The organism is Streptomyces sp. NPDC017202, assembly GCF_044331705.1.
Classification (GTDB): Bacteria; Actinomycetota; Actinomycetes; order Streptomycetales; family Streptomycetaceae; genus Streptomyces.
The window spans coordinates 1-56,065 of record NZ_JBIRNP010000005.1 but is presented as its reverse complement, the minus strand read 5'-3'; the positions used below and the strand labels follow the sequence as shown (position 1 = coordinate 56,065).

The window sequence follows — 56,065 nt, the reverse complement described above, 5'->3', positions numbered from 1 at the left end:
TGCAGCGCCTCCTGGTGGCCACCCGGCTGCACCGGATCCTCGCCATCGAGGGCGGCATCGGAGTGGAGTCCCTCCCGCGCGTGTGAGACCGTCCCCGGCGGGCACCCGAGGCGCGCAAACCTCACATGTACGACGCGCGCAATCCTCACCGGACCGTGACGTCTCGGACGGCACGGCACCCCGGGCTGTCGTGGATACTGTGCGAAGGTTTACGGTTCGTCTGCCCGCGCCCGCAGCCCTCGAGCGGGCACCGGACCAGAAGCGACAGCGCAGTGTGCAGCGAGGCCGGGAGGGGCTGTCTCCACACCACGCTTTTGGGGGGCTTTACCTATGGACCCGACGCACCGCGGATCCGAGGAATACGGCCGCGACGGCCAGGCGCCGCGCCCGCGCCCTTCCAAGGACCCCCTCACACCCGACTTCGGACAGCACGCGCCGGCTCTCGCCCGCACCGTGCGACTCGTCGCCGGCGAGCACCTGCTCACCGTCAACCCGGTCGACGGCAGCGAGATCGAACTCTCCCCGCCCACCGGGCGGCCCGGACGCCCCGCCAAGCGCACCCTCGAGGAGCGCGCCGAGGTCGACGAGGCGGCCCGGCCGCCCGCCCCCGCCGGACCCGCCCAGCCCGAACACCCCCTCCTCGGCCGCCAGGAGGAGCGCGAACAGCTCGTCCGGCTGCTGGCCCGCGGCCGTTCCGTCCGTCTCACCGGCCCCGCCGGCTCCGGCCGCACCAGCCTGCTCGACCTCGTCGCCGAGGACTGCGAGGACCTCGCGCCCGACGGCGTGGTCCGCCTCACCGGTTACCGCCGCACCACCGCCGACCTCCTCCACGACCTCTTCCACACTGTCTACGACGCCCCGCTGCGCCGCCTCGACGACGAGGAACTCCGCGCCCTCGTGGGCGAGATCGGCGCGGTCGTCGTGGTCGACGACCTGGAGTTCGGCGGCGCCGACCTCGACGGGCTGCTGGAGGCCACCCCCGAGTGCGCCTTCCTGTTCGGCACCACCCCCGGCACGCCGCCGCCCACCGCCGACTCGGCCGTCGCGGAGGTCGCCCTGAGCGGCCTCGACCGCGCGGGCGGCGTCGAGGTGATCGAACGGGCCGTCGGCCGCGTCCTGACCGAGGAGGAGGCCAACTGGGCCGGCGACCTCTGGTTCGAGTCCGAGGGCCTGCCGCTGCGGTTCGTCCAGGCCGGCGCCCTGCTGCGGCAGCGCGACCGGCTGCGGGCCGACACCGCCGCGGTCGACGAGTTCGGCGTCTTCGAGGATGCCCGGCCGTTCACCGCCCCCGCCCCCGCCGACACCCCGCCCGGCGAGGCCGAGGAGATACCCCTGCCCTCCCTGGGCGAGGCCGCCGCGCCCGCCCCCCTGCTCGCCGCCCGGCTCAGCGCCTCCGCCCGCACCGCCCTGCGCTTCGCCGTCGCCCTCGGCGGCGAGGTCCCGCACCAGGCCCACCTGCCCGCCCTGGTCGGCGACACCCACGCCGACGCAGCCCTCGGGGAACTGGCCGCCTGCGGGCTCGTCACCCCGGTCGGCGCCCGCTACCGTCTCGCCGCCGGCGTGCAGGACCAGCTGGAGGCCGCCGGATACGCCGACGACGTCACCGCCCGCGCCCACACCGCCGCCCGGCACTACGCCTGGTGGGCCGGACACCCCTCGGTCACCCCGGCGCGGGTGTGCGCGGAGGCCGACGCCGTGCTCGCCGCCCTGGCCGCGACCGTCCCGGCGACCGAGCGGCCCGCCGAGGGCGAACGGCCCGCCGAGGGCGAGCGGGTCACCGCGGTCGAGCTGGCCCGCACCGCGGCGCCCGCCTTCGCCGCCGGACTCCACTGGGGCGCCTGGGAGCAGGCCCTGCACGAGGGTGCCGAAGCGGCCCGCCTGGCCGGGGAGTCCGCAGACCGGGCCTACTTCCACCACGAACTGGGCGTCCTCGCCCTCTGCACCGGACAGCTCGACCGGGCCCGCTCCGAGCTGGAGGCCTCCATCGGGCTGCGCGGCTCCCTCGCCGACAAGCGGGGCACCACGGCCGGCCGCCGTGCCCTCGCCCTGGTCGCCGACCACTCGGGCGACATACCCGGCCTGGTCGTGGTCACGCCGGACGAGGAGACGACCGGCGCCCGCCGCGAGGAGCCGGTGTCCCCGCCCCGCGGCATCCCCGCGGCCCTCCCGTCGGCGCCGCCCACCGGGCCCACCGTCGTCACCGGCCGGCCCGCCGCCGCGCCCCCGGCCCACCGCGGCCGGGGCGGCCTGCGGGGCCTGGCCAAGCGCAACCTCGTCGCGGCCGGAGCGGGCGCCCTGCTCGTCGCCGTCCTCGGCACGGTGGTGACCCTCGGCGCCACCTCCGGCACCGACCCGAACGCCCCCTCCGACACCGGGCGCGTCAACCCCACCGCCGGCACGAGCGTCGACGGCGACGACCTCGACGGCGACACCCCGGGCGTCGACACGGGCGCCGGTGACACCGGGGAGGCCGCCGGTGCGCCCACGGACCCGGGACCGGACGGGACGATGGGGACGTCGGACGACCCGACGCCGTCGGAAACGGCGGAGCCGTCGCCGTCGGCGAGCAGCTCGCAGGGCGGCGGCGAACCCTCCGGCTCGCCGAAGCCGTCCTCGTCGACGAGTTCGACCTCCAGGCCCTCGTCCAGTCCGCCGCCGACCTCCCCCTCGACGCCCCCCTCCACTCCTGCGACGACTCCGCCCTCGACGACGCCGACCGAGACCGGTGACCCGTCCCCCTCGGCCAGCACCGACCCGTCGACGTCGACGTCGGCCAGTGGTTCCGCCTCCGGCACCCCCGCCGACTCGGCCGGCACCACCGCCGGGTCGAGCCCGTCGGACCCCCTGATCTGACCCCGCGGCACACGTGCGAGGGGGCGGGTCCCGCGAGGACCCGCCCCCTTCGTCGTACGGCCGCCTCAGAACAGCCGGAGCTTGTCGTCCTCGATGCCGCGCATGGCGTCGTAGTCGAGGACCTGGCAGCCGATGCCGCGGTCCGTGGCCAGCACCCGGGCCTGCGGCTTGATCTCCTGCGCGGCGAAGACGCCCCGCACCGGAGCCAGATGGGGGTCGCGGTTCAACAGCTCCAGATAGCGCGTGAGTTGCTCGACACCGTCGATCTCGCCGCGCCGCTTGATCTCGACCGCGACGGTCCGGCCCTCGGCGTCGCGGCAGAGGATGTCGACCGGGCCGATGGCCGTCATGTACTCGCGGCGGATCAGCGTGTAGCCCTCGCCCAGGATCTCGATGCGGTCGGCGAGGAGTTCCTGGAGGTGTGCTTCCACGCCGTCCTTGATCAGGCCGGGATCGACGCCGAGTTCGTGCGAGGAGTCGTGCAGGACCTCCTCCATCGTGATGATGAGCTTCTCGCCCGCTTTGTTGACGACGGTCCAGACGCCGTCCTCCGCGTCCGTGCCCTCCTTCAGCGTGCAGGGCGGCGACATCCAGTTGAGGGGCTTGTAGGCCCGGTCGTCCGCGTGGATCGAGACGCTGCCGTCCGCCTTCACCAGGATCAGACGGGGGGCGGAGGGGAGGTGGGCGGTGAGCCGGCCCGCGTAGTCCACGGAACACCGGGCGATGACGAGACGCATGGTCGGCAACGCTACTCGACACCCCGCACGCCACGCGATTCGCCCACCCGTCTCCCCTCCCCACCCCTCACGACGGCCCCGGCAGCCGCACGATTTCACCTGGAAAACACACGTTCGACAGTGGCCGATACTGCGCCCCAGCATGGCTCCCTATGTGCCCGTTCTCCTGGTGCGGTCACGGTCCGTTGCCTACCGTAGGAACGGGAGGTCGCGGTGCGTGTACGCAGCGTGCTCGGTGTCTGTGCGCGGCGAACTCCCTCTATCTGTCCGGCAACCCCTGCGCCTCGGGGGTGCGAGAGGAGTATCCATGTCGCTCGACGTCTCACCGGCCCTACTCGAACAGGCCGAGCGAGGCGAGGTCGACGAAGCGGAATTCGTCGACTGCGTCCGGACCTCCCTGCCCTACGCATGGGAGATGATCAGTTCCCTGGTGGCCCAGCTGAAGGTGGACGGCGGCCAGTTCGCCGACAACCAGACGCCCCCGCCGGACGAGCAGGCACGCGGGCAGTTGCTGCGAGCGCTGGCGAGTGACGCGATACGCGGCGCCCTGCAGCGGCACTTCGGCGTCCGGCTGGCCTTCCAGAACTGCCACCGGGTTGCGGTGTTCCCGTTGGACACGTCGGTCGACGAGTCGCTGTCCCGCTTCACGTCGGTCCGCAGCCAGGTGCTCAACCAGTCCCCGGAATTCCGGGACTGCTGAAGCACTCGCTTGCCGCTCCCGACCGGGGAGGACTCAGCACGGAGCGGCAGGCTTCCCGGCGGCGGGGCCGCTCACCGGAGGTGGGGGAGGACCTCCGAGCCCAGCCGCCGCACGTTCTCCTCCGTGGCCGCGAGGTCGCCGGAGCCCTCGACGAGCAGGGCGAAGCGCGAGATGCCGGTTCGCTCGCTGGTCGCCGCGAGGCGGTCGACGCACAGCCGCGGGGTGCCCACCGGGTGCAGCCCGCAGAGGAGTTCGGTGTACGCCACCGGGTCCCGCATGCCGCGGGCCCGGCCGTCCACCGTCACATGGGCGTCGAGGCCCTGCTTGAGCCAGCCCGGCATCGTCTTCACCAGCGTCTCCACGGCGTCGGTGCGACGGTCCGCGATCTGGCAGACGCCCGCCGAGACGTGACCGGCGCCCCGGATCTCCGCGGCCGGCCGGCCGGCCGCGCGCGCGTGCTGCCGCCACAGGGCGACCATCTCCGCCTTCTCCTCGTCCCCGACGTGCATGCCGAGCAGCATCGGCAGGCCACGCTCGGCGGCCAGCCGCACGCTCGCCGGGGAGGTGCAGGCGACGACCACCTCCGGGCCCGCCACGTCCGTCAGGGCCTCCGAGGGCCGCGGCACGACGGGGACCTCGCGGAAACGGAAACGCTCGCCGTCCGCCCCCACGGACGGTTCGCGCAGCCAGCGCACCAGCAGGTCCAGCGATTCCGGGAACCCCGACTCGTACGCCTCCAGGCCCGAGCCGAACACCTCCAGGTCGACCCAGGGGCCGCCGCGCCCCACGCCCAGCGAGAAGCGGCCGCCGCTCGTCAGATGGAGCAGCGCGGCCTGCTCGCCCAGCGCGACGGGGTGCACGGTGGGCAGCACGCTCACCGCCGTGCCCACCCGCAGGCGCCGGGTGCGGCCGAGCAGCAGGGCCGCCAGGGTGACCGCGGACGGGCACGTGCCGTACGGCACGAAGTGGTGCTCGGCCAGCCAGACCGAGTCCAGCCCGGACTCCTCGGCGACCTCCGCGGAGCGGACGGCGCGGTGCAACGCCTCCCCCTGGCCCTGTCCCGGGAACTGGGCCGCCAACACGAAACTTCCAACACGCATGGGACTTTCCTGCTTCCTCGGCTCCGACACGGAGCTCCCCCGCCCGGCATAACCGCCCGACACGTGCCGAGGTCACGGTCCGGCGAGGAGATTTGCGGATTGTCCGGAGAATGCGCCGTCCGGCGGCGGGCCCGACGGCACCGGTTCGCCCGGGTACCCGGCACGGCTGCGCGTAGGCTGGTCGGCAACCCTGCACCCTGTACAGCCCCGTGAGGTGTCCCTTGTCCCCGCGTCGCAACCGCCCCAAGGGTGACGATTCGTCCGGCCGGAGTGCCGAGGACGACCGCGTGAGCCGGTACGGCGGCTGGCAGTCCGGCGTCAGCTGGGACGGCGAGGAGTGGAGCGTGCGGCACGTGGCGGGCGCGAGCGCGCAGGGCAAGACGTACCGCTGTCCCGGCTGCGACCAGCTGATCCCCGGCGGCATGCCGCACGTCGTCGCGTGGCCCGAGCACTCGGGGGTCGACGAGCGCCGGCACTGGCACAAGGCGTGCTGGAACGCACGGGACCGCCGCACCCCCGGGGTGCGGCGGTCCCGTAACGCGCCGAGGTTCTGAGACCTCCCGTCCGGATCGGGCCGGATCAGACGTCGCGCTTCTGGAGCAGGGCGAAGGCGCCGCCGAGGGCCGCCGCCGTCACGCCGAGCGCGATCCACAGCGGGTCCCAGCCGGACGGTCCGCTGTCGGTCAGCGAGGTGGAGTAGAACACGCTGAGCTGGTTCGGGATCGAGTACTCGAACAGGGCCTGGCGCAGGTCCTCCAGCGAGGACGAGAACATGAACAGCGCGATCACCAGCGGCGCCAGGACGAGGCCGATCATGATGGTGATGGCACCCGCCGAGTGCCGGATGACCGAGCCCATCGCCAGCGAGAGCAGGCCGAGCAGCGCGATGTAGAGGGAGACGCCGACGGTGCCCTTCAGCCATTCCGCCGTGGAGGGGTCCCGGGCCTCCGTCAGCAGGGCCACGTCCACCAGCGCGACGAGGAGGGACGACACCAGCGTCACCACGAAGGCGACCAGGAAGAACACGAGGGCCTTCGCGCCGAGTACGCGGCCGCGGGACGGGCAGGCCACCATCGTGGTCCGGATCATGCCGGTGCCGTACTCCGAAGCGGTGGTCAGCACGCCGAGCGTGATGACGCAGATGCTGCCCAGGAGCAGTCCGAAGAAGCCGAAGGACAGCGGGTTCTCGCCCTCCAGGGCGCCGTCCGAGTTCGCGGCGACGAACACCGCGGTCAGCAGCCCGATACCGACGACCAGCAGAACGAACACGCCCAGCGTCCACATCGTGGAGCGCACCGACCGGATCTTCGTCCACTCCGAGGCGACGGCGTGCCCGAGGTGCGTGCGCACGACGGGGATCGGCGAGGTGTAGCCGGGGTACGAGGGGCCGGGCGCCGCCTGCCAGGCGGGCGCGGCCTGCGGGGCCGGGGTCTGGGGCGTGCTCATCGGGCGTCCTCGGTCGTGGTCGGGGCGGGTGCCTGCGGCGCGACGGCGGGCCGCTCCGACGCCTGCGGAGCGGCGGCCGGGGCCGCGGGTGCCGGTGCGGCGGGTGCCGGTGCCGCGGGTGCCGGCGCGGGGGCGGCGGGCGGCTGTGCGGCCGGCGGCTGCGCGGCGGGCGCGGGTGCCGGTGCGGGGGCCGCCGACGGGACCGGCTGGGCGTACGGGTTGGGCATGCCGGGCGCCCCGGCGCCGTACGGGCCCGGAGCGGCGCCCGGCGGGGGCTGTGGGGGCGCGTAACCCTGCTGCGGGTGCGGCGGGGCGTACCAGCCGGGCTGGCCCTGGCCGGGCACCGGCATCGGGGGCTGGACGCCCGGCGGCAGCGGCTGCTGGAGCCCGGCCTTCTGGTCGGTGGTCGACCGGTAGTCGACGGCCCCCTGCGTCATCCGCATGTAGGCCTCCTCCAGCGAGGCCTGGTGCGGCGACAGCTCCCACAGGCGTACGTCCGTGTCGTGGGCGATGTCGCTGATGCGCGGGAGCGGCAGGCCGGTCACGCGCAGCGCGCCGTCCTGCTCGGGCAGGACGTGGCCGCCCGCCTCGGTGAGCGCGTCGGCGAGCTTCTCGCGCTGCTGCGGCTCGGTGTACGGGGTCCGCACGCGCGCGAAGTCCGCGGAGTTGGCCGAGATGAAGTCGGTCACGCTCATGTCGGCGAGGAGCTGCCCGCGCCCGATGACGATCAGGTGGTCGGCGGTCAGGGCCATCTCGCTCATCAGGTGCGAGGAGACGAAGACCGTACGGCCCTCCGCGGCGAGCGACTTCATCAGGTTGCGCACCCAGAGGATGCCCTCGGGGTCGAGGCCGTTGACCGGCTCGTCGAACAGCAGCACCTGGGGGTCGCCGAGCAGGGCGGCGGCGATGCCGAGCCGCTGGCCCATGCCGAGGGAGAAGCCCTTGGAGCGCCGGCGCGCCACGTCCTGGAGCCCGACCACCCCGAGCACCTCGTCCACGCGCCGGGCCGGGATGCCGGAGAGCTGGGCGAGGCTCAGCAGGTGGTTGCGGGCGTGCCGGCCGCCGTGCACGGCCTTGGCGTCCAGCAGGGCGCCCACCTGGCGGGGGGCGTTCGGCAGCTTGCGGTAGGGGTAGCCGCCGATCGTCACCGAGCCCGCGGTCGGGTTGTCCAGGCCGAGGATCATGCGCATCGTCGTCGACTTGCCCGAGCCGTTGGGCCCGAGGAAGCCGGTGACGGCGCCGGGCCGTACCTGGAAGGAAAGGTTGTACACAGCGGTCTTGTCGCCGTAGCGCTTGGTCAGGCCGACTGCCTCGATCATGCTCCGCACCCATCGACAGGTTCAGGACAGCGGGGCACGCGCCCCCCGTAAGGCTTAGGAGGATATCGAGGCGCTGACGGTTCCGCTCACCTCAAAGCAAAGCCCAAAGCTTCACGCATCGCGTTTCTTCAGCAGCAGGTACCCGCCCGCGAGCGCCGCCACCACCCAGGCCGCCATGATCGCCAGTCCGCCCCAGGGGCCGTACGGGGTGTCGTCGTCGAGCGGGGTGACCACCTGCATGATCCTGCTGCCGGCCTGGTCGGGCAGGTACTGGCCGATCTTCTTCGTCGCGTCGACGTTGCCCAGGATGTTCGAGATCAGGAAGAAGAACGGCATCAGGATGCCCAGCGACAGCATCGGCGAGCGCAGCATCACGGCCACGCCCATCGAGAACACCGCGATCAGCGTCATGTAGAGACCGCCGCCGATCACCGCACGCAGCACGCCGCTGTCGCCGATCGACGCCTTGAGGTCGCCGAGCACGGCCTGTCCGAGGAAGAACGCGGCGAAGCTGGTCACCATCCCCACGACGAGCGCGAGTCCGGTCGCCACCGCGATCTTGCTGAACAGGAAGGTGCCCCGCTGCGGCACCGCCGCCAGCGAGGTGCGGATCATGCCCGTGCTGTACTCGTTGGACACCACGAGCACCCCGAACACGATCATCGCGAGCTGGCCGAGGCTCATCCCGGCGAAGCTGATGAACGTCGGGTCGAAGGAGAGCCGGTCGCCCCGGCTCATGTTGTCGAACTGGTTGTTCGACAACGCGGAGATCAGCATGCCGAGGGCGATGGTGACCACCACGGCGAGGGACAGCGTCCAGACGGTGGACGCCACGGAACGGATCTTCGTCCACTCCGAACGGATGACCTGGGTCGCCGCCATCTCAGTCCTTCCTCCGTCCGTCGCCCCACGGCTGCCGTTCCACGGGGTCGCCGCTGTGCGCGTGGTACTCGACCGACTCCGCGGTCAGCTGCATGAACGCCTCCTCCAGGGAGGCCCGCTGGGGGCTCAGCTCGTGCAGCACGAGCTGGTGCTGAGCGGCCAGCTCACCGATCCGCTCCGACTTGTCCCCGTCCACCTCCAGCACCTCGCCGCCGGTCTCCACGACGGTGATCCCGGCCCCGTGCAGCACGTCCAGCATCCGCTCCCGCTGCGGGGTGCGGATGCGGACGTACGACCGGGAGTTCTGGGCGATGAAGTCGGCCATCGAGGTGTCGGCGAGCAGCCGGCCCTGGCCGATGACGACCAGGTGGTCGGCGGTCAGCGCCATCTCGCTCATCAGATGGGAGGACACGAACACCGTCCGGCCCTGCGCGGCGAGCGATTTCATCAGGTTGCGGATCCAGTGGATGCCCTCGGGGTCGAGACCGTTGACCGGCTCGTCGAACATCAGGATCCGCGGATCGCCGAGCAGCGCGCCCGCGATGCCCAGCCGCTGCCCCATGCCCAGCGAGAACCCCTTGGCCTTCTTCCTCGCGACCGACGTCAGACCGACGGTCTCCAGCACCTCGTGCACCCGGCCGGTGGGGATGCCGTTGCTCTGCGCCAGGCACAGCAGGTGGTTGAAGGCGCTGCGCCCGCCGTGCATGGCCTTGGCGTCGAGCAGGGCGCCGATGTACTTCAGCGGGTCCTTGAGCCGGTCGTAGCGCTGTCCGTCGATGCGGACGTCCCCGGCGGTCGGCCGGTCGAGGCCGAGCATCATCCGCATGGTGGTGGACTTCCCGGCGCCGTTCGGACCGAGAAAGCCCGTGACGATGCCCGGTCTGACGGTGAAGGTCAGGTTGTTGACCGCCACTTTCTCGCCGTACCGCTTGGTCAGGCCCTCGAGCTCGATCATGCGGCCACGCTAGGGCCGGTGCGGGGCCGGTGCCAACCCGGCGGGCGAACGGCGGCCGAAGCCGACGTGAAAGAGGCGGTGGGAACAGGCCCCACCGCCCCTGATCACCTTCGGCGACTACCGGGTCTGCTGCGCCGGCACACCCCGGGAGATCGGCTCGTCCTCGGCCGGGGAGCTCGCCGCGGCCACCGCGGCGCCCGTGAGGGTGGCGAGCATCTCGCGCACGTTCGTCAGCTGGGCGTTGATCGAGTCGCGGCGGTTGGTGAGAGCCGCCAGCTCGCGCTCCGATTCCGAACGGATCCGGTCCGCCTTGGCGTTCGCGTCGGCCACGATGTCCTCGGCCTGGCGCTGCGCCGTCTCGACGGTCTGACGGGCCCGGCGCTCGGCGTCCGTGCGCAGCTTCTCCGCCTCCAGACGCAGCTGCTCCGCGCGGTGCTCGATCTCCGCGAGACGCTTCTCCGCCTTCTGCTGACGCGACGCCAGGTCGCGCTCGGACTGCTCGCGGCGCTTGGCGAGGTTCGTCTCGAAGTCGGCGGCGGCCTGCGCGGCCTTGGCGCGGGTCTCCTCGAAGAGGGCGTCGGCCTCCTCGCGCTTGGACTGCGCGTCCTTCTGGGCCTCGGAACGCAGCTGCTGGGCGTCGCTCTTGGCCTTCTCGATGACCCGGACACCCTCGTCCTCGGCCTTGGCCTTGCGCTCCGCGGCGAACGACTCCGCGTCGTTGCGGACCTGCTGGGCCGCCGACTCGGCCAGCTCACGGTGCTGCTCGGCCGCCCGACGGGCCTCCTCGCGCAGATCCTTGGCCTCCTCCTCGGCGAGGCGGAGGATCTTCTCGACACGCGCGCCGAGACCGGCGTACGACGGCTCGGCGTCGCTCACCTGGGCCTGGGCGTTCTGCGTCTCGAGGTGGAGCTCCTCGATGCGCTTTTCCAGAGCAGTGATACGGGCCAGAGCGCTGTCACGGTCGGAGACGAGCTTCGAGATGCGTTCGTCCACCTGAGCGCGGTCGTACCCACGCCGCACAAGCTCGAAGCCGTAGGGGGAAGTGTCGCTCATGGGGTTCCTGTCGAATGAGACCGGTGAGGTGATAGGGGGAATCCTAGGGGCCGAAGCGGTGTGTCATCGAGCGGATGCGCGTTTGATACGGAGAATGAGACCCCTTTTGGGTGGCTAAGCGTCAGACGGCTTGCGGAAGACCGGGGCAAATGCCCCAGACTTCAACGCAACGCCCCCGCTCGGCCGGGACCTGTCCGGCACGGCCCGCCCCACACGCTCTAGCGATCCGAAGGCTTGCCGCCCGACCGGGGAGCACCCACCGTCGCACCCGCCCTGACACCGCCGTCCTTGTTCCCCGGCGGGGCCTCGAAGGACTCCAGCGCCTCCAGCACGTCCTGGACGCGCGAGATCTCGGCGTTGATGTCCTCGCGCCGCCGCACCAGGACCTCCAGCTCGCGCTTGCCCTCCTCGACCGTGCGCCGGGCCTCGCGGATCGCCTCGGCCTTCAGCTCCTCGGCCTCGCGGATCAGCGTGGCCTTCTTCTGCTCGGCCTCCTTGAGCAGGCCCTCGGCCTTCTTCACGGCGGCGATCCGGACCTTGCCGGCCTCCGAGTTCGCCTCCGACACCAGCTCCTTGGCCTTCGCCTGAGCCTTGCCGAGCTGCTCCTCGGCCGCCTTGATGAGCGCGTCGCAGCGGTCGCCGGTCGAGCGCATCGTCTCGGCGGCCTCGCGGCGGGCCCGCTCGTGCAGCTCCTCGATCTCGGAGGTGATGCGGTCGCGCAGCTCCTCCGCCCGTTCCCTGATGGCGGTCGCGTCCCGGCGGGCGCCGACGAGCAGCTCGTCCGCGTCCGTCCGGGCCTTCTCCACCCGCGAGTTGCCCTCGACCGTCGCCTCGGAGACGAGCCGCTCGGCCTCGGAACGGGCCGCGCCGACCATCGTGTCCGCCTGCGCCTCCGCCTCCGCGGTGGTCTTCAGCGCCTGCTGCTGCGCCTCGGTGAGCAGCTTGTCCGCCTCGGCGGCGGTCTCCGTGATGAGCGTGTCGACCTGCTCGGCGGCCTCGGAACGCCGCTTGTTGGCCTCCTTGCGGGCCTCGTCGAGCGTCGAGTCCGCCTCGTCGCGGGCCACGCTCAGCATGCGGTCGGCCTCCGCCGCCGCCTCCCGCTTGACCCGCTCGGCCTCGGCACGCACCCGCTCGGCGTGCTGCCGCGCGGAACCCACCGTCTCGGCGGCCTCGGCGCGCAGCCGCTCCGCGTCGCCGGCGGCGTCCCCGATGAGCCTCTCCGCCTTCGCCACCGCCTCGGCGCGGACCCGCTCGGCCTCCGCGGCCGTCTCCGACTGGAGCCGCTCGGCCTCGGCGATGGTCTCCGTCTGGAGCCGCTCCGCCTCGGAACGGGCCTCCGTGATGAGGGTGTCGGCCTGCGTCGCCGCGTCCGACCGGATGCGGTTGGCGTCGTCACGGGCGTCCGCCCGGGTGCGCGACGCGTCCTGCTCGGCCTGCGCGATGGTGTCCGAGGCCTCCGTGCGCACCCGCTGGGCGTGCGCGGACACCTCCGAACGCAGCCGCTCGGCCTCCGCGACGGCGTCGCCGACGGTCCGCTCGGCCAGCGCGCGGGCGGCCTCCGTCTCCTCGCTCGCCTCGCGCCGCAGCCGGCCCGCGTCCTCCGCGGCCCGCTCCCGCTCGGAGTAGGCGTCGGCGCGGACCCGGTCCGCCTCCTCCTCGGCCTCCCGGCGGGTGCGGTCCGCCACGTGCTCGGCGGCCGACCGCAGCCCGGCGATCTCGTCCTGCGCCTGCTCGTGCAGCCCGGCCACGGAGTCCCGTACCTGCTGCGCGTGCTGCTCGGCCGCCGACACCGTCTCGGTGGCCCGCCGGTCGGCCTCCTCCACCAGCCGTACGGCCTCGGCCTGGGCGTCCTCCACGCGCTTGCGCGCCGACGCCAGCAGTTCCTCGCTCTGCTCGCGGGCCCGCTCCCGCTCCTGGTCGGCCTCCTGGCGGGCGGCGCCGAGGTAGTCCTCGGCCTCGCGGCGGCGCCGGGCGGCCTCCTCCTGGGCGGCGGCCAGCGTCTCGGACGCCTCGGCGGCCAGCCGCTCGGCGGCGGCCTGCGCCTCCGCGCGCATCCGGTCGGCGGTCTCCTGCGCCTCGGTGCGCAGCCGCTCCGCCTCCGCGGCGGCCTCCGACCGCAGCCGAACGGCGACGGACTCGCCCTCGGCCCGCGAGGCGGACGCGTCCGCGGCGGCCTCGGTGCGCAGCCGCTCGGCCTCGGTCTCGGCCTGCTGCTGGAGCGCACGGATCCGCTCGGCGGCCTCGCCGCGCAGCCGTTCGGTCTCCTCGGCGGCCTCCCGGCGGATCCGCGCGGCGGCCTCGCGGGCGTCGCCGAGCGCCTCCTCGGCGGCGGCGAGCCGGGTCTCCGCCTCGGTGTGCAGCCGGGTCAGTTCCTCGGTGGCCTCCGCCTGCCGCGCCTCGACGGCGCGCTCGGCCTCCTCGCGCAGGGCGAGCGCGGCCCGCTCGGCGTCGGCCGTGACGGCCTCGGCCTGCTCGGCGGCCTCGGCGCGGTGCCGTTCGGCCTCCTTGCGGGTGCGCTCCAGGGTGTCCTCGGCCTGCCGGCGCAGCGTGGTGGCCCGCTCGATGGCCTCCGTGCGGACCTTCTCGCTGTCCGCGGTGGCCTTCTGGCGCAGCTCGTCGGCGTCCTGACGGGCCTTCGCCAGCAGTTCCTCGGCGGTCTTGGCCGCCTCCTCGATCTGCTGGACGGCCTCCTTGCGGGCCTCCGCGCGGATCTTCTCGCCCTCGGCGACCGCGTCGGCGCGCAACTGCTCGGCCTCGCCGCGCAGTCGGCGGGCCTCCTCCTGGAGCTCGACCGTCCTGGCCCGGTACTCCTTGGTGTCGTCCTTCGCCGCGCCCTTGAGCTCCTCGGCGATGTCGTGCGCCTCGGCACGCAGCCGGTCGGCCTCGGTCTCCGCCTCCCGGCGGATCCGCTCGGCCTCCTCGGCGGCGGCCCTGGTGGTGCGCTGCGCGTCCTCCTGCGCCTTGTTGAGGACGTCCTCGGCGGTCTTGGCCGCCTTCGACAGCTGGGTGGCGCTCTCCTCGGCGGTGAGCGTGCGGGCCTTCTCGGCGGCCTCGGCGAGGAGCTTCTCGGCCTCGGCGCGGGCGTCGGCGACGAGCTGCTCGGCGTCCGCCCTGGTGGCCTCGGCCTCCTTGGTGGCCTCGCCGACCAGCCGGGCGACCTGCTCCTTGGCCGTACGGGTGCGCTGCTCGTTGGCCGACTCGGCGCCGGCGAGGGTCTTCTCGGCGGCGGCCCTGGCCTCCGCGAGGACCTTCTCGGCCTCGGACTGCGCCTTGCGCAGTGCCTCCTCCGCCTCGGCCATGCGCTGCTCGGCGGTCCGGCTCAGCTCGGTCGCCCGGCGGCGGGCCGTGTCGGACTCGGTGGCCGTGGAGCTGCGCAGCGCCTCGGCGTGCTCGGTGGCCTCCTGGGCCTGGGTGGAGGCGGCGTTCAGCAGGCGCTCGGCGTCCGTGCGGGCGCGGCGCAACAACTGCTCGGCCTCGGCGCGGGCCGACTCGGCCTCGCTCTGGAGCCGCTGACGGGCCTCCGCGGTGACCCGCTCGGCCTCGGCGCGCGCGGCCGCCATGGCCTGCTCGGCCTCGGCGCGCGACTCCTCCAGGAGACGGCGGGCCTGGGCCTCGGTGCGGGCCCGCAGCTGCTCGGCCCACGCCACGTTCTCGTTGACGTGCGACTCGACGGTCTGCCGGCGCTCGGCCAGCTCCTGGTCGAGCTGCTGGCGCCGGGTGACCGCCTCCTGGTGCAGCTCCGCCTGGAGCCGGGCCGCCTGTTCGGCGTGCTCCTGGAGGATGCGCTGGGTCTGCGAGCGGGCCTGGCTCAGCTCCCGCTCGGCGTCCGCGCGCAGCTGGTCGGCCTGCATCTGCGCGTTGCGCAGCAACTGTTCGGCCTGGTAGCCGAGGTCCCCGCCGTCGAAGGAGGGCCGGGACATGATGGTGCGCCGCGCCTCGTGCAACTTGGCGCGCAGCACCTCGACCTGGTAGCCGAGGTCCTCGGCGTGCTGGATCGCCTTTTCCCGTTCGGTCTTCAGCCGCTTCATCTCGGCTTCGAACCGAGTGAGGTGGTCGACGTCAGCCGCCGGATCCCGCTCCTGGCTCTCGTAGCCCCGCACTGCGCGGTCCCATCCGTCCCCTGGTCGCAAGCTTCTCCGTACGAGCTCCGTCCATCCGCCGGACGGGGCCCCCGGGGAATGGTGTCAGATCAACGGCGGAGCACGGGCTGCCGCCCCGACGCTCGTCCCCCGAAACCCGGACCCCGGACGGGTCCTGCCGACATGACGACAGGACACCGGTCGCCCTGGCTGGAGCGGCGACCGACCCCAACCCTACCGGCCCATATGTACGAGGGTCAGTGCTCAGGTGACTCAACGGGGGCCGATGTGACCAGTTCTGTCAGGACTCCGTGGCAATCCTTTGGGTGAAGGAAGGTGATCCGTGACCCCATGGAGCCGCGCCGGGGCTCTTCGTACAGCACGCGTACGCCCTTGCCGCGGATGTCCGCGGAGTCCGCGTCGACGTCCGCCGTGCCGAAAGCGATGTGGTGGACACCCTCGCCGTTCTTGGCGAGCCACTTGGCGACGGTGGAGTCCTCCCGGGTCGGTTCCAGGAGCTGGAGGTACGAGGCGCCGCCGTCGGACGTATCGTTGATCTTGAGCATGGCCTCGCGGACGCCCTGCTCCTCGTTGATCTCGGAGTGGAACACCTCGAAGCCGTACGTCGCCCGGTAGAACTCGACGGTGGCGTCGAGGTCGTGGCAGGCGATCCCGATGTGGTCGATTCGCGTCAGCATGGTGTCAGTGCAGCGCGACGGAGGTGGTTACGCAACGTGCGCGCGATCACACCGACGGCCCGATGACGGGTGAAGTGCCTGTCAGTACATTCGAAGTAAACCCTCGTTCACTCCTCGGCCCGTGCAAGGCCGGTAAGGGGATCGCAGCTCATGACTGGAACCAACAGCACGACCTCGGTGATCGTCGCGGGTGCCCGTACGCCCATGGGACGGTTGCTGGGCTCGCTGAAGTCCTTCTCCGGAGCCGACCTCGGCGGCTTCGCGATCAAGGCCGCCCTCGACCGTGCGGGGATCGGCGGCGACCAGGTGCAGTACGTGATCATGGGCCAGGTGCTCCAGGCCGGCGCGGGCCAGATCCCGGCCCGGCAGGCCGCGGTCAAGGCCGGCATCCCGATGAACGTCCCGGCGCTCACCGTCAACAAGGTGTGCCTGTCGGGCCTCGACGCCATCGCGCTGGCCGACCAGCTGATCCGCGCGGGCGAGTTCGACATCGTCGTGGCGGGCGGCCAGGAGTCCATGACCAACGCCCCCCACCTGCTGCCGAAGTCCCGCGAGGGCTTCAAGTACGGGGCGATCGAGATGCTCGACGCGATGGCCCACGACGGGCTGACCGACGCCTTCGAGAACATCGCCATGGGCGAGTCCACCGAGAAGCACAACACGCGCCTCGGCATCGCCCGCCCCGAGCAGGACGAGATCGCCGCGCTGTCCCACCAGCGGGCCGCCGCCGCGCAGAAGAACGGCCTGTTCGAGGCCGAGATCACGCCGGTGGAGATCCCGCAGCGCAAGGGCGAGCCGGTCGTCTTCAGCAAGGACGAGGGCATCCGCCCCGAGACCACCGCCGAGTCGCTCGGCAAGCTGCGCCCCGCCTTCGCCAAGGACGGCACCATCACCGCCGGTTCCGCCTCGCAGATCTCCGACGGCGCCGCGGCCGTGGTCGTGATGAGCAAGGCCAAGGCGCAGGAGCTGGGCCTGGAGTGGATCGCCGAGATCGGCGCCCACGGCAATGTGGCCGGCCCGGACAACTCGCTCCAGTCGCAGCCGTCCAACGCCATCCTGCACGCCCTGAAGAAGGACGGCCTGGAGGTCTCCGACCTCGACCTCGTCGAGATCAACGAGGCCTTCGCCGCCGTGGCGGTGCAGTCGATGAAGGACCTCGGGGTGTCGACGGAGAAGGTGAACGTCAACGGCGGCGCCATCGCCCTCGGCCACCCCATCGGCATGTCCGGCGCCCGGCTCGTGCTGCACCTGGCCCTGGAGCTGAAGCGGCGGGGCGGCGGCATCGGCGCGGCCGCGCTGTGCGGCGGCGGCGGTCAGGGCGACGCACTGATCGTGCGGGTCCCCAAGGCCTGAGTTCCCTGTACGTCATTACCCGAACGGAGCTGTGATGCAGGACGTCTCCTCGCTGGTCGCCCAGGCCAGGGAAGGCCGGCCCCGGGCCGTGGCCCGGCTGATCTCCCTGGTGGAGGGGGCGTCGCCGCAGCTCAGGGAGGTCATGGCGGCACTGGCCCCGCTGACCGGCAACGCCTACGTGGTGGGCCTGACCGGCTCGCCCGGCGTCGGCAAGTCGACGTCCACCTCCGCGCTGGTCACGGCGTACCGCAAGCAGGGCAGACGGGTCGGCGTCCTGGCGGTCGACCCGTCCTCGCCGTTCTCCGGCGGCGCCCTGCTCGGCGACCGCGTCCGGATGTCGGAGCACGCCTCCGACCCCGGCGTCTACATCCGTTCCATGGCCACCCGAGGGCACCTGGGCGGCCTGGCCTGGGCGGCCCCGCAGGCCATCCGGGTGCTCGACGCGGCGGGCTGCGAGGTGATCCTCGTGGAGACGGTCGGCGTCGGCCAGTCCGAGGTCGAGATCGCCTCCCAGGCCGACACCAGCGTGGTCCTGCTGGCCCCCGGCATGGGCGATGGCATCCAGGCCGCCAAGGCGGGAATCCTGGAGATCGGCGACGTGTACGTCGTCAACAAGGCCGACCGCGACGGTGCCGACGCCACCGCCCGCGAGCTGAACCACATGCTGGGCCTCGGCGAGTCCCGCGCCCCCGGCGACTGGCGCCCGCCGATCGTGAAGACGGTCGCCGCCCGCGCCGAGGGCGTCGACGAGGTCGTCGAGGCGCTGGAGAAGCACCGCGCGTGGATGGAGGAGCACGGCGTCCTCGCCGAGCGCCGCCGTGCCCGCGCGGCCCGCGAGGTGGAGACGATCGCCGTGACCGCCCTGCGCGAGCGCATCGGCGACCTGCACGGCGACCGCCGGCTCAGCACGCTCGCGGAGCGGATCGTCGCCGGCGAACTGGACCCGTACCGGGCGGCGGACGAGCTGGTGGCGGGACTGACCCAGGGGCGGTGAGGCACCCCGCGGGTGACCCGGCGGTCGCCGACCCGGCGCCGCCGCTGGTACGTTGACGCCCATGTTCCTCTTCCTGGCGTAGGGCACGCCCCGCCACGGACCGGCCGCACCGGCCACCGTGGCCGCAGGCGTCCCCTTCTCCCGCCTCACGTCGAGGAACTCACCCGTGTCTGCGCCCCTTCCGCGGCCGACCTATGCCGCCGTGCTCCGCGTCCCGCACGCCCGCCGCACCTTCGCCGCCGCCCTCCTCGGACGGCTCGCGTACGGTCTCGTCCCCTTCTCCCTCCTCCTCGCCACGGTCCGCGCCACCGGCTCCTACGCCGTCGCCGGCACCGTCCTCGCCCTCTTCGGCACCTCGGCCGTCCTCCTGATGCCGCTGCGCGCGTCCCTCGTCGACCGCCACGGCCCCCGGCGCACCCTGCCGCCCATGACCGCCGCGTACGCCGTCCTGCTGACCGCGCTCTCCGCCGCGACCTGGCGGACGGGAGCCCAGCCGATGGTGCTCGGCGCCCTCGCCGCGCTCGCCGGAGCCTGCGCGCCCCCGCTCGGACCCGTCATGCGCGCGGTGTGGGCCGACCTCGCCCGGGACCGGCGGCTGGTGCAGCGGGCCTACAGCCTCGACGGCGTCGCCGAGGAACTGCTGTACGTCTCCGGCCCGGTGCTGGTGGGGGTCCTGGTGCGGTTCGCGCCGCCCGCGGCGGGGGTGCTGCTCGGCGCCGTGCTGATCGCGGGCGGGACCCTGGCCTTCGTGGCCTCCCCGCCGCTGCGGGCGGTCCGGGTGCCGGCGGCCGGACGCCCGCCGGGCCGGCAGCGCCTCGGCCGGGGCCTGCGCGGGCCGGTCCTGGTGGCCGCCGGGGCAGGCACCGCGCTCAGCGCCGTCGACCTGTTCGTCACCGCGTACGCCGAGGACGGCGGGTACGGCGGCGACGGGGCCGCCTGGACCCTGGCCGCGCTGTCCGCGGGCAGCGCGGCCGGCGGCCTCCTCAACGGCGCGGTCGACTGGCGTACGCCCGCCCGTGCGAGGCTGCCGCGGCTGGCGGCGGCCCTGGGGCTGAGCCTGGCCTGCGCGGGCCTGGCCCCGGACCTGTGGACCCTCGCCGCGGCGGTGGCCTGCGCCGGGATCTTCGTCGCCCCGATCCTGACGACGGCCTATCTCGTCGCCGACGAGACGGCGGCGCCGGGCGCCCGGACCGGTGCCGGCGCCTGGATCAACACCGGCGTGAACGCGGGAAGCTCCCTCGGCTCGGCGACCTCGGGCCTCCTGCTCGGCCACGCGCCGCTCGCGGTGTGCTTCGCGGCGGCGGGCGGTGTCGCCCTGCTGGCCGCGGCGGCCGGGCGGGGCCGCTGAGGGCCCGGCCGACCCTCGTTCTCACGCCCACGGTCCCCGGGACGCCGGAAGGCGGAGCCCCGTTCGGGCTCCGCCTTCCACGGGTCCGGGTTCTTCCGGCCGGACCGGGCCCGGCCTTGTCCACCGGACGAGGGGCCCGCTCAGGGGCGTCCCCGCTGCTCGCGGAGGTGGTCCGCGATGGGCGTCAGGGCCTTGTCGAGTTCCGCCAGCGCATCGGGGGAGAGGAGGTCGATGAAGTGCCGCCGCACGGACGCCACGTGGTGGGGTGCCACCTTCCGCATCGTCTCCATGCCGTGCTCGGTGAGGACCGCGAACAGACCTCGGCGGTCGGACTCGCAGTTCTCACGGCGCACCAGGTCGGCGTTCTCCATGCGGGTGATTTGGTGCGAGAGCCGGCTCTTGGACTGGAGGGTGGCGGACGCGAGGTCGCTCATCCGCATCCGGACGTCCTCCGACTCGGACAGATTCACCAGGATCTCGTAGTCGTTCATGGTCAGTCCGAACGGCTGAAGATCCTTTTCGAGCTGGTACGTCAACAGCCTGTTGACCTCCAGGTGGGTGCGCCAGGCGCACTGCTCCGCTTCGGTCAGCCAGCGCGTGGCCGTGTCGGTCTCCATAAATGAAGTCTACCTAAAATGTTGAAAGGCGAACTAGTAAGGGTGGTGTGACAGTGCGCACGCGTTCGACGTCACACTCCGCAGACTACCGCTCACAGCCCGAAGCGACGCTGGAGGTCTCCCAGCTGTCCGGGAAGGCGCGGTGCGCCCGCTTGACCTCCGAAGCCGCCCGCCCCACCGCCGCCGGGCACCCCCGGCTCGGGTGGAACCGCTCCCGTGGCCTGCTCGGCCATGAGCGTCTCGGTGGACTGGAGCAGCACCGTGCCGGCGCCCACGAACTCGAACTGGTGCTCCTCCCCGGAAGCCCCGCCCAGGCCCGTCAGCGCACGTAGGCCGCCCATCACGCCCGTCATGTACCCGTGGTCGTAGTGATGGCACGGGGACGGGCAGTCGGCCCAGCCGACGAGCGCCTGCGGGTCCACCCGGATCGGGGGTTCCATGAACACCACCGGGCCGTTAGATGCGGCGACGAACTTGCCGGTTCCGATCAGCGTCAGAAAACCCGGAACGATCGACTGCTTGAGCGCGAGAGTTGGCTGAAAAGCGAGCAGATTGCCCGAGCGAATGGTCAGGTTGCCGTCTTCGAGGTCGTACGAGTTCACGTCGAAGGCCCGGTCGGCGAGGAGCATCTTGCCCGAACCCTCCGCCACGACCCAGTCGCTCGCGTGCAGAGGCGAATGGAACGACGTGCGCACCAGGCGGTCCAGCCGGCCGTGTCCGACGCCGTTGAAGTCGATCGAGCCGTAGTAGGCGATCATCTTCCCCTTCTGCAGGAACCACTGGCTCCCCTTCAACTCCACGCAGAAGGTGTACGCGTTCACGTTGTCGTCGGCCGGCAGGGTCATGGGGTCGAGGACGGCGGGGCCGGTGCCCGGGTAGGTGGTCACAGCTTCTCCTCGGACGCCTGGACGTACACCGTGCCGCTGCCGCTCAGTTCCAGCTGGAACGCCTCCCCGGAACCGCGGCCCACCATGTCCCGCCAACCGAGGGCGGTCGACAGCTTGTTGCGCACGTCACCGTGGTGGGCGACGTAGGCCTGCGGGTCGACGTGGACCGGGCGCTGGGGGGTGATGGGGACCTCGAAGACGCCGCCGTGGGCCATCACGGCGACCGAGCCGTGGCCCGCCAGCGTCGTGGTGAACAGGCCCTGGCCGCTGATCTGGCCGCGGACCATGCCCATGACGCCGCCCTGGGAGCCCATGAACATGGTGCCCTGCTGCAGGGTGCCCTCGAAGGCGAGGAGGCGGTCCGCCTCGACGTGGAGCGTCTCGCCGGTGAGGCTGATGATCTGGACGTGGTGGCCGCCGTGCCCGAACAGGACCGTGCCGCTGCCCTCGACGGACATCAGGGGCGTGTCCTCGTTCGCCAGGCGGCGGCCGATCATCGACATCACACCGCCCTGACCGCCCTGCATGTTCGGGGTGAAGGACACCTCGCCCCGGTACGCGAGCATCGCGCCGCGCTGACTGAACAAACGCCGGCCGGGCACCACGGTCGCCTCGACCATCTTGGAGTTGATCTCGCGGAAGGACATGTCACACGTCCCCCGCGATCGTGTTCCGCTCGCTGGGCTGGACGTACACCAGGCCGTCCCCCTCGAAGCGGATCTGGAAGGCCTCGCCGCCGCCCTCGCCCATCAGGGTGCGGAACGTCACACCGGACTGGAAGGACTGCCGGACGTCGCCCTGGTGGGCGACGTACGCCCCCGGGTCCACGGTCAGCGGGAACTGCGGGCTCACCCGGAGCACCACCGCCGGACCGTCCGAGGTGATCGCCGCCTGGCCGTGTCCCTCGACGGTCGTCGTGAACAGCCCGTTGCCCTGCGAGGCGCCGCGCAGGCCGGTGAAGGACGTGCCCGTCCTCAGCCCCGCGTCCGTCGCGAGCAGATTGCTCGACTCCACGTACAGCTTGTCCCCCTGGAGACTCACGAGGTTGATCTCGGAGGCGCGGTCCGCGAACCAGCAGGTCCCCTGCCCCCGCACCTCCATCACGGTCATCTGCTCGCCGGTGAGTCGCCGGGTCACCATCCCCCGCAGTCCCTCGCCGCCGCCGCTCATCTTCTTGAAGGCCATCTGCCCGTCGTACGCGACCATCGAGCCGTTCTTCGCCTTGACGGCGTCCCCGGTCATGTCGACGGCGAGCACCTTGCTGCCTTGGAGTCGAAACATCGCCACGCTGCGAAGGTAGCCTCTGGGACGTCGCGCCGACAGGGCCTCCGGGTGGAGATCGTCCCTGAATGGACCCTTAGGGCCCGCCCGGCGTGATCCGCCGTTCAGGGGCTCCGGGGACCGTCGGCCGGGGCCGCGCCCCGCCCGGCCCCCGCCGCACCCCGCCCGGCTCGCCGCCGCGTCCGTTTGTCACAATGGGCGCACGCTTGTGCGTGCGTTCACAAACGACCGGATCAGCACCGCATCTCCCACCGAAGGTGACCCGTGGACCTCAAGACAGCCTCCGCCCTCCGCCGACTCCGCCTGGTCTCCGCACCCGAGGCGGTCTCGTTCCTGCTGCTGCTCGTCTGCTCGGTGCTCAAGCGCACGACGGACTTCAACGCGGTGCCGGTGATGGGCGCGGTCCACGGCCTGCTGTTCGTGCTGTACGTGATCTTCTGGGCGGACGCCTGGAACCGCGCCAAGTGGCCCCTGCGCACCGCCGCCCTCTACTTCGTCCTCTCGGTCCTGCCGGCCGGCGGCTTCTTCGCCGAGCGCAGGCTCCGCCGTGAGGCCGAGGACGCGGTCATCGCCTCCCGCGCCCGGCGCGAGGGCGTGGTGGAGGCGTCGTGATCGTCGCCTTCTCCGTCACCCCGCTCGGCGTCGGCGAGGACGTCGGGGAGTACGTCGCCGACGCCGTCCGGGTGGTCCGCGAGTCCGGTCTGCCCCACCGCACCGACGCCATGTTCACGTCCATCGAGGGCGAGTGGGACGAGGTCATGGACGTCGTCAAGCGGGCCGTCGCCGCGGTCGAGGCACGGGCGCCGCGCGTCTCCCTGGTCCTCAAGGCCGACCTCCGCCCCGGCGTGACGGACGGCCTGACCTCGAAGGTGGAGACCGTCGAGCGGCATCTCGCCCCGCGGGGGGAGTAGCGACGGCCGGCCCGCCGGGCCGGCCTCACCGCTTCCCCGACGCCCGCCGCAGATACTGCCGCACCGCCCGCTGGGCCACCGGCCCCAGCTCCTCCAGCGCGCCCACCAGCAGGCCGAGCTGCTCCAGCGCGTCCAGCGCCGACGCGGCGCCCGCGCCGTCGACCCCCTCGTACAGCTCGATGCCGACGAACGAGGCGGCGACCGCGCGGGCCAGCCCGGCCGGGTCGGTGAACTCGCGGAACGGCGTCCCCGCGAGCACCCGGTCCAGCACCTTCTCGATCTCCACGATCCACAGGTCGAGCCCCGCCGCCGTGGCCGGGCCGAGCACGGCGTGGGTCTGCGCGCCGGCCAGCAACTGGCCCAGCAGCATCACCTGGCCCCCCACCCGTTCCTGCTCGTGGATCTCCCGCCCGAGGGCGAGCAGTTCGGACAGCGTGCCGACCGCCGCGAAGCGGTCCCGGTAACGCGACACCGACCGCTCCGCGCCGTACCGGCAGGCCGCCGCGAGCAGTTCGTCCACCGAGCCGAAGTGGTAGAAGACCAGGGCCTGGTTGACCCCCGCGGCCGCCGCGACCGTACGGGCCGACGTCTTCGCGATGCCCTGCTCGGTGAGCGTGCGCAGCGCCCCGTCGAGCAGTTTCGTCTTCGTCTCCAGGGACCTGGCGGTCTCCGGGGATCTGGTGGTCTCCGGGGTCACGCGCGGGCCTCCTCGCGCACCGGCCGCAGTCCCGGCCGCACGCCGCGGGCGCGGACGTCCGCGTACGTGGCGGTGAAGGAGCCCTCGTAGCCGAACAGCGGGCCGACGTGGCGGTTCACCACCCGCACGCGGATCCGGAACCGTCCCGTCGTGTCGTCGTACGACTCCCGTACCTCCGCCCTCGCCCCGATCAGTTCCGGCACGCGCGCGTCGACCACGCCCTCCCGGAACCGGTGGGTGCCCGAGCGGATCAGCAGGGAGCCGTCCGGCTCGGCGTGGAAGTGCAGGTCGGTGGCGAGGTGCTGGTGGGTGCCCAGGTAGTCGAGGACGCGGTCGCCCCTCGGACCGAGCACCATCTGGGCGTCGAACCGGCGGGCCCGGCCGGGCAGGTCGAAGGTACGCACGAAGCTCACCGTCTCACGGCCGAAGGAGTCGGTGTACGGCACGTTCTCGATGACGAACGGCACCGCGCGTCCCGTGCGCGGGACGAGGATGTTGCGGGTGCCGCCCAGCGCCAGGAACGGCTTCACGAACGCCCCGCCGTGCCAGATGCGGTCCATCACGCCCCGGCCCGTGCAGGCCTCCCCGCTCGCCAGCCCCACCGAGAAGCGGCGTTGCAGCTGCGGGTGCAGCCGGTCGAAGCCGGCTCCCATCGCCGTGCGGAAGATCGAGGTCATCGCGGACTCTCCAGGGTGCGCAGGAGGCGGGGGGCACGCGCGCGTGCTGGTGGGGTGCGCAGGCAGCGGCGGGCGGCCGGGGTGCAGGCGAGGGGCGAGGCGAACAGGGCGAGGCAGACCACGACGCTCAGCAGCAGGGGGAGCAGGTACGCCGTCGACGCGGCGAACGGCCCCAGCAGGCGCAGGAACGACTCCCACCCGAGGCCCGTGCAGGCGACGGCGACGACGACGGCGCGCAGGGCCAGCTCCGCGAGCCAGTTGCACAGGGCGCGCTCCGGTGTGATGCCCCGCTCCAGCCAGAGCCGCAGCCGGTCGAAGGACCACGCCGTCGCCCAGCCCATCAACGGACGGAACACCAGCCGGTCGGCAAGCGCGCCGAAGGCGCCCCACCGGGGACGGTAGTCGTAGCCGGTGAGGAAGCGGACGCCGTCGCCGTCGGGGACGTAACGCCAGTAGCCGCTGCCCTCGGCGAGCAGCGAGAGCGGGTGCGGGGACGCGAAGCGCAGGGCGGAGGTGCGGGTGCCGTCCGGGCGCTCCCGTTCCCCCGCCGAGACGCCCGTGCCCGCGACGGTCAGGAGCGGCAGCACGCGCGTGGCGTACCGGAACCGCTGCGGCTCGCCCTCCGCGCGCGGGAGGTGGGTGATCTCGGTGAAGCGGAGGTCCCAGCGCTGGTGCCGCGCCGGGTCCTGGGTGCGGGTCCACAGCTCGTCCAGGTCGGCGCGGATGCGTGCCTCGACATACAGCCCCATGCGAATCCCCCCGGATCGGGCCGGTGTTTGAGCGTTCGCTCAACACTCCGGGAGCGAAGGTACACGTGTTTGAGCAGTCGCTCAACAGGGGGCGGTGAACGGGATCGCGGGCCTCGGGACGGCTGACCTTCCCGGGAATCGATCACGTCCCGTCCGAAGGCCGGGCCTGCACGCGGAGGCGAAGTGGCAGCGCGGCGCGGGCCGGCGAGGGTGGCGGCGGCCGTGGGGAGGGCGGCCGCGACGGCCGTGTCACTGGCGGCGCTGAACGGCGGCGCCCCGGTGCCGCGCGCGGGCGCCTGCGCCCTCACGTCCGGCGCGCTGACCCCCGACGACCTGCCGGCCGGGTCCTCCGTGCTGGACTGCGCGGCCGTCGGCCGCCTCGTCACCCACGCCGGAGCCGGCGTCACCGTCCCCGAACCCGGCACGACGGTGAGCGTCGACGCCCTCACGCAGGACGGCTCCGCGCACGGCTTCACCCTGGCGGTGGCCGCCGACGGCACGGTCTCCTACGACCTGACCGGCACCGGGGCCCGGGCGACCGCCCCCGACCCCGACCAGGCGCACGCCACCGACCAGGCGCACGCCACCGACCAGGCGCACGCCACCGACCAGGCGCACGCCGCCGCGGCCGCCCCCGGCCGGGCCGCCCCCGGCCGGGCGCGGGCCGCGTGCGCCGACGGCGCCCACGCCACCGCCGACCACAAGGTGATACGACACCCACGAGGCCGGGCACGTCTTCGGCCTGGCCCACGTCGGCCGGGGCCACGAGAGCCAGACGATGTTCACCCGCTCCTTCGCCTGCTCCACCGCTGCCCGCACGCTGGGCCGGGGCGACGTCCTCGGCCTGCGCGCCCTGTACTGACCCGGTCCGACGCGGCCCCGGTGGACCGAGGACCGAGACGGGGCTGACCGCGATATGACCGACGGGTAGGGTCTGGTGCCGTGCCGAAGCCGTCCAGCCTTTCCTTCGACCCCATCGCCCGCGCCGACGAGCTCTGGAAGCAGCGCTGGGGAAACGTGCCGTCCATGGCCGCGATCACCTCGATCATGCGCGCCCACCAGATCCTCCTCGCCGAGGTCGACGCGGTGGTCAAGCCGTACGGGCTGACCTTCGCGCGCTACGAGGCCCTGGTGCTGCTCACCTTCTCCAAGGAGGGGGAGCTGACGATGTCGAAGATCGGCGAACGCCTCCAGGTGCACCCCACCTCCGTGACGAACACCGTCGACCGCCTGGTGAGATCCGGTCTCGTCGCCAAGCGCCCCAACCCCAACGACGGCCGCGGCACCCTCGCCACCATCACCGACAAGGGCCGCGAGGTCGTCGAGGCGGCCACCCGCGACCTGATGGCCATGGACTTCGGCCTCGGCGTGTACGACGCCGAGGAGTGCGGGGAGATCTTCGCGATGCTGCGCCCCCTGCGCGTGGCGGCCCACGACTTCGACGAGGACTGAACCGGGACCGAACGCAGGAGCGACCCGGGGCAAGATCGCCCGGAACGCCTGGTTACGCTCGACGGCATGAAGAAGAGCGTGCTGACCCGCTACCGCGTCATGGCCTATGTCACCGGTGTGCTCCTGGTCCTGCTGTGCCTGTGCATGATCGGTAAATACGCCTTGAACCTGGACGGTGCCGCGGACGCCACCCGGGTCGTCTCCATCGCCCACGGCTGGCTCTACGTCGTCTACCTCGTCTTCGCCTTCGACCTGGGCTCCAAGGCCAGGTGGCCGGTCCGCAAGCAGCTCTGGGTGCTGCTGGCCGGGACCGTCCCGACGGCCGCGTTCTTCGTGGAGCGGAACGTCACGCGCGAGCTGGAGACCAAGGCCGCCGAGGAAGCGCCGGCGGTCGCCAAGGCGTAACCCCTCACCGCCGTACACAGGTGTACGGCGGTCTCCCATCGACATTTACTAGGACGTCCTAGTAAATTCGAGTGTATGCACGCTGACGCCATCGAGGAGGGCCGCCGACGCTGGCAGGCCCGGTACGACGCCGCGCGTAAGCGCGACGCAGACTTCACCACGCTCTCCGGCGATCCCGTGGAGCCGGTGTACGGGCCCCGGCCCGGGGACGCCTACGAGGGCTTCGAGCGGATCGGCTGGCCCGGGGAGTACCCCTACACCCGCGGGCTGTACCCGACCGGCTACCGGGGGCGCACCTGGACCATCCGGCAGTTCGCCGGGTTCGGGAACGCCGAGCAGACCAACGAGCGCTACAAGATGATCCTCGCCAACGGCGGCGGGGGCCTCTCCGTCGCCTTCGACATGCCGACCCTCATGGGCCGCGACTCCGACGACCCGCGCTCGCTCGGCGAGGTCGGGCACTGCGGGGTCGCCATCGACTCCGCGGCCGACATGGAGGTGCTCTTCAAGGACATCCCCCTCGGGGACGTCACCACCTCGATGACCATCAGCGGACCGGCCGTACCGGTCTTCTGCATGTACCTCGTCGCCGCCGAACGGCAGGGCGTCGACCCGGCCGTCCTCAACGGCACCCTCCAGACCGACATCTTCAAGGAGTACATCGCGCAGAAGGAGTGGCTCTTCCAGCCCGAGCCCCACCTGCGCCTGATCGGCGACCTCATGGAGTACTGCGCCGCCGGCATCCCCGACTACAAGCCGCTCTCCGTCTCCGGCTACCACATCCGCGAGGCCGGCTCGACGGCCGCGCAGGAGCTGGCGTACACGCTGGCGGACGGCTTCGGGTACGTCGAACTGGGGCTCAGCCGCGGGCTGGACGTCGACGTGTTCGCCCCCGGCCTGTCCTTCTTCTTCGACGCGCACCTCGACTTCTTCGAGGAGATCGCCAAGTTCCGCGCCGCGCGCAGGATCTGGGCCAGGTGGATGCGGGACGTCTACGGGGCCACGTCCGAGAAGGCCCAGTGGCTGCGGTTCCACACGCAGACCGCCGGCGTCTCCCTGACCGCCCAGCAGCCGTACAACAACGTGGTGCGCACGGCCGTGGAGGCGCTCGCCGCCGTGCTCGGGGGCACCAACTCGCTGCACACCAACGCCCTGGACGAGACCCTCGCGCTGCCCTCGGAGCAGGCGGCCGAGATCGCGCTGCGCACGCAGCAGGTGCTGATGGAGGAGACCGGCGTCGCCAACGTCGCGGACCCGCTGGGCGGTTCCTGGTACGTCGAGCAGCTGACCGACCGCATCGAGGCCGACGCCGAGAAGATCTTCGAGCGGATCAAGGAGCGGGGGCTGCGGGCGCACCCCGACGGGAAGCACCCCATCGGGCCCGTCACGTCCGGGATCCTGCGGGGCATCGAGGACGGCTGGTTCACCGGGGAGATCGCGGAGTCCGCGTTCCGGTACCAGCAGGCGCTGGAGAAGGGCGAGAAGCGGGTCGTCGGGGTCAACGCGCACACCGGATCGGTGACCGGGGACCTGGAGATCCTGCGGGTCAGCCACGAGGTGGAGCGGGAGCAGGTGCGGACGCTGGGCGCCCGCCGGGCCGTCCGGGACGAATCGGCCGTGCGGGCCGCGCTGGACGCGATGCTGGCGGCCGCGCGGGACGGGTCCAACATGATCGGGCCGATGCTGGACGCGGTGCGGGCGGAGGCGACCCTGGGGGAGATCTGCGGGGTGCTGCGGGAGGAGTGGGGGGTGTACACGGAGCCCGCGGGGTTCTAGGACGGAGCCCGCGGGGTTCTAGGACGGAGTCCGGGGGCGGGCGGCCGGGGGTTCCTCCTCGCCGCCCGCCCCCTTCCCGTCCTCAGGCACCGGACGGGCCGGCCTCGGCCGGGGGGCCCGCCAGGCCGTGCAGCAGCAGCCGGGTGAAGTCCCCCACCCACTCCTCGTCCGCCGGTTCCGCGCTGACCAGGGTGCGGTGGACCACCGCACCCGCGACCACGTCGAAGATCAGGTCGATCGTGCGGGCCGCTTCCGCCGGGTCCGTCTCCGGCGGGAGTTCCCCCCTGGTCTGCGCGCGGGCCCGGCCCTCCAGGACCAGGTCCTTCTGGGGGTCCACGATGGACGCGCGGATGCGTTCGCGCAGGGCGTCGTCGCGGGTGGACTCCGCGACCACCGCCATCAGGCCGCTCCTGGCCTCCGGGCGGGCGAGGATCGCCGCGAACTGCAGGACCACGCCCTCGATGTCGGCGGCCAGACTGCCCCGGTCGGGGAGTTCGAGCTCGCCGAAGAGTTCCGCGACCGCGTCCACGACCAGTTCGTTCTTGCCGGACCAGCGGCGGTAGAGCGTCGTCTTGGCCACTTTGGCCCGGGTCGCCACGTCCCCCAGCGTGAGCTTGGACCAGCCGAGCTCGACCAGTGCCTGCCGGGTCGCGGCCAGGATCGCGGTGTCGGCGGCGGCGCTGCGCGGGCGTCCGGTACGGCCGGCTGGCGTGCGACTCTGCATCCTCCGACCATATCCGGCCGTTCTGCGCGGTCGTGAGGGAGATCACCGGGACGGGGCGGCGGGAAGGGGCCCCGCGGTATTACGCTACGACTCGTAGCGAAAGCTCGTGAACGGACGTACGCGAGCCGCGGCCGGACGGCGCGGGGTGGGGACCCCGGCGCTCATTTCCGATCGCTTTTCACGCACGCGCGCGGACGGGGGAGGATAGACGCATGCAGCCACGGAACATGTCCATGAGCGGAGTCGTCGACCTCGCCGCGGTGAAGGCGGCCCAGGAGGCCAAGGCGAAGGCGGAGCAGGCGCGAGCCGAAGCCGCCCGGCAGGGCGGGACGGGGGCGGTGTCGCCCGCGGACCTCGTCATCGACGTCGATGAGGCAGGGTTCGAGCGGGACGTCCTCCAGCGGTCCGCGGAGGTCCCGGTCGTCATCGACTTCTGGGCCGAGTGGTGCCAGCCCTGCAAGCAGCTCAGCCCGGTGCTGGAGCGGCTCGCCGTCGAGTACGACGGGCGGTTCCTGCTCGCCAAGATCGACGTCGACGCCAACCAGATGCTGATGCAGCAGTTCGGGGTGCAGGGCATCCCGGCCGTCTTCGCCGTCGTCGCGGGGCAGGCGCTGCCGCTCTTCCAGGGAGCCGCCGCCGAGACGCAGATCCGCCAGACCCTCGACCAGCTCGTCCAGGTCGCCGAGCAGCGCTTCGGCCTGACCGGCCTCACCGTCGACCCCGAGGCCCGGCCGGGCGAGCGCGAAGAGGCCGCCGAGACGCCGGCCGGCCCCTACGACGCCCTGCTGGAGGCCGCCGTACAGGCCCTGGACGCGGGGGACTTCGGCGGGGCGGTGCGCGCGTACCAGAACGTGCTGACCGACGACCCCGGCAACACCGAGGCCAAACTCGGTCTCGCGCAGGCCGAGTTGCTGCACCGGGTGCAGGAGATGGACCCGCAGCAGGTGCGCAGGGACGCCGCCGACAAGCCGGGTGACGCGCGGGCGCAAATCGCCGCCGCCGACCTCGACCTGGTGGGCGGGCACGTCGAGGACGCCTTCGGGCGGCTCATCGACACCGTCGCCCGCACGGCCGGTGACGAGCGGGACGCCGCACGACTGCGGCTGATCGAACTGTTCGAGGTGGTCGGACCCGACGACCCGCGGGTGGCGGCGGCGCGCAGGGCGCTGGCCCGCGCTCTCTTCTAGCGGGGCGGGCGCCCGGTTCTGACCAGTCGCTAAACATCGGAGCCGGTGGCGCCCAAGGGTGGAAGTTCAGCCGACACGGTTCCGTCGCGGCCGCGCTTTGCCAAATCTTGGTAATCGCGGCCGCTGTTACTGGCAGTAAGTCAGGGCCGTTGTTCTGTCGGATTCTGTCCAGCGATCAACAGTTTTGTCCTGGGCATGGCTGCCACCGAGCGTCGCCGGTCGAGACCGGTGGGTCGTTGTTCGGTTATCCGGCCGTTACTAGCGAGTAACGAACCCCCTTGTGCGGGCGGCGAGAATGCACCACGATCGGCCACGCTCGGTCCGTTCCCGTACCCCGACAGCCGGTTGGGTCAACGGGTTTTCCTGGGTCCCCACCGAGCAGAGACGACGGCAGCAGTGACGTCGGCTCTTGGGCAGGGGGGTCTTCGCCACGGCGAAGCCTGTCCAGCAAGGTTGTGCGTGATGCGTGTCAGGCGCGACCAGTGGTTGTCGCTCGGGGGTGATCGCCGGTGATTCGGGCGCGGTTCGCGCCACCGAGTGCAGGCGCTCCCCTTCCCGAGGACGTAGCACTTCTCCCATCCCTGCCCGGCTGAGCCGCCGTTCCGGGGGCGAGTCAGGGCCAGGAGATGTACGTCCGAGAAGGAGGAAATATGGAGTCCCAGGTGCGTGGCGGGACCAGATGGAAGCGGTTCGCTGTGGTCATGGTGCCCAGCGTCGCCGCCACGGCGTGCATAGGCGTCGCCCTCGCGCAGGGTGCGCTCGCCGCGTCGTTCAGCGTTTCGGGTCAGTCGTTCAAGGTCACCGCGGACAAGCTCGTCGGTACGGGCTTCTCGCAGTACGGCGCGATCGACTCGGGCTACACCCTCGACGGCAAGAAGACGGCTCACGCCGTCGCCGTCTCCGGGTTCAAGAGCGCGTCGATCACGAACATGTGCCAGTCCGTGGTCACGCCGAACATCCCGCTGCTCGGCTCGGTCAGCCTCACGCTGAAGGCAGGCGGTGGCGACACCCCGGTCCAGGCCGAGAACCTCTTCATCGACGTCGAGGACCTCGCGGCCGACGCGACGTTCAAGAACATCGACATCGGTGTGGCCGCCAAGGACCTGAAGAAGGGTCCGGGCATCAAGGACGGCGACACCGCGAACCCGTTCGGGTTCGCGCAGGAGGCCGAGTCGGCCGTCCTGACCGACGTGAAGCAGACGGCGTGGGCCACCACCGCCGGAACCTTCAAGCTCAGCGGCCTGAAGATGTCGCTGTCGACGGGTGTCAAGGAGTGCTACTAAGCACTCTCTGACGGGCGGGGGAGCCGGTGGCGCCCCCGCCCGTCCAGTCTCACCCGTCCGGACCGGAGCACCCGTCCCGTCGTGGGCGCCGGTCCCCCTCGCAGGACAACCACCACAGCAACGCCGCACCAGGGAGCTGTTTTCCATGAGCGCCGAGACCCCTGCCGCCCCCGGCCAGTTCGACCACCGGAGGCAGCAGTTCCGCGCCTGGCGGGGCACGAGGCCGTTCTGGGCCGGCCTGTTCGTTCTCATCAGCGGGCTCCCCATCGCCTACTTCCCGTACGCGCACCTCCAGATCGGCCACCTCACGCTGGCGATGGCGACCACCGCCGGCGCCGGCTCGCTGATCATCGGTGTGCTGCTGGTGGTGCTGGGCGTGAGCCTGTGGTTCCAGAAGCACGTACGGGTCTTCGCGGGTGTCGCGGCGATCCTGCTGGGACTGGTCTCCATCCCGGTGTCCAACCTCGGCGGCTTCCTCGTCGGTTTCCTCTTCGCCCTGATCGGCGGAGCGATGGCCATTTCCTGGGCGCCGGGCGCACCGCCGGCGGAGCAGGCGCCGGGCAGCAACCCGGGCACGGGCACGACGCCCGCGGCCGCCTTCCCGCAGGGGACGGGAGCCGCCCCGGCGGGTCCCACCGAGAACCCCTACAGCACGGGGCCGGCCCTCACCAAGGACACCGGCGGCACGGACGAGCCGAACGAACTGTCAGGAACGAGCCCGGCGAACGGGGCGAACGGGAGGCACAGTGCCGGCTGACGAGGTGACCACCGGGAGCGGTGTGGACGCTGCCCGCGTGAGAACCGGGCCGCGCCACGCGGCACCCAAGAAGCCGCTGTTCACCAGGTTCCACATGCCGGCCGGCAAGGCGATAGCCCTGGCGGCCATGCCGACCGCGGTCCTCATGGGCATGGGGTTCACACCGACCCTCGCCAACGCCGAGGACCAGCCGGCGTCCAAGAGCCTCACCGTCGACGAGTACAAGGACTGTGTCGCGGCCCTGGAGGACGCGCAGGACGCCTCCGCGTCACCCTCGCCGTCCGCCTCGCAGAGCGCGGACGAGTCCGCGGACGACACGAAGGACGACACGCAGGACGGCTCCGAGGACGGCTCCAAGGACGAGGAGACCGGCGGTACTTCGGGCTCCTCCGGCGGCACGGGCGACTCCACTTCGCCGGATTCAGGTTCCGGCGACGCGGCCGAGCCCACCCCGGCGGCCTCGGCCGAGGCTTCCGAGCCGCAGAAGTCCGAGACCTCCGCCGACACCCCGACGGCCGACACCCCGACGGCCGCCCCCTCGCCGTCCGCGACCGACAAGAACCTGCTGGAGACGATCGGCGACACGATCACCGATCTCTTCGACGGCAAGGACGCCACCGGGACGGCCACCGCGAGCCCGACCCCGTCGGCCTCCGAGACCGCGTCGACGGGCACCGGCGACACGGCGACGGACCCGGGATCCGACACCGGGTCGGCGGACTCCGGTTCGGCCGGCCCCGGCAAGGACACCACCGACGCCGCCGGCGACGCCGTGAAGGACACCGCCGACACGGCGGGCGACACGGTGGCGGACACCGGGAAGAAGGCGGAGGAGACGGCAGCGGACGCCGCCGACGCCGCCGACGCCGCCGAGGCCACCGCCTCGCCGAGCCCGTCCGAGAGCGCCGCGACCGACGTGGACGACTGCCCGGTCGCCACCGAGGACGAGAGCGGCATCGACAACAAGACGCCGCTGCCGGACGACCCGTGGTACCTCAACGCCAGCTCGCTGCTCCTCAAGGGCGCCGACTACCAGGGCATCGTCGAGGTGAAGACGGCCAACGGGACCAGGAAGAAGGTCCTGAAGTACGTCATCTCCGAGGGCACCGACATCGGCGACCTGCACCAGACGGTCAGCGACAAGCAGGCGGGCGTGACCTACCACGTCCAGGCCGGCTCGGGCACGACGTCGACCATCCGCAACGGCGACACGGTCATGTACACCGAGAGCATCTCGGGGAACCTGTTCGGCCTGATCCCGGTGACGTTCGACCCGGAGAACCCGCCTCCGCTGAACATCCCGCTGATCTACTTCACCAAGGTGAAGGTCGTCCAGGCGGGCCAGTTCGGCGGCGACCTCCACATACCGGGGATGCACCTCTACAACACCAAGTAGCCGTCCCCCGCAGTCCCTTCCGGGAGCCGCACAACGCCTGAGGGCGCCCCCTGAACCAGGGGGCGCCCTCAGCGCCGTCCGTACGGCGGCCGGCCGCGGGCCGGACCGGGTCAGTCGCGGGCGCCCTGGCCCAGGTGGTGGACGCGGACCATGTTGGTGGTGCCGGGGACGCCGGGGGGCGAGCCGGCGGTGATGACCACGGTCTCACCCGGGTTGAAGCGGTTGAGCTTGAGGATCTCCTGGTCCACCAGCTCGACCATCTCGTCGGTGCTGTTCACGAACGGCACGATGTGCGACTCGACGCCCCAGCTGAGCGCCAGCTGGTTGCGGGTGCCCTCGTCGGTGGTGAAGGCGATGATCGGCTGGGTCGCGCGGTAGCGCGAGAGACGGCGGGCGGTGTCACCGGACTGGGTGAACGCCACCAGGCCCCGGCCGCCGAGGAAGTCGGCGATCTCGCACGCGGCACGCGCGATCGAACCGCCCTGCGTGCGCGGCTTCTTGCCCGGCACGAGCGGCTGGAGGCCCTTGGCGAGCAGCTCCGTCTCGGCCGCGGCGACGATCTTCGACATCGTCTTCACGGTCTCGATCGGGTACGCGCCCACGCTCGACTCGGCGGACAGCATGACCGCGTCCGCGCCGTCCAGGATCGCGTTGGCCACGTCGGAGGCCTCGGCGCGGGTCGGACGGGAGTTGGTGATCATCGACTCCATCATCTGGGTCGCCACGATCACCGGCTTGGCGTTGCGGCGGCACAGCTCGATGAGCCGCTTCTGCACCATGGGGACCTTCTCGAGCGGGTACTCGACGGCCAGGTCGCCACGGGCGACCATCACGCCGTCGAACGCCATCACGACGTCCTCCATGTTCTCCACCGCCTGGGGCTTCTCCACCTTGGCGATGACGGGGACGCGGCGGCCCTCCTCGTCCATGACGCGGTGCACGTCCTGGACGTCCTTGGCGTCGCGGACGAAGGACAGCGCGACCAGGTCGGCGCCCATGCGCAGCGCGAACCGCAGGTCCTCGATGTCCTTCTCGCTCAGCGCGGGCACGTTGACGGCCGTGCCGGGCAGGTTGATGCCCTTGTGGTCGGAGATGACACCGCCCTCGATGACGATCGTCCGCACCCGCGGGCCCTCGACGTCCAGGACCTTCAGCTCGACGTTGCCGTCGTTGATGAGGATCTGGTCGCCGCGCGAGACGTCGCCGGGCAGCCCCTTGTAGGTGGTGCCGCAGATCGTCTTGTCGCCGGGCACGTCATCGGTGGTGATGGTGAACTCGTCACCGCGCACCAGCTCGACCGGCCCCTCGGCGAAGGTCTCGAGGCGGATCTTCGGGCCCTGGAGGTCGGCGAGGACACCGATGGACCGGCCGGTCTCCTTGGCGGCGGCCCGGACCCGGTCGTACCGGCCCTGGTGCTCGGCGTGCGAGCCGTGGCTGAAGTTGAAGCGGGCCACGTTCATGCCGGCCTCGATCAGCGACACGAGCATTTCGTGGGAGTCGACCGCGGGGCCGAGAGTACAGACGATTTTCGAACGGCGCATGGGGCGATCCTATCGGTTTGTTTCGCTGCGGAATATTCCGTCTGGCGGAAGATACAAATGGGCGGGAACGCGCTCAGTTGCCTTCCTGCTCAGTTGCCACGCGGCGGAGCCGCATATCGATTCCGCTCGACCAGCGCGTAGGTCTGCGTGGCGATCTCCAGTTCCTCGTCCGTGGGCACCACGGCGACCTTCACCCGCGCGTCCGCGGGCGAGATCAGCCGCGACCGGTCACTCCGTACGGCGTTCAGTCCGTCGTCGACGGCCAGACCCAGGGTCTCCAGGCCCGCCACCGCCGCCGCGCGCACCCGCGCCGCGTTCTCGCCGACCCCGGCGGTGAACGCCACCGCGTCCACCCGGCCCAGCACGGCGTAATAGGCGCCGATGTACTTCTTCAGACGGTGAATGTAGATGTCGAAGGCGAGCTTCGCCTGTTCGTCGCCCTCGTCGATCCGCCGCCCGATCTCCCGCATGTCGTTGTCGCCGCACAGGCCGATCAGGCCGCTCTTCTTGTTGAGGAGAGTGTCGATTTCGTCGATGGACATTCCGCCAACACGTGCCAAATGGAAGATGACGGCCGGATCGGCGTCTCCGGAGCGGGTGCCCATGACGAGGCCCTCGAGCGGGGTGAGGCCCATCGAGGTGTCGACGCACTTCCCGCCCCGCACGGCGGAGGCGGACGCGCCGTTGCCGAGGTGCAGCACGATGACGTTCACCTCCTCCGGCGCCCTGCCCAGCAGTTCCGCGGTGGCGCGGGAGACGTACGCGTGCGAGGTGCCGTGGAAGCCGTAGCGGCGGATGCGGTGCTCGTCGGCGGTCCGCACGTCGATCGCGTAGCGCGCCGCCGACTCCGGCATCGTGGTGTGGAAGGCGGTGTCGAAGACGGCGACCTGCGGCAGGTCCGGGCGCAGCGCCCGCGCCGTGCGGATCCCGGTCAGGTTGGCCGGGTTGTGCAGCGGCGCCACCGGGATCAGCCGCTCGATCTCCGCGAGCACCCTCTCGTCGATCACGGTCGGCTCGGTGAAGTGCTTGCCGCCGTGCACCACCCGGTGCCCGATCGCCGCCAACTCCGGGGAGTCCAGGCCCAGTCCGTCCTTGGCCAGTTCCTCGGCGACGGCCTTGAGGGCCGCGTCGTGGTCGGCGACGGGCCCGCTCCACTCGCGGGACACGCCCGTCGCGAGCGGCGTGTGCCGCAGCCGCGAGGTCTGCTCGCCGATGCGTTCGACGAGCCCCTGCGCCAGCCGGCTGCGGTCGCTCATGTCGAGCAGCTGGTACTTCACCGAGGAGGAACCGGAGTTCAGGACGAGGACGCGCGTGCCGCTCACTGCTGGGAGACCTTCTGCTCGGAGGACTGGGCCTGGATCGCCGTGATGGCGACGGTGTTCACGATGTCCTGGACGAGGGCGCCGCGGGACAGGTCGTTGACCGGCTTGCGCAACCCCTGGAGCACCGGGCCGACCGCGATCGCGCCCGCCGACCGCTGCACGGCCTTGTAGGTGTTGTTGCCGGTGTTGAGGTCGGGGAAGATCAGCACGCTGGCCTGGCCCGCCACCTCGGAGCCCGGCAGCTTGGTCGCCGCGACCGTCGGCTCCACGGCCGCGTCGTACTGGATCGGCCCCTCGATCTTCAGGTCGGGACGCCGCCGCCGCACCAGCTCCGTCGCCTCGCGCACCTTGTCGACGTCGGCGCCCGAACCGGAGGTGCCCGTGGAGTACGACAGCATGGCGATCCGCGGCTCCACGCCGAACTGCGCGGCGGTCGCCGCCGCCTGGACGGCGATGTCGGCGAGCTGCTCGGCGTCCGGGTCGGGGTTGACCGCGCAGTCGCCGTAGACGAGGACCTTGTCGGCGAGGCACATGAAGAACACGGACGAGACGATGTCGGCGTCCGGCTTGGTCTTGATGATCTCGAAGGCGGGCCGGATCGTCGCGGCCGTGGAGTGCACGGAGCCCGACACCATGCCGTCGGCGAGGCCCTCCTGGACCATCAGTGTGCCGAAGTAGTTCACGTCGGAGACGACGTCGTACGCCAGCTCCACCGTGACGCCCTTGTGGGCGCGCAGGCCCGCGTACTTCTCGGCGAAGGAGTCGCGCAGCTCGCTGGTGGCCGGGTCGATCAGCTGGCAGCCGTCCAGGTCGATGCCGAGGTCGGCGGCCTTCTTGCGGATCTGGTCGACCGGGCCGAGGAGCGTCAGGTCGCACACCCCGCGGCGCAGCAGGACCTCGGCCGCGTGCAGCACCCGCTCCTCGGTGCCCTCCGGCAGGACGACCCGGCGGCGGTCGGAGCGGGCCTGCTCCAGCAGCTTGTGCTCGAACATCATCGGCGTGACGCGGTCGCTGCTCGGCGCGGAGACGCGGTCCAGCAGGCCGGCGGTGTCGACGTGCCGCTCGAAGAGACCGAGCGCGGTCTCCGCCTTGCGCGGGGTGGCCGCGTTGAGCTTGCCCTCCAGGGAGAACAGCTGCTCGGCCGTGGGGAAGCTGTTGCCGGCCACCGACAGCACGGGCGTGCCGGGCGCCAGGCGGGCGGCGAGCGTGAGGACCTCCTGGCTCGGCACCTCGCCCAGAGTGAGCAGCACGCCCGCTATCGGCGGGGTGCCGGCGCTGTGCGCGGCGAGCGAGCCGACGACCAGGTCGGCCCGGTCGCCGGGGGTGACGACCAGGCAGCCGGGCGTCAGCGCGTGCAGGAAGTTCGGCAGCATGGCACCGCCGAAGACGAAGCCGAGGGCGTCGCGGGCCAGGCCCGAGTCGTCGCCGAGCAGCACCTTCGCGCCCAGGGCGGTGCTGACCTGGGCGACCGTCGGCGCCGACAGGGCGGGCTCGTCGGGCAGCACGTAACAGGGCACCGGCAGCCGGGAGGAGAGCTTCGCGGCGATCTCCTCGCGGTCCTCGCGGGCGACCCGGTTGGCGATCATGGCGAGGACGTCGCAGCCCAGGCCGACGTAGGCGCGGTAGGCGTTGCGGGTCTCGGCGCGCACCGACTCCGCGCTCTGCCCGCGGCCGCCGACGACGGGGATCACGGAGGCGCCGAACTCGTTCGCCAGGCGCGCGTTGAGGGAGAGCTCGTCCGGGAACTGCGTGTCGGCGTAGTCGGTGCCGAGGACCAGGACGACGTCGTAGTCCCGGGCGACCTGGTGGAAGCGGTCCACGAGCGTGGACACCAGCTCGTCGACGCCCCGCTCGGCCTGGAGGGCGGACGCCTCGTGGTAGTCCATGCCGTACACGGTCCCCGGGTCCTGCGCCAGCCGGTAGCGGGCCCGCAGCAGGTCGAACAGGCGGTCCGGCCCGTCGTGGACCAGGGGGCGGAAGACGCCCACCCGGTCGACCTGACGGGTCAGGAGCTCCATGACCCCCAGCTCCACGACCTGGCGGCCGTCGCCGCGGTCGATCCCGGTCACGTACACGCTGCGCGTCACGCGTGCTCTCCGTTCCTTCTGTGAGGCCGTTCGGCAGTCGGGCACCCGGCTTCCACCCGGCTTCCGCCCGGCTCATAAAAATCGCCCACCGAGGTGAGCAGAACCCTCTTGACAGTACCTCTGCCCACGGTTAAGGCGCCCGTCAGGAGACAGTCCCCTCGGGGACGTGGAACAATCGGCACTGGCTCACCGGTACCCACAGCGAGCAGGAGACAGAGCAGGATGCGCATCGGAGTCCTCACCGCAGGCGGCGACTGCCCCGGCCTGAACGCAGTGATCCGATCGGTCGTGCACCGCGCGGTCGACAACTACGGCGACGAGGTCATCGGCTTCGAGGACGGATACGCGGGTCTCCTCGACGGCAACTACCGGCCCCTCGACCTGAACGCCGTGAGCGGCATCCTCGCCCGCGGCGGCACGATACTCGGCTCCTCCCGGCTGGAGCGCGACCGTCTGCGCGAGGCCTGTGAGAACGCCTCGGACGTGATCCACCAGTTCGGCATCGACGCGCTGATCCCGATCGGCGGCGAGGGCACGCTGACGGCGGCCCGCATGCTCTCCGACGCGGGTCTGCCGGTCGTCGGCGTCCCGAAGACCATCGACAACGACATCTCCTCCACGGACCGCACCTTCGGCTTCGACACGGCCGTCGGCGTCGCCACGGAGGCCATGGACCGCCTCAAGACGACGGCGGAGTCCCACCAGCGGGTGATGGTCGTCGAGGTCATGGGCCGGCACGCGGGCTGGATCGCCCTGGAGTCCGGCATGGCGGCCGGCGCCCACGGCATCTGCCTGCCCGAGCGCCCCTTCGACCCGGCCGACCTCGTGAAGATGGTCGAGGAGCGGTTCGCGCGCGGCAAGAAGTTCGCCGTGATCTGCGTGGCCGAGGGCGCCCACCCCGCCGAGGGCACGATGGACTACAGCAAGGGCGCGATCGACCAGTTCGGCCACGAGCGCTTCCAGGGCATCGGCACGGCGCTGGCGTACGAGCTGGAGAAGCGGCTCGGCAAGGAGGCCCGCCCGGTCATCCTCGGCCACGTCCAGCGCGGCGGTGTGCCGACGGCGTACGACCGCGTCCTCGCGACCCGCTTCGGCTGGCACGCGGTGGAAGCCGCGCACCGGGGCGAGTTCGGCATGATGACCGCGCTGCGCGGCACCGCCGTGAAGATGGTGCCGCTCGCGGACGCGGTGACCGAGCTGAAGACGGTGCCGAAGAACCGGATGGAAGAGGCGGAGTCGGTCTTCTAGCCCGGCCGCCCCCCCGGGGTCCCGGCGCCACCGGTCGCCGGGCCCGCCGGTCCTCCTGTTTCCCGCCGTTCTCCTGTTCCCCGGCCGTCCTCGGGCCCGCGGCCGGGCCGGTGCGTGCCGGTCGCAGGACATGACCGTGCCGACCCGCTCGGCGCGGCCCCGCCGGCGGATGCCGACCGCGCCGCGCGGGAGTCCGGCGACCTCGGCCCCGCGGCCGCCGACGGCGACCGGTCCGGGCGCAGTGACGCCGGGCGGTCCGGTGAGCGGGGCGGACCGGTGAGCGGGGCGGACCGGCGGCCGGCGGCGCGCCACCGGCCGGTCCCCTGCGCGCGCGGGTGGGCCCGGACGTCGTGAGCGACCGCGCGGGCCGCGTCCGCGCGGCCGTGCCGGGAAACGGGCGGACCCGCACCCGGCGCCCGCGGGCGTCTCAGCGGCCGGCCGGCACCCACCGGTACACCAGCTCGGGCCTGCCCACCTGCCCGTACAGCGGCTTGCGTTCCGCCCTTCCCGTCTCCACCAGGTGCTCCAGGTAGCGGCGGGCGGTGATGCGGGAGATCCCCACCGCCTCGGCCACGCCCGCGGCGGTCAGTCCCTGCGCCGTCTCCCGTACGGCCCCCGTCACCCGTTCCAGGGTCGGGCCGCTCAGCCCCTTGGGCAGTGCGACGGGACCCGGTGCGCGCAGGGTGGCCAGGGCGCGGTCGACCTCGTCCTGGCCACTCGCCTCGCCGGCCGCCCCGCGGAACTCCGCGTACCGCACGAGGCGGTCCCGCAGGGTGGCGAAGGTGAACGGTTTCAGCACGTACTGGACGACGCCCAGCGACACGCCCTCCCGCACCACCGTCAGGTCGCGCGCCGAGGTGACCGCTATCACGTCCGCGTGATACCCGGCCGCCCGCAGCGAGCGGGCCAGCTGGAGTCCGTGCCCGTCCGGCAGGTGCAGGTCGAGCAGCAGCAGGTCCACCGGCGTACGGTCCAGCAGCCGCCGCGCCTCCGCGCCGGTGTGCGCCTTGCCCACCGCCGTGAACCCCGGCACCCGGCCGACGTACAGGACGTGCGCGTCGGCCGCCACGGGGTCGTCCTCGACCACCAGGACCCGGATCGGCCCGTCGCCCGACCCGCCCGGAACGCCTGTCATCGCTCGCCTCCCGACACCGGCACGGCGGCGACCGCCGTGCGCAGGGGCAGCCGTACCACGAACTCCGCTCCGCCGCCCTCGGCCTCCGCCACCGACAGTGTCCCGTCGTGGCGGTGCACGGCCTGCCGGACGAGGGCCAGACCGAGGCCGCGGCCGCCGGGGCCGGACGGCTTCGTGGAGAAGCCCCGCTCGAAGACCTGCTCGGCGAGCGCCGGATCCACCCCGGCGCCGGTGTCCGCCACCCGCAGCACCAGTTCGCCGCCGCCCTCCGCGCGGTGCCCGGTGCACGCGGTCACCGTGACCCGCGCCCGCATGCTGCCCTGCGCCGCGTCCACGGCGTTGTCGATGAGGTTGCCCAGGATGGTGACCAGGTCCCGGGCGGGCAGCGACTCCGGGAGCAGCCCGTCGTCGAGCCCGCTGCCCCGCGACACCACCAGCTCCACGCCCCGTTCGTTCGCCTGTGCCGTCTTGCCCAGCAGCAGTGCCGCCAGCACCGGCTCGCTCACCGCGGCCACCACCTGGTCGGTCAGCGCCTGGGCCAGCTCCAGTTCGGCGGTCGCGAAGTCCACGGCCTCCTCGGCGCGGCCCAGTTCGATGAGCGAGACGACGGTGTGCAGGCGGTTCGCCGCCTCGTGGGCCTGCGAGCGCAGGGCCTGCGTGAAGCCACGTTCGGAGTCCAACTCGCCCATCAGGGACTGGAGTTCGGTGACATCGCGGAGGGTGACCACGGTGCCCCGGCGCTCTCCGCCGGACACCGGCGAGGTGTTCACCGCCACCACCCGGTCCGCCGTCAGGTGCACCTCGTCCACGCGCGGTTCGGAGGACAGCAGGGCGCCCGTCAGCGGGGCGGGCAGACCGAGGTCGGCGACGGACCGGCCCACCACCTCCTCCGAGACGCCCAGCAGTTCCCGGCCGCCGTCGTTGATCAGCGCCACCCGGTACTGGCCGTCCAGCATCAGCAGCCCTTCGCGCACCGCGTGCAGTGCCGCCTGGTGGTAGTCGTGCATCCGGCTCAGCTCGGCCGCGTTCATGCCGTGCGTGTGGCGGCGCAGCCGGGCGTTGACGACGTAGGTGCCCACCGCGCCCAGCGCGAGCGCGCCCGTCGCGACGCCGAACAGCGCCGTCACCTGGTCCTGCACCCGCTTCGTGATCGCCTCGACCTTGATGCCCGCGCTGACCAGGCCGACGATCCGGCCGTCGTCCCCCTCGACGGGGGCGACCGCGCGGACGGACGGGCCGAGGGTGCCGGTGTAGGTCTCGGTGAAGGTCTCGCCCTTCAGGGCCCGCCCGGTGTTGCCCCGGAAGTGCAGGCCGATCTGCCTCTCGTCCGGGTGGGTCCAGCGGATCCCCGCCGGATTCATGATCGTGACGAAGTCGACCTCGGTGTCGTGCATGATCCGCAGCGCGTACGGCTGGAGCCGCGCGGTCGGGTCCGCGGTGCCGATCGCCTCCCGCACCGAGGGGGAGTCGGCGACCGAGCGGGCCACCGCCGCGGCCTGCCGGCTCGCGGCCTCCTCGGCCTGGCTGCGGTCGCTGAGGTAGGTGAACAGCGCGTACCCCGCGACGACCACCGCTATCAGGACGGCCTGCATGGCGAACAGCTGGCCGGCCAGGCTGCGGGGTCGCGGGACGGGGATGCGCATGCCGTCAGTGTGCCTCCCGCGCCGGACGTGAACTAAATGAACGCAAGGGTGACCGCCCTCACAGCGCGGGGGGATAGTCACGGCATCCCCCGAACCCCCGGACGTGAGCCGCACGCCGGTGATGCCGACGAAGACGTCAAGGAGGGCAGCCGTGGCCGCCAGCACCCCCGATACGGCATCCGCCGTACCCGCCGCCAAGCGGGACCGCACGCACTACCTGTACATCGCGGTGATCGTCGCGGTCGCCATCGGCATCGCCGTGGGCCTGATCGCTCCCGACTTCGCGGTCGAACTGAAGCCCATCGGTACCGGCTTCGTGAACCTGATCAAAATGATGATCTCGCCGATCATCTTCTGCACGATCGTGCTCGGCATCGGATCGGTCCGCAAGGCCGCCAAGGTCGGCGCCGTCGGCGGCATCGCCCTGGGCTACTTCACGGTCATGTCGCTGGTCGCCCTCGGCATCGGCCTCGTCGTCGGCAACATCCTGGAGCCGGGCACCGGCCTCGCGCTCACCGACGCGGTCAAGGAGACCGGTCAGGCGCAGGTGTCGGCGGAGGCCAAGGACACCACCGAGTTCCTGCTGGGCATCATCCCGACCACGATCGTCTCCGCCTTCACCGGCGGCGAGGTGCTCCAGACGCTGCTCGTCGCGCTGCTCACGGGCTTCGCCCTCCAGGCGATGGGCCCGGCCGGACAGCCGGTCCTGCGCGGTGTCGAGCACATCCAGCGCCTCGTCTTCCGCATCCTCGCGATGGTGATGTGGGCCGCCCCCATCGGTGCCTTCGGCGCCATCGCAGCGGTCACCGGCTCGGCCGGCGTCGACGCCCTCAAGAGCCTCGCCGTCCTGATGCTCGGCTTCTACGTCACCTGCTTCCTGTTCGTCTTCATCGTGCTCGGCGCGCTGCTGCGGGTCGTCTCGGGGCTGAACATCTTCGTCCTGTTCAAGTACCTGATCCGCGAGTTCCTGCTGATCCTGTCCACCTCCTCCTCCGAGTCCGCGCTGCCGCGCCTCATCGCGAAGATGGAGCACCTGGGCGTCAGCAAGCCCGTCGTCGGCATCACCGTCCCGACCGGCTACTCCTTCAACCTCGACGGCACCATGATCTACATGACCATGGCGTCCCTCTACATCGCCGACGCCATGGGCACGCCGATGTCGGTCGGCGAGCAGATCCCGCTGCTGCTGTTCCTGCTGATCGCCTCCAAGGGCGCGGCCGGTGTCACCGGAGCGGGTCTCGCGACCCTGGCCGGCGGCCTCCAGTCGCACAAGCCGGCCCTGGTGGACGGCATCGGCCTCATCGTCGGCATCGACCGCTTCATGAGCGAGGCCCGCGCCCTGACCAACTTCGCGGGCAACGCCGTCGCCACGGTCCTGATCGGCACCTGGACCAAGGAGATCGACAAGGAGCGCGTGGGCCGGGTGCTCGCGGGCGAGCTGCCCTTCGACGAGAAGACCCTGCTCGACGACGCCCACGGCGGCCAGGACGCCCCGGCGGCGGAGGTGCCCGAGCAGCGCGAGGAGGGCGAGAAGGAACTCGCCAGGGCCTGACGCCGCCGGCGAGACCCACCCCCTGTGCACCGGGTGCCCGGCCCCGCCTGAACCCGGGCCGGGCACCCGGTACCCGCCCCACCCGCCGGTGGCCGCCCCACCCGCCGGTGGCCGTTCCACCCGCCGGTGGCCGTTCCACCCGGCGGTGTTCGCCCCCCCGAACGCCGGGCGGCCGAGTACTCCCCCGTAGCTCGGCCGCCCGGTTCTCCCTCTCCGCCCCGCAGGCCTTCGGTGTTTCGCGCACCGGGGGCCTTCGGTGTTTCCCGGACGGTCGCGCGCCCCGCCGTCCGGCCTCGCGCGCCCAGCCGTCCGGCCTCGCGTGACGGCGCGCGCCGGTCGGCCCGACCCGATGACGCGCCCGTCGCCCGGCGCGTTCGTCAGCCCGGCGAGTCCGGCGAGTCCGACGCGTCGGCCTCGCTCACCTTCGTCACGAGGGCGGTGGCCAGGGTGGCGGGCACACCGGCCGCGGTCAGCGCGGTGACGGCGGCCGAGCGGCCCGCCTCACGCGTGCTCAGCAGCCCGTCGTTGACGGCCTCCATCAGCGCGAACACGATCTGCTCGTGCACGTACGCCAGCGCCGGCGCCGGCAGCGGTGAGGCGAACGTCCCCTCGTCCAGGCCGCGCTGGAGCAGCCGGATCGTGTCCTCGCGCACCGGGGTGAGCCGCTCCCGGATGCCCTGCATGGTGACCGTGCGCTGGGCCAGCGCGACCAGCAGGCGGTAGCGGTCGGCGATCCGCCACACGGCCAGCACGGACCGGGCCAGCTCCTCCGCCGGGTCCCCGCCGCCCTCGCCCTCGCCCGCGTGGGCGGCGGCCAGCACCGCCACCGCCTCGTCGACCAGCGTGCTGATCAGCGCCTCACGGCTGGGGAAGTGCCCGTACACCGTGCGCCGCACGACACCGGCGGCGCGGGCGATGTGGTTCATGGACGCGTCCGGGTCGCGCAACAGCTCGGCGAGGGCCACATCGAGGATGCGGCGTCGGTTTGCCTCCGCGCGACTGCTGTTACCCGTGGTCATGGCGGCCATTGTGCCTGCCTTCCGTCGTGGCGCGTTCCGCTCCCTCGATTTGCACACCCCTGTGCACTGGTCGTACATTGCACACTGCTGTGCAATTGCCCCGGCGTCGTGCGGCCAGAGTCCCGTACGCCGCCGGGCACGTCCCGAGGAAGGCGATCCCCGCATGCGACTCGTCATGACCGAACCGGTGGAACGGATGACGGGGCCCTACCGCCGACGCTGGTGGGCGCTCCTCGTCCTCTGCCTGAGCCTGCTGATCATCGTGATGGCGAACACCGCCCTCACGGTCGCCGCGCCCGCCATGACCGATGACCTGGGCCTGACCAGCGCCGACCTCCAGTGGGTCATCGACGGCTACACGGTGCCGTACGCGGCGCTGATGCTGCTGCTCGGCGCGATCGGCGACAAGTACAGCCGGCGCGGAGCTCTCCTGCTCGGGCTCGTGGTGTTCGCCGGCGGCGCGGTCTCCGGCTACCTCGCCGACAGCGCCGGCAGCGTGATCGCGGGCCGCGCCGTGATGGGCGTGGGCGCGGCGCTCATCATGCCCGCGACGCTGTCGCTGCTCGCCGCGACCTTCCCGCGCGCCGAACGCGCCAAGGCGATCACCCTGTGGACGGCGACCGCGGGCCTCGCCATCGCGGCCGGTCCGCTCGTCGCCGGCGCGCTGCTGGAGAACCACGGCTGGTCGTCGACGTTCCTCATCAACGTGCCCGTCGCCGTCGTCGCGATCATCGGCGCCCTCGTCCTCGTGCCGCCGTCGAAGGCCGGACACCACGACCGCATCGACTACGTCGGCGGACTGCTGTCGGTGGTCTGGATCGGCGCGCTCGTCTACATGATCATCGAGGGGCCGCACTTCGGCTGGGGTCCCAAGGCGGTCGGCGCGGCGGTCGTCGCCGCCGTGGCCCTGGTCGCCTTCGTCCTGTGGGAGCTGCGCCACCCGCACCCGGTGCTGGACGTGCGCCGCTTCTCCGACCGCCGCTTCGCCGGGTCCAACCTGGCCGTGGCCCTGTTCTTCCTGGCCGTCTTCGGCGCCTTCTACTACCTCACCCAGCACCTCCAGTTCGTCCTCGGCTACGACGCCCTCGACACCGGCCTGCGCATGCTGCCCCTGGCCGGCGCGGTCTTCGTCGGCTCGGCCCTGACCGCCTACCTCACCCCGCGCGTCGGCATGAGGTGGACGGTCACCGCGGGCATGGTCGGCGGCACGGCCGCCCTCGCCCTCCTCACTCGGGTCGACGCCGCTTCGTCGTACGGCGACTTCGTGGCACCCCTCGTCGTCCTCGGCGTGGCGATCGGGCTCGCGCTGTCGCCCTGCACGGACGCCATCATGGGGGCGTTCCCCGAGTCCGAACTGGGCGTCGGCGGCGCGGTGAACGACACCTCGCTGGAGCTGGGCGGCTCGCTCGGCATCGCGATCCTCGGCTCGCTGCTGGGCACGTCGTACTCCGACCACCTCGGGGACGCGGCGTCCGGCAGCGGCCTCCCGGCCGGCACCCTCGCCACCGCCCAGGACTCGGTGGGCGCCGGCTACGCCGTCGCGCAGGGCGTCGCCGACCGGGCGCACCAGCTCGGTGCGCAGGCGGCACGGTCCGGCGACCCGCAGCAGGCCGCGCAGCTCAAGGCGCAGGCCGCCGAACTCGCCGAGGCCGCCCGGCGGATGGCCGACTCGGTCGGCTCCTCCTTCGCGGACGCGGTGGCCCACACCAGCCTGGTCGGCGCGGTGGTCCTCGGCGTCGGCACCGTCCTGGTGGCGGTGCTGCTGCCGGGCAAGGGCACGTCGCCGGCGACCGCATCAGAGCGGGCGGAGCAGGCGGAGAAGGCGGAGCAGGCGAAGGGCCGGGAGCGGGTGTTCAGCCGGGTGCGCTGAACCTCACGGGGTGCCGCCGACGTGCCGGAGCGCGACGGCGGCACCCGCCGTCGGCCGGGCCCGCGGCTGGTTCACGCCCGCGCTCTGCTCACGCCCACGGGCCGGTTCCCGCCCACGGGTCGGTGATCTCCCGCAGGGTGTTCAGTGCCTCCCGCAGCCGCCGCATCCGGCGTTTGCCGGCGGTCCGATCGGCGCCCTGCTCCTCCTGCTGACGGGCCGGGCCGGGGCAGAGTTCCGTCGGCGCCCTTGCCTTGACGTCGGCGTCAAGCCGTACGTTCGTGGGCATGCGAATCGGCGAGCTGGCCGCACGGGCCGGAACCACGACGCGGACGCTGCGGTACTACGAGTCGCGGGGGCTGCTGCCCGCGCGGCGCGACGAGCTGGGTCACCGGGCCTACGACGAGCGTGACCTGCGGGCGTTGCGGCAGATCAGGACGTTGCGGGACTTCGGGTTCGAGCTGGAGGAGACCCGGCCCTTCGTGGAGTGCCTGCGGGCCGGGCACCCGGAGGGCGACTCGTGTCCCGCCTCGCTCGCGGTGTACCGGCGCAAGCTGGACGAGCTGGACGCGCTCATCGGGGAGCTGACGGCGGTCCGCGAGAAGGTCGCCGGACAGCTCGTGCGGGCCGAGCGGGCACGTGACGAGCTGGCCGCCGAGGCGCTGGCTCCGGGGGGTCCGGAGCCCGTGTGCGAACTGGAAGGGCGGCAGCCGTGACCAAGGTGGCCGGAGTGGACGAGGTGACCGACGCGGACTTCGGGTCGGAGGTGCTCGCGGCGGATCGGCCGGTGCTGGTGGAGTTCACCGCCGACTGGTGCCCGCCGTGCCGCCAGATGGCGCCGGTGCTCGGGGCGCTCGCCGCGGAGGAGGGCGAGCGGCTGAAGGTGGTGCAGCTGAACGTGGACCGCAATCCCGGGACGACGAACCGCTACAAGGTGCTGTCGATGCCGACCTTCATGGTGTTCCGGGCCGGCGAGCCGGTGAAGGCGATGGTGGGGGCCCGGCCGAAGCGGCGGCTGCTGGAGGAGCTGGCGGACGTCCTGTGAGCCGACGCCGCACCGTGTGAGCCGACGTCGTACGAAGAAATCCCCCGGGCAATTGCGCCCGGGGGATTTCTTTCGCTATATTCGATGATTCGCGACTTCGAAAAAATCGGTCGCGGAAAAGTTCACTGAGCAGAGTATATCCGGGCGGGAGTGGAATTGTCAAACACCGAATTGCACGACGGTGAAATGCGTAACGAACAGGAATTCATCGACGGGCTGTACGCGCGCGTCGACGCGCTGCGCGGTGTCACCGAGACCGCCGTCACCGCCGCCCTCGCCCAGGGCGACACCTCCCGGCAGGCGCGCCTGGAGCGGGACATCCTCGTCGCCGAACGCTCCGGACTGCTCGCCGCCCTGAACGCCGTGGACGGCTCGCTCTGCTTCGGCCGGATCGACCTGTCCTCCGGCACCAGCCACCACATCGGCCGCATCGGCCTGCGCCGCGACGACCCCGAGCGCACCCCCGTCCTCGTGGACTGGCGGGCCGACGTCGCCCGCCCCTTCTACCTGGCCACCGGCCACACCCCGATGGGCCTGCGCCGCCGCCGGCACATCACCACCGAGGGCCGCCGGGTCACCGCCCTGCACGACGAGTTCCTCGACCTCGGCGACGCCACCCGCACCGGCCACGAGGACCCCGCCGGCGACGCCGTCCTGCTCGCCGCCCTCGACTCCGCCCGGACCGGTCGCATGCACGACATCGTGCAGACCATCCAGGCCGAGCAGGACGAGATCATCCGCGCCCCGCACCGCGGGGTGCTGGTCGTCGAGGGCGGCCCCGGCACCGGCAAGACGGCCGTCGCCCTGCACCGCGCCGCCTACCTCCTCTACGAGCACCGCGAACTGCTCGCCAAGCGGGCCGTGCTGATCGTCGGCCCCAACCCCGCCTTCCTCGGCTACATCGGCGAGGTGCTGCCCGCCCTCGGCGAGACCGGCGTGCTCCTGGCGACGGTCGGCGAGCTGTACCCGGGCGTGCGGGCGACGGCCGGCGACACCCCGGAGGCGGCCGCCGTGAAGGGCCGCGCCGACATGGCCGACGTCCTCGCCGCCGTCGTACGCGACCGGCAGGCGCTGCCCGACCCGGTCATCGCGATCGAGCACGACCGGGAGGTGCTCATGCTCGACGAGGGCCTGGTGGGGGTCGCCCGCGAGCGCACCCGCGCCGCCGGACTGCCGCACAACGCCGCCCGCGAGCACTTCGAGGGCCACATCCTCAACACCCTCACCGAGCTGTACGCCGAACGCGTCGGCACCGACCCCTACGACGGCTCCAGCCTCCTCGACCCCAGCGACATCACCCAGATCCGCGACGAGCTGGCCGAGAACCCCGAAGTGTGGTCGGCCGTGGACCAGTTGTGGCCGGTGCTCTCCCCGCGGCGGGTGGTCGCCGACTTCCTCGCCGCCCCCGAGGGGTACCTCTCCGACGAGGACGCCGCCGTCGTCCGCCGCCCGGTCACCCGGGCCTGGACGGTCGCCGACGTGCCGCTGCTCGACGAGGCCGCCGAACTCCTCGGCGAGGACGACCGGTCGGCGCGCGAGAGCGCCGAGCGCGAGCGGGCACGGCAGGTCGCCTACGCGCAGGGCGTGCTCGACGTCTCCTACGCCTCGCGGACGTACGAGTTCGAGGACAAGGAGGACGACGACCCCGACGCCGGCGAGGTCCTGTCGGCCCACGACATCATCGACGCCGAACGCTTCGCCGAACGCCACGAGGAGGACGACCACCGCAGCGCCGCCGAGCGGGCGGCGGCCGACCGGACCTGGGCGTTCGGGCACATCATCGTCGACGAGGCGCAGGAGCTGTCGCCGATGGCGTGGCGGCTGCTGATGCGGCGCGTCCCGACCCGTTCCCTGACCCTCGTCGGCGATCCGGCGCAGACCGCGGAGGCGGCGGGCGTCGGCTCCTGGTCGGGCATCCTCGCACCGTACGTCGGGGACCGCTGGGAGCACACCCGGCTGGGCGTCAACTACCGCACCCCCGCCGAGATCATGGACGTCGCGGCGGCCGTCGTCCGCGCGGAGCAGCCCGACTTCGTGCCGCCGAGTTCGGTGCGGTCCACCGGCGTACGGCCCTGGGCGCGCGCCGTCGACGACCTGCCCGGCGCGGTCGCCGGGGCGGTGGCGGAGCTGACCCCCGCGGAGGGCCGGCTCGCCGTGATCGCCCCCCGTGACCTGCACCGCCGGCTGGCGGCCCGTCTCGACGGGGTCACCGCGGACGCGGAGCCGGACCTCACCCGCAAGGTCGTCCTGCTGGACCCCCGCCAGTCGAAGGGCCTCGAATTCGACTCGGTCCTGGTGGTGGAACCGTCCCGCTACGGCACGAGCGACCTGTACGTCGCCCTGACCCGGGCCACCCAGCGCCTGGGCGTCCTGCACACGGGGACGCTGCCGGCGCCCTTGGCGGAGGCCCTCGGGCGGTGAGCCCGCGTCCCCGGGGGTCCCGTACCGGGCCCCCGGGGACGGGCGACTGCTACGCCGGGCGCAGCCACACCGTCGACAGCGGGGGCAGCGTCAGCCGGACGGACGCCGGATGGCCGTGCCACGGCTGGGGTTCCGGCTTCACCGGGTCGGCGTGGAACACGTCACTGCCCCCGTACCGCCCGGCGTCCGTGTTGAGCACCTCGAACCAGGCCGGTACGTCGTCCGGCACCCCCAGCCGGTAGTCCTGGCGGACGACGGGCGAGAAGTGCGACACCGCCAGCAGCGGCGTGCCGTCGGCGTCGCGGCGCAGGAACGCGAGGACGTTGTCGTCGGCGGCGTCCCCCACCACCCACTGGAAGCCGTCGGCGACGGTGTCCCGCTCCCACAGCGCGGGCGTCGACCGGTACACGGAGTTCAGGTCACCGACCAGCTCCCGCACGCCCCGGTGATCGGCCGCCGCGCCGTAGGCGGGGTCGAGCAGCCACCAGTCGGGCCCGCGCTCCTCGGACCACTCGGCCCCCTGCGCGAACTCCTGTCCCATGAAGAGGAGTTGCTTGCCGGGGTGGGCCCACATGTACGCCAGATAGGCCCGCAGGTTGGCGCGTTGCTGCCACCAGTCGCCCGGCATCTTCGACACCAGCGACTTCTTGCCGTGCACCACCTCGTCGTGCGAGATGGGCAGCACGTAGTTCTCGCTGTAGGCGTACACCATGGAGAAGGTCAGCTCGCCGTGGTGGTACTTGCGGTACACGGGTTCGTGGCTCATGTACTGGAGCGAGTCGTGCATCCACCCCATGTTCCACTTCAGCCCGAAGCCGAGTCCGCCGAAGCCGCTCGGCCCCCGGTGATGCGTCGCGCGCGTCACGCCGTCCCAGGCCGTGGACTCCTCCGCGATGGTCACGACACCGGGGACGCGCCGGTACACGGTGGCGTTCATCTCCTGGAGGAAGGCCACCGCGTCGAGGTTCTCCCGGCCGCCGTGCTCGTTCGGCGTCCACTGGCCCGGCTCGCGCGAGTAGTCGAGGTAGAGCATGGAGGCGACGGCGTCCACCCGGAGCCCGTCGATGTGGAACTCCTCGCACCAGTACACGGCGTTGGCCACGAGGAAGTTGCGCACCTCGCGCCGCCCGTAGTCGAACTCCAGCGTCCCCCAGTCGGGATGCGCGGCCCGCAGGGGGTCCTCGTGCTCGTAGAGGGGCCGCCCGTCGAACTCCGCCAGCGCCCACTCGTCGCGCGGGAAGTGCGCCGGCACCCAGTCCATGATGACGCCGATGCCCGCCCGGTGCAGGGAGTCCACGAGGAAGCGGAAGTCGTCGGGCGTGCCCAGCCGGGCCGTGGGCGCGTAGAACCCGGTGACCTGGTAGCCCCACGAGCCGCCGAAGGGATGCTCGGCGACCGGCATCAGCTCGACGTGCGTGAAGCCCAGCTCCCTGACGTACGCCGGAAGCTGCTCGGCGAGCTGACGGTAGGTCAGTCCGGGTCGCCAGGACGGCAGGTGGACCTCGTAGATCGACAACGGTGCCTCGTGGGCCGGGCGTTCCCCCCGGCTCGCCAGCCACTCCTCGTCGCCCCACTCGTAGTGCGAGGCCTCCACCACCGACGAGGTGGCCGGCGGTATCTCCGTGCGGCGGGCCATCGGGTCGGCGCGCTGGGTGCGGGAACCGTCGGGCCGGGTGATGTCGAACTTGTACAGTTCGCCCTCGCCGATCGCGGGCACGAACAGCTCCCAGACGCCGGAGGAACCGAGCGACCGCATCGGATACCCGATGCCGTCCCAGAAGTTGAAGGTGCCCGCGAGCCGCACCGCGCGCGCGTCGGGCGCCCACACGGAGAAGCGGGTACCGCCCACTCCCTCGTGGATCATCGGGTGCGCGCCGAGCACCGTCCACAGTTCCTCGTGCCGGCCCTCCCCGATCAGGTGCAGGTCCAGGTCGCCGAGCGTGGGCAGGAAGCGGTACGGGTCCTCGGTCTCCTGGACCGTCCCCTCGTACGCGATGACCAGACGGTAGGCCGGGACCTCCCGCAGGGGGAGCAGGCCGGAGAAGAAGCCGTCGCCGTCGTCGTGCAGCTCGGCCCGCAGCTCGCCCGTGACGACGGTGACCGACAGGGCGTGGGGGCGGAAGGCCCGGAAGACGATCCCGCCGGGCGCCGGGTGCGCGCCGAGCACGGCGTGCGGATCGTGATGGGTGCCGTGCAGCAGCCGCTCGCGGTCGCCGCCGTCCAGCGCGGGGGACAGGGCGACCTCGACGGACCCGGCCGGTGCGGCCTCGGCCCGCACGGCCTCGGCCGAGGCCGGCACGGGGGGCCGGGGCGCGCGCCCCTTCGCGGGGGCGGGCGCGGAGGCGGGTGCCTTCTTCGCGGAACCCTTCTTCGCGGCACGCTTCGCCGGGGCGGCCTTCTTCGAAGCGGCCTTCTTCGATGCGGCCGTCTCCGCCCCTGCCGTCTCCGCCACGACCGCCTCGGCCACGGTCTTCTTCGTCGCGGGCTTCTTCGCCACCGCCTTCGCCGCGACGGCCTTCTTGGCCACGGCTTTCTTGGTGACGGCTTTCTTGGTTGCGGCCTTCTTCGCGACGGCCTTCCGCGCCGAGGTCTCCTCGGCGGCGGCCGTCCCCCCGGCGGTCTCCTGAAGGGCGGCCTGCCGCTCGGAGGCCTTCACGGCGGCAGCCGCCGTCCTCCGGCCCCCCGCCTTCCCGGCCGCCGCTTTCTCGGCCACCGGCTTCTCGGCCACGGTTTTCTCGACCTCCGTCTTCTCGGCCACCGTCTTGTCGACCGCGGCCTTCGGGGCCGGGGTCTTCTTCGGGTCCTTCGGGTTCCCGGAGTCGGAACCGTGGGGGGACGGGGGGCTGGGAGTCACGGGGAAAGCCTCCTCAGGACGGGTCGGATGCGGCGAGCCGACGTATCGCGGACAGCGGGACGGAGAGCCAGTCGGGGCGGTGCCGGGCCTCGTAGACGACCTCGTAGACCGCCTTGTCCGTCTCGTAGGCCCGCAGCAGTACGGGATCGGTGCGGGGGTCGGTGCCGGACACCTCGGCGTAGCCGGAGCAGTACGCGGCCCGGCACACCTCGGCCCAGCCGGGCGCCGGCGGGTCGGCCGAGAGGGCGGCGTAGTCGAAGGAACGCAGCATGCCCGCCACGTCCCGGACGGCCGGCTGGGGCATCCGGCGCTCGGCCAGCGGGCGGGCCGGCTCGCCCTCGAAGTCGATCAGCGACCACTGGCCGGAGGGCGCCCGCAGGCACTGCCCGAGGTGCAGGTCGCCGTGGACGCGCTGGGCGGTCCAGGTCCGGCCCTCGGCCGCGAGGTCGGCCAGCGCCGAGAACGCGGTGCGCAGGCCGGGGGCGTAGGGGCGCAGGGCGGGCACGGCCTGGGCGGCCGCCTCCAGCCGCTCGGTCATGCCGTCGACCAGCGGTCCGAGCTGGGCGTGGCCGAGGGTGGCGGTGGGCAGGGCCCGGGCCAGCGCGGTGTGCACCTCGGCGGTGGCCCGGCCCAGCGCCCGGGCCTCGGCGCCGAAGTCCTCGCCCTTGGCCAGCTCCCGCAGCGCCAGCTCCCAGCCGTCCGTCGCGCCCTGCACGAACGGCTGGAGGACGCCGAGGACGTACGACTCGCCGGCGCCGTCCTCCAGGTCCGCGTGCAGCCACGCCGTCGGCGCCGGCACCCGGGAGGACCCCTCGCGGGCCAGGGCCAGCGGCAGCTCCAGGTCGGGGTTGACGCCGGGGACGACCCGGCGCAACAGCTTGAGAATGAACGTATCTCCAAAGACGACCGACGAATTCGACTGCTCGGCGGTCAGCCGGCGTGGCACCAGGCCGGCGCGTATCTCCTGGGCGGGGTCCCGTTCGCAGCGCAGGACGCCGATCCGGGCCTCGGTGCGCAGCGCCTCCAGGAGGACCTCGGCGGGCCGGGTGTCGTACAGGGCGTCGTAGACGGTCCGGCCGCCGAGCGGTCCGTCCGGCACGTGCCCGATCAGCGCGGGCGCCAGCCGGGGCGGCAGCGCCTCGCGCGCCCCGATCAGGAGCTGGTAGCAGTCGCCGGGCACGGCGCCCTGGTGCGCGCGGACCAGCAGGTGGTACAGGCCCAGCCTGGACGCGGCGGGCAACAGCTCGGTGCCCGCCACCAGCGAGAACCCCGTGACCGGACTCCCCTTGCCGGCGAACCAGCGCTGCCGTGGCAGCCACTCCCGCAGCAGGGGGGCCAGCGACGCGAGGAGCCCGGGACTGGTCGTGCCGGAGAGTGTGACCGTTTCCGCCATGGCGTCACGTCCTTTCCCCGGGGGGTCGGGGTGTTACTGATGCGTGCCCCGGGCGGGGCAGGAGAAACCGCCCCGCCCGGGGGTACTAGACGGTCTCCCTGCGCAGTCGGAACCAATAGAAACCGTGTCCCCCGAGGGTGAGCAGATATGGCAGCTCACCCACGGCCGGAAAACGGACCCCGCCGAACAGCTCGACGGGATGGCGCCCCCCGAACCGGCTCAGGTCCAGTTCGGTGGGCTGGGCGAAGCGGGAGAAGTTGTGGACGCACAGGACCAGGTCGTCCTCGTACTCGCGCAGGAAGGCGAGGACGGCCGGGTTGGAGGACGGCAGCTCGGTGAAGGAGCCGAGGCCGAAGGCGGGGTTCTGCTTGCGGATCTCGATCATGCGGCGGGTCCAGTGCAGCAGCGAGGAGGGCGACGCCATCGACGCCTCCACGTTGGTGACCTGGTAGCCGTGGACCGGGTCCATGATGGTCGGCAGGAACAGCCGGCCGGGGTCGCACGACGAAAAACCCGCGTTACGGTCCGGTGTCCACTGCATGGGGGTGCGGACGGCGTCGCGGTCGCCGAGCCAGATGTTGTCGCCCATGCCGATCTCGTCGCCGTAGTAGAGGATGGGCGA

General features: G+C 72.5%; 50 protein-coding genes (1 of these 50 cut by a window edge). 23 read left to right on the top strand and 27 right to left on the bottom strand.

All coding sequences use genetic code 11. From position 1 onward, the window contains the following. Window positions 1–86, top strand: partial view of an STAS domain-containing protein gene (locus ACH4N1_RS12865; protein ID WP_086770578.1) — the 3' portion only. 238 nt of this gene lie to the left of the window's left edge; the window shows 86 of its 324 coding nt (coding positions 239–324); its start codon lies beyond the left edge, outside the window; its stop codon occupies window positions 84–86. A 244-nt stretch (window positions 87–330) separates the two neighbouring features. Continuing rightward, the gene (locus tag ACH4N1_RS12860) at window positions 331–2,853 is read left to right on the top strand and encodes an ATP-binding protein (protein WP_398096772.1); all 2,523 of its coding nucleotides are present in this window, start codon (window positions 331–333) and stop codon (window positions 2,851–2,853) included. A 65-nt stretch (window positions 2,854–2,918) separates the two neighbouring features. On the opposite strand, the gene nucS is transcribed toward ACH4N1_RS12860, so the two are convergent. Beyond that, window positions 2,919–3,590: an endonuclease NucS gene (gene nucS, locus ACH4N1_RS12855; RefSeq protein ID WP_363090937.1), complete on the bottom strand. Its 672-nt coding sequence runs from the start codon at window positions 3,588–3,590 to the stop codon at window positions 2,919–2,921. Between the two features lie 307 nt (window positions 3,591–3,897). Between nucS and ACH4N1_RS12850 the strand changes: the two genes are divergently transcribed. Continuing rightward, window positions 3,898–4,290, top strand: a complete 393-nt coding sequence (locus tag ACH4N1_RS12850) for an SCO5389 family protein (RefSeq protein ID WP_366057073.1) — start codon at window positions 3,898–3,900, stop codon at window positions 4,288–4,290. A 71-nt stretch (window positions 4,291–4,361) separates the two neighbouring features. On the opposite strand, the gene ACH4N1_RS12845 is transcribed toward ACH4N1_RS12850, so the two are convergent. Continuing rightward, window positions 4,362–5,390: an LLM class flavin-dependent oxidoreductase gene (locus ACH4N1_RS12845; protein ID WP_398096770.1), complete on the bottom strand. Its 1,029-nt coding sequence runs from the start codon at window positions 5,388–5,390 to the stop codon at window positions 4,362–4,364. 221 nt (window positions 5,391–5,611) lie between these two features. On the opposite strand from ACH4N1_RS12845, the gene ACH4N1_RS12840 reads away from it, so the two are divergent. Continuing rightward, window positions 5,612–5,944 (top strand): ATP/GTP-binding protein, encoded by a 333-nt coding sequence (locus tag ACH4N1_RS12840; RefSeq protein WP_398096769.1) that lies wholly within the window; start codon window positions 5,612–5,614, stop codon window positions 5,942–5,944. 25 nt (window positions 5,945–5,969) lie between these two features. On the opposite strand, the gene ACH4N1_RS12835 is transcribed toward ACH4N1_RS12840, so the two are convergent. From ACH4N1_RS12835 to mce, 7 genes are all read right to left on the bottom strand, one after another. After that, window positions 5,970–6,836 carry an ABC transporter permease gene (locus tag ACH4N1_RS12835; RefSeq protein ID WP_398096767.1) on the bottom strand — a complete coding sequence of 289 codons (867 nt, stop codon included), beginning with the start codon at window positions 6,834–6,836 and terminating at the stop codon, window positions 5,970–5,972. Further along, complete coding sequence (locus tag ACH4N1_RS12830; protein WP_398096765.1) at window positions 6,833–8,155, bottom strand: ABC transporter ATP-binding protein; 1,323 nt, start codon at window positions 8,153–8,155, stop codon at window positions 6,833–6,835. Before ACH4N1_RS12830 ends, ACH4N1_RS12835 begins: the two co-directional genes overlap by 4 nt. 111 nt (window positions 8,156–8,266) lie before the next feature. Beyond that, on the bottom strand, window positions 8,267–9,037 hold the full coding sequence (locus tag ACH4N1_RS12825; protein WP_398096763.1) for an ABC transporter permease: 771 nt from the start codon (window positions 9,035–9,037) through the stop codon (window positions 8,267–8,269). A 1-nt stretch (window position 9,038) separates the two neighbouring features. Then, the gene (locus tag ACH4N1_RS12820; RefSeq protein WP_398096761.1) at window positions 9,039–9,992 is read right to left on the bottom strand and encodes an ABC transporter ATP-binding protein; all 954 of its coding nucleotides are present in this window, start codon (window positions 9,990–9,992) and stop codon (window positions 9,039–9,041) included. 117 nt (window positions 9,993–10,109) lie between these two features. After that, window positions 10,110–11,045: a cellulose-binding protein gene (locus ACH4N1_RS12815; protein WP_366057066.1), complete on the bottom strand. Its 936-nt coding sequence runs from the start codon at window positions 11,043–11,045 to the stop codon at window positions 10,110–10,112. Between the two features lie 218 nt (window positions 11,046–11,263). Further along, window positions 11,264–15,145 (bottom strand): polarized growth protein Scy, encoded by a 3,882-nt coding sequence (scy, locus tag ACH4N1_RS12810; protein ID WP_398096759.1) that lies wholly within the window; start codon window positions 15,143–15,145, stop codon window positions 11,264–11,266. Between the two features lie 236 nt (window positions 15,146–15,381). Continuing rightward, window positions 15,382–15,822: a methylmalonyl-CoA epimerase gene (gene mce, locus ACH4N1_RS12805; protein ID WP_382783893.1), complete on the bottom strand. Its 441-nt coding sequence runs from the start codon at window positions 15,820–15,822 to the stop codon at window positions 15,382–15,384. A gap of 150 nt (window positions 15,823–15,972) precedes the next feature. On the opposite strand from mce, the gene ACH4N1_RS12800 reads away from it, so the two are divergent. The 3 genes from ACH4N1_RS12800 (at window position 15,973) to ACH4N1_RS12790 (ending at window position 19,517) form a co-directional block, all read left to right on the top strand. After that, window positions 15,973–17,175 carry an acetyl-CoA C-acetyltransferase gene (locus tag ACH4N1_RS12800; protein WP_366057063.1) on the top strand — a complete coding sequence of 401 codons (1,203 nt, stop codon included), beginning with the start codon at window positions 15,973–15,975 and terminating at the stop codon, window positions 17,173–17,175. A 34-nt stretch (window positions 17,176–17,209) separates the two neighbouring features. Then, the gene (meaB, locus tag ACH4N1_RS12795; protein WP_366057062.1) at window positions 17,210–18,169 is read left to right on the top strand and encodes a methylmalonyl Co-A mutase-associated GTPase MeaB; all 960 of its coding nucleotides are present in this window, start codon (window positions 17,210–17,212) and stop codon (window positions 18,167–18,169) included. Between the two features lie 166 nt (window positions 18,170–18,335). Continuing rightward, window positions 18,336–19,517, top strand: a complete 1,182-nt coding sequence (locus tag ACH4N1_RS12790) for an MFS transporter (protein ID WP_398096757.1) — start codon at window positions 18,336–18,338, stop codon at window positions 19,515–19,517. Window positions 19,518–19,657: 140 nt separating this feature from the next. Here the strand turns inward: ACH4N1_RS12790 and ACH4N1_RS12785 are convergent, their stop codons facing one another. The 4 genes from ACH4N1_RS12785 to ACH4N1_RS12770 all read right to left on the bottom strand — a co-directional run bounded on the left by ACH4N1_RS12785 (window position 19,658) and on the right by ACH4N1_RS12770 (window position 22,302). Further along, window positions 19,658–20,134 (bottom strand): MarR family winged helix-turn-helix transcriptional regulator, encoded by a 477-nt coding sequence (locus tag ACH4N1_RS12785; protein WP_398096755.1) that lies wholly within the window; start codon window positions 20,132–20,134, stop codon window positions 19,658–19,660. Between the two features lie 92 nt (window positions 20,135–20,226). Beyond that, a complete protein-coding gene (locus ACH4N1_RS12780) occupies window positions 20,227–21,021 on the bottom strand; it encodes an AIM24 family protein (RefSeq protein WP_398096754.1) in 795 nt (264 codons plus the stop codon). Continuing rightward, a complete protein-coding gene (locus ACH4N1_RS12775) occupies window positions 21,018–21,668 on the bottom strand; it encodes an AIM24 family protein (RefSeq protein ID WP_398096753.1) in 651 nt (216 codons plus the stop codon). Before ACH4N1_RS12775 ends, ACH4N1_RS12780 begins: the two co-directional genes overlap by 4 nt. A gap of 1 nt (window position 21,669) precedes the next feature. Further along, window positions 21,670–22,302, bottom strand: a complete 633-nt coding sequence (locus ACH4N1_RS12770) for an AIM24 family protein (RefSeq protein WP_382783919.1) — start codon at window positions 22,300–22,302, stop codon at window positions 21,670–21,672. 264 nt (window positions 22,303–22,566) lie between these two features. Between ACH4N1_RS12770 and ACH4N1_RS12765 the strand changes: the two genes are divergently transcribed. Both ACH4N1_RS12765 and ACH4N1_RS12760 read left to right on the top strand, forming a co-directional pair. Then, the gene (locus ACH4N1_RS12765) at window positions 22,567–22,914 is read left to right on the top strand and encodes a DUF3817 domain-containing protein (protein ID WP_398096751.1); all 348 of its coding nucleotides are present in this window, start codon (window positions 22,567–22,569) and stop codon (window positions 22,912–22,914) included. Then, entirely contained in the window at window positions 22,911–23,213 is a 303-nt protein-coding gene (locus ACH4N1_RS12760; RefSeq protein ID WP_398096750.1) for an MTH1187 family thiamine-binding protein, read from the top strand. The genes ACH4N1_RS12765 and ACH4N1_RS12760 overlap by 4 nt, the downstream gene beginning before the upstream one ends. 25 nt (window positions 23,214–23,238) lie before the next feature. Here the strand turns inward: ACH4N1_RS12760 and ACH4N1_RS12755 are convergent, their stop codons facing one another. Genes ACH4N1_RS12755 through ACH4N1_RS12745 form a run of 3 tightly spaced genes read right to left on the bottom strand, consistent with a single transcriptional unit; the run spans window position 23,239 to window position 25,336 of the window. Further along, window positions 23,239–23,910: a TetR/AcrR family transcriptional regulator gene (locus tag ACH4N1_RS12755; protein ID WP_398096748.1), complete on the bottom strand. Its 672-nt coding sequence runs from the start codon at window positions 23,908–23,910 to the stop codon at window positions 23,239–23,241. Further along, window positions 23,907–24,587, bottom strand: coding sequence for a DUF4166 domain-containing protein (locus ACH4N1_RS12750; protein ID WP_398096747.1), 681 nt, complete (start codon window positions 24,585–24,587; stop codon window positions 23,907–23,909). The genes ACH4N1_RS12755 and ACH4N1_RS12750 overlap by 4 nt, the downstream gene beginning before the upstream one ends. After that, on the bottom strand, window positions 24,584–25,336 hold the full coding sequence (locus tag ACH4N1_RS12745) for a hypothetical protein (RefSeq protein WP_398096746.1): 753 nt from the start codon (window positions 25,334–25,336) through the stop codon (window positions 24,584–24,586). The genes ACH4N1_RS12750 and ACH4N1_RS12745 overlap by 4 nt, the downstream gene beginning before the upstream one ends. 222 nt (window positions 25,337–25,558) lie before the next feature. On the opposite strand from ACH4N1_RS12745, the gene ACH4N1_RS12740 reads away from it, so the two are divergent. The 4 genes from ACH4N1_RS12740 to ACH4N1_RS12725 all read left to right on the top strand — a co-directional run bounded on the left by ACH4N1_RS12740 (window position 25,559) and on the right by ACH4N1_RS12725 (window position 28,969). Further along, complete coding sequence (locus ACH4N1_RS12740; protein WP_398096744.1) at window positions 25,559–26,245, top strand: hypothetical protein; 687 nt, start codon at window positions 25,559–25,561, stop codon at window positions 26,243–26,245. Between the two features lie 33 nt (window positions 26,246–26,278). Next, window positions 26,279–26,788, top strand: coding sequence for a MarR family transcriptional regulator (locus ACH4N1_RS12735; protein ID WP_366057051.1), 510 nt, complete (start codon window positions 26,279–26,281; stop codon window positions 26,786–26,788). Between the two features lie 66 nt (window positions 26,789–26,854). Further along, window positions 26,855–27,193 carry a DUF3817 domain-containing protein gene (locus ACH4N1_RS12730; RefSeq protein WP_398096742.1) on the top strand — a complete coding sequence of 113 codons (339 nt, stop codon included), beginning with the start codon at window positions 26,855–26,857 and terminating at the stop codon, window positions 27,191–27,193. A 75-nt stretch (window positions 27,194–27,268) separates the two neighbouring features. Continuing rightward, on the top strand, window positions 27,269–28,969 hold the full coding sequence (locus tag ACH4N1_RS12725; protein ID WP_398096741.1) for a methylmalonyl-CoA mutase: 1,701 nt from the start codon (window positions 27,269–27,271) through the stop codon (window positions 28,967–28,969). Window positions 28,970–29,051: 82 nt separating this feature from the next. Here the strand turns inward: ACH4N1_RS12725 and ACH4N1_RS12720 are convergent, their stop codons facing one another. Then, the gene (locus ACH4N1_RS12720) at window positions 29,052–29,693 is read right to left on the bottom strand and encodes a TetR/AcrR family transcriptional regulator (protein ID WP_398096740.1); all 642 of its coding nucleotides are present in this window, start codon (window positions 29,691–29,693) and stop codon (window positions 29,052–29,054) included. A 212-nt stretch (window positions 29,694–29,905) separates the two neighbouring features. Here ACH4N1_RS12720 and ACH4N1_RS12715 point away from each other — a divergent pair, with 212 nt between their 5' ends. The 4 genes from ACH4N1_RS12715 (at window position 29,906) to ACH4N1_RS12700 (ending at window position 34,316) form a co-directional block, all read left to right on the top strand. Further along, the gene (locus tag ACH4N1_RS12715; protein ID WP_398096739.1) at window positions 29,906–30,880 is read left to right on the top strand and encodes a tetratricopeptide repeat protein; all 975 of its coding nucleotides are present in this window, start codon (window positions 29,906–29,908) and stop codon (window positions 30,878–30,880) included. 650 nt (window positions 30,881–31,530) lie between these two features. Continuing rightward, a complete protein-coding gene (locus tag ACH4N1_RS12710; RefSeq protein WP_398096737.1) occupies window positions 31,531–32,163 on the top strand; it encodes a DUF6230 family protein in 633 nt (210 codons plus the stop codon). A gap of 145 nt (window positions 32,164–32,308) precedes the next feature. Beyond that, window positions 32,309–32,920, top strand: a complete 612-nt coding sequence (locus ACH4N1_RS12705) for a DUF6114 domain-containing protein (protein WP_398096735.1) — start codon at window positions 32,309–32,311, stop codon at window positions 32,918–32,920. Beyond that, window positions 32,910–34,316 carry a hypothetical protein gene (locus tag ACH4N1_RS12700; protein ID WP_398096733.1) on the top strand — a complete coding sequence of 469 codons (1,407 nt, stop codon included), beginning with the start codon at window positions 32,910–32,912 and terminating at the stop codon, window positions 34,314–34,316. Before ACH4N1_RS12705 ends, ACH4N1_RS12700 begins: the two co-directional genes overlap by 11 nt. Before the next feature lie 110 nt (window positions 34,317–34,426). On the opposite strand, the gene pyk is transcribed toward ACH4N1_RS12700, so the two are convergent. The 3 genes from pyk to pta form a co-directional block, all read right to left on the bottom strand. Further along, on the bottom strand, window positions 34,427–35,857 hold the full coding sequence (pyk, locus tag ACH4N1_RS12695) for a pyruvate kinase (RefSeq protein WP_398096731.1): 1,431 nt from the start codon (window positions 35,855–35,857) through the stop codon (window positions 34,427–34,429). 89 nt (window positions 35,858–35,946) lie between these two features. Further along, complete coding sequence (locus tag ACH4N1_RS12690) at window positions 35,947–37,179, bottom strand: acetate kinase (RefSeq protein ID WP_398096729.1); 1,233 nt, start codon at window positions 37,177–37,179, stop codon at window positions 35,947–35,949. After that, window positions 37,176–39,266 carry a phosphate acetyltransferase gene (gene pta, locus ACH4N1_RS12685; RefSeq protein ID WP_398096727.1) on the bottom strand — a complete coding sequence of 697 codons (2,091 nt, stop codon included), beginning with the start codon at window positions 39,264–39,266 and terminating at the stop codon, window positions 37,176–37,178. Before pta ends, ACH4N1_RS12690 begins: the two co-directional genes overlap by 4 nt. A 222-nt stretch (window positions 39,267–39,488) precedes the next feature. Here pta and ACH4N1_RS12680 point away from each other — a divergent pair, with 222 nt between their 5' ends. Next, the gene (locus tag ACH4N1_RS12680) at window positions 39,489–40,514 is read left to right on the top strand and encodes an ATP-dependent 6-phosphofructokinase (protein ID WP_398096725.1); all 1,026 of its coding nucleotides are present in this window, start codon (window positions 39,489–39,491) and stop codon (window positions 40,512–40,514) included. A 427-nt stretch (window positions 40,515–40,941) separates the two neighbouring features. On the opposite strand, the gene ACH4N1_RS12675 is transcribed toward ACH4N1_RS12680, so the two are convergent. After that, window positions 40,942–41,649, bottom strand: coding sequence for a response regulator (locus tag ACH4N1_RS12675; RefSeq protein WP_398096723.1), 708 nt, complete (start codon window positions 41,647–41,649; stop codon window positions 40,942–40,944). Continuing rightward, the gene (locus ACH4N1_RS12670) at window positions 41,646–43,292 is read right to left on the bottom strand and encodes an ATP-binding protein (protein ID WP_398096721.1); all 1,647 of its coding nucleotides are present in this window, start codon (window positions 43,290–43,292) and stop codon (window positions 41,646–41,648) included. The genes ACH4N1_RS12675 and ACH4N1_RS12670 overlap by 4 nt, the downstream gene beginning before the upstream one ends. Before the next feature lie 151 nt (window positions 43,293–43,443). Here ACH4N1_RS12670 and ACH4N1_RS12665 point away from each other — a divergent pair, with 151 nt between their 5' ends. Further along, window positions 43,444–44,844 (top strand): cation:dicarboxylate symporter family transporter, encoded by a 1,401-nt coding sequence (locus ACH4N1_RS12665; protein ID WP_398096719.1) that lies wholly within the window; start codon window positions 43,444–43,446, stop codon window positions 44,842–44,844. Between the two features lie 377 nt (window positions 44,845–45,221). On the opposite strand, the gene ACH4N1_RS12660 is transcribed toward ACH4N1_RS12665, so the two are convergent. Next, a complete protein-coding gene (locus ACH4N1_RS12660; RefSeq protein WP_398096718.1) occupies window positions 45,222–45,872 on the bottom strand; it encodes a TetR/AcrR family transcriptional regulator in 651 nt (216 codons plus the stop codon). 154 nt (window positions 45,873–46,026) lie between these two features. Between ACH4N1_RS12660 and ACH4N1_RS12655 the strand changes: the two genes are divergently transcribed. Continuing rightward, window positions 46,027–47,733: an MFS transporter gene (locus ACH4N1_RS12655; protein ID WP_398096716.1), complete on the top strand. Its 1,707-nt coding sequence runs from the start codon at window positions 46,027–46,029 to the stop codon at window positions 47,731–47,733. A gap of 88 nt (window positions 47,734–47,821) precedes the next feature. On the opposite strand, the gene ACH4N1_RS12650 is transcribed toward ACH4N1_RS12655, so the two are convergent. Further along, window positions 47,822–48,019, bottom strand: a complete 198-nt coding sequence (locus tag ACH4N1_RS12650) for a hypothetical protein (RefSeq protein ID WP_398096714.1) — start codon at window positions 48,017–48,019, stop codon at window positions 47,822–47,824. Between ACH4N1_RS12650 and ACH4N1_RS12645 the strand changes: the two genes are divergently transcribed. The 3 genes from ACH4N1_RS12645 (at window position 48,018) to ACH4N1_RS12635 (ending at window position 51,196) form a co-directional block, all read left to right on the top strand. Then, window positions 48,018–48,446, top strand: coding sequence for a MerR family transcriptional regulator (locus ACH4N1_RS12645; protein ID WP_398096712.1), 429 nt, complete (start codon window positions 48,018–48,020; stop codon window positions 48,444–48,446). The two genes, ACH4N1_RS12650 and ACH4N1_RS12645, sit on opposite strands and share 2 nt — an antisense overlap. Beyond that, the gene (locus ACH4N1_RS12640; RefSeq protein ID WP_398096711.1) at window positions 48,443–48,775 is read left to right on the top strand and encodes a thioredoxin family protein; all 333 of its coding nucleotides are present in this window, start codon (window positions 48,443–48,445) and stop codon (window positions 48,773–48,775) included. Before ACH4N1_RS12645 ends, ACH4N1_RS12640 begins: the two co-directional genes overlap by 4 nt. A 186-nt stretch (window positions 48,776–48,961) precedes the next feature. Then, complete coding sequence (locus ACH4N1_RS12635) at window positions 48,962–51,196, top strand: HelD family protein (protein ID WP_398096710.1); 2,235 nt, start codon at window positions 48,962–48,964, stop codon at window positions 51,194–51,196. Between the two features lie 49 nt (window positions 51,197–51,245). Here ACH4N1_RS12635 and glgB read toward each other — a convergent pair whose 3' ends face one another. From glgB to ACH4N1_RS12620, 3 genes are all read right to left on the bottom strand, one after another. Next, window positions 51,246–54,050, bottom strand: a complete 2,805-nt coding sequence (gene glgB, locus ACH4N1_RS12630; protein ID WP_398096708.1) for a 1,4-alpha-glucan branching enzyme — start codon at window positions 54,048–54,050, stop codon at window positions 51,246–51,248. Window positions 54,051–54,063: 13 nt separating this feature from the next. Further along, complete coding sequence (locus ACH4N1_RS12625) at window positions 54,064–55,443, bottom strand: phosphotransferase (RefSeq protein WP_398096706.1); 1,380 nt, start codon at window positions 55,441–55,443, stop codon at window positions 54,064–54,066. A gap of 85 nt (window positions 55,444–55,528) precedes the next feature. Further along, on the bottom strand, window positions 55,529–56,065 hold a 537-nt coding region (locus ACH4N1_RS12620), incomplete at its 5' end, for an alpha-glucosidase C-terminal domain-containing protein (RefSeq protein WP_398096705.1).

Excerpts from the sequence above, each read along its gene's own strand:
- ACH4N1_RS12800 (WP_366057063.1), top strand. The coding sequence starts at position 15,973 with ATGACTGGAACCAACAGCACGACCTCGGTGATCGTCGCGGGTGCCCGT.
- ACH4N1_RS12660 (WP_398096718.1), bottom strand. The coding sequence starts at position 45,872 with ATGGCCGCCATGACCACGGGTAACAGCAGTCGCGCGGAGGCAAACCGA.
- nucS (WP_363090937.1), bottom strand. The coding sequence starts at position 3,590 with ATGCGTCTCGTCATCGCCCGGTGTTCCGTGGACTACGCGGGCCGGCTC.
- ACH4N1_RS12720 (WP_398096740.1), bottom strand. The coding sequence starts at position 29,693 with ATGCAGAGTCGCACGCCAGCCGGCCGTACCGGACGCCCGCGCAGCGCC.
- ACH4N1_RS12655 (WP_398096716.1), top strand. The coding sequence starts at position 46,027 with ATGCGACTCGTCATGACCGAACCGGTGGAACGGATGACGGGGCCCTAC.
- ACH4N1_RS12670 (WP_398096721.1), bottom strand. The coding sequence starts at position 43,292 with ATGCGCATCCCCGTCCCGCGACCCCGCAGCCTGGCCGGCCAGCTGTTC.
- ACH4N1_RS12785 (WP_398096755.1), bottom strand. The coding sequence starts at position 20,134 with ATGGAGACCGACACGGCCACGCGCTGGCTGACCGAAGCGGAGCAGTGC.
- mce (WP_382783893.1), bottom strand. The coding sequence starts at position 15,822 with ATGCTGACGCGAATCGACCACATCGGGATCGCCTGCCACGACCTCGAC.
- ACH4N1_RS12825 (WP_398096763.1), bottom strand. The coding sequence starts at position 9,037 with ATGGCGGCGACCCAGGTCATCCGTTCGGAGTGGACGAAGATCCGTTCC.
- ACH4N1_RS12815 (WP_366057066.1), bottom strand. The coding sequence starts at position 11,045 with ATGAGCGACACTTCCCCCTACGGCTTCGAGCTTGTGCGGCGTGGGTAC.
- ACH4N1_RS12850 (WP_366057073.1), top strand. The coding sequence starts at position 3,898 with ATGTCGCTCGACGTCTCACCGGCCCTACTCGAACAGGCCGAGCGAGGC.
- ACH4N1_RS12770 (WP_382783919.1), bottom strand. The coding sequence starts at position 22,302 with ATGTTTCGACTCCAAGGCAGCAAGGTGCTCGCCGTCGACATGACCGGG.
- meaB (WP_366057062.1), top strand. The coding sequence starts at position 17,210 with ATGCAGGACGTCTCCTCGCTGGTCGCCCAGGCCAGGGAAGGCCGGCCC.
- ACH4N1_RS12705 (WP_398096735.1), top strand. The coding sequence starts at position 32,309 with ATGAGCGCCGAGACCCCTGCCGCCCCCGGCCAGTTCGACCACCGGAGG.
- ACH4N1_RS12835 (WP_398096767.1), bottom strand. The coding sequence starts at position 6,836 with ATGAGCACGCCCCAGACCCCGGCCCCGCAGGCCGCGCCCGCCTGGCAG.
- ACH4N1_RS12680 (WP_398096725.1), top strand. The coding sequence starts at position 39,489 with ATGCGCATCGGAGTCCTCACCGCAGGCGGCGACTGCCCCGGCCTGAAC.
- ACH4N1_RS12820 (WP_398096761.1), bottom strand. The coding sequence starts at position 9,992 with ATGATCGAGCTCGAGGGCCTGACCAAGCGGTACGGCGAGAAAGTGGCG.
- ACH4N1_RS12750 (WP_398096747.1), bottom strand. The coding sequence starts at position 24,587 with ATGACCTCGATCTTCCGCACGGCGATGGGAGCCGGCTTCGACCGGCTG.
- ACH4N1_RS12775 (WP_398096753.1), bottom strand. The coding sequence starts at position 21,668 with ATGTCCTTCCGCGAGATCAACTCCAAGATGGTCGAGGCGACCGTGGTG.
- ACH4N1_RS12845 (WP_398096770.1), bottom strand. The coding sequence starts at position 5,390 with ATGCGTGTTGGAAGTTTCGTGTTGGCGGCCCAGTTCCCGGGACAGGGC.
- ACH4N1_RS12650 (WP_398096714.1), bottom strand. The coding sequence starts at position 48,019 with ATGCCCACGAACGTACGGCTTGACGCCGACGTCAAGGCAAGGGCGCCG.
- ACH4N1_RS12725 (WP_398096741.1), top strand. The coding sequence starts at position 27,269 with ATGCACGCTGACGCCATCGAGGAGGGCCGCCGACGCTGGCAGGCCCGG.
- ACH4N1_RS12745 (WP_398096746.1), bottom strand. The coding sequence starts at position 25,336 with ATGGGGCTGTATGTCGAGGCACGCATCCGCGCCGACCTGGACGAGCTG.
- ACH4N1_RS12645 (WP_398096712.1), top strand. The coding sequence starts at position 48,018 with ATGCGAATCGGCGAGCTGGCCGCACGGGCCGGAACCACGACGCGGACG.
- ACH4N1_RS12625 (WP_398096706.1), bottom strand. The coding sequence starts at position 55,443 with ATGGCGGAAACGGTCACACTCTCCGGCACGACCAGTCCCGGGCTCCTC.
- ACH4N1_RS12675 (WP_398096723.1), bottom strand. The coding sequence starts at position 41,649 with ATGACAGGCGTTCCGGGCGGGTCGGGCGACGGGCCGATCCGGGTCCTG.
- pyk (WP_398096731.1), bottom strand. The coding sequence starts at position 35,857 with ATGCGCCGTTCGAAAATCGTCTGTACTCTCGGCCCCGCGGTCGACTCC.
- ACH4N1_RS12635 (WP_398096710.1), top strand. The coding sequence starts at position 48,962 with ATGCGTAACGAACAGGAATTCATCGACGGGCTGTACGCGCGCGTCGAC.
- ACH4N1_RS12730 (WP_398096742.1), top strand. The coding sequence starts at position 26,855 with ATGAAGAAGAGCGTGCTGACCCGCTACCGCGTCATGGCCTATGTCACC.
- ACH4N1_RS12715 (WP_398096739.1), top strand. The coding sequence starts at position 29,906 with ATGCAGCCACGGAACATGTCCATGAGCGGAGTCGTCGACCTCGCCGCG.
- ACH4N1_RS12860 (WP_398096772.1), top strand. The coding sequence starts at position 331 with ATGGACCCGACGCACCGCGGATCCGAGGAATACGGCCGCGACGGCCAG.
- ACH4N1_RS12710 (WP_398096737.1), top strand. The coding sequence starts at position 31,531 with ATGGAGTCCCAGGTGCGTGGCGGGACCAGATGGAAGCGGTTCGCTGTG.
- ACH4N1_RS12830 (WP_398096765.1), bottom strand. The coding sequence starts at position 8,155 with ATGATCGAGGCAGTCGGCCTGACCAAGCGCTACGGCGACAAGACCGCT.